This is a genomic window from Bacillus sp. OTU530, from assembly GCF_038440375.1.
In genome coordinates, this window is record NZ_JASATP010000026.1 from 1 (window position 1) to 57,671 (window position 57,671).

Genomic DNA, 57,671 nt, shown 5'->3' on the forward strand with positions numbered 1-57,671 from the left:
TAAAAGAGCCCTGTTTCAAAAACAGGACTCTTTTCTGTTGATTAGACTAATACTGGATTAACCGCTTCTTTAAGTGCCTTACCTGGTTTAAATGCTGGTACTTTACTTGCTGCAATTTCAATCTCTTCTCCTGTTTGAGGGTTGCGGCCTTTACGAGCTGCACGTTCACGTACTTCAAAGTTGCCGAATCCAATTAGCTGAACTGTTTCCCCAGCCTTTAATGCATTAAGAATAGTATCAAATACTGCATCTACCGCTTGAGTTGCATCTTTTTTTGTTAATTCAGCTTTCTCAGCTACACTGTTAATAAGATCTGTTTTGTTCATTTGCGATTCCTCCATTAAGTTTTTGTCTATCATAAAAAAGAACTTATGTTCTAAAACTAGAATAGCATAAATATGGAAAAAAGAAAATACTTTTGCTTCGCAAAATCGAAGTTAACCCCTTACTTATCATTAGGATATGCCTTCACACGATTGAAGTAGGGGGACTGCTTCATCAAAATTTGATAGATATTCCTGTTTTCTCTAATTTTGATGGATCTGTTCCAGTATCAGCAGAATAGCAGGTGCAACTTGTCCAACCTGATAGCAGCCTCCAAAAACTTTGTTAATGATCCGTTGTATAGCCATGTGACGAATGCCCTTGAAATGATTTATAGATTATTAACGCTAATATTAATAATAATTTTAATATATCCACTATTTATAGCATTGATCAATCCTCTATTATGAAGTAGGGGCCATCATCTGACAGCCCTTCGTCCATTCAAATATTTTGTTCCACTGCATGCTGCTTCACTTTCATAGATTTCTTCGCTTGTGATCCTTTTAGCTCATCGTTCCAATCCTTTTCATGAGCCGGAAGATCAGTGTCAAACATTTTCGGATTAATCACTTTCTTGAGCCTTCCCACAAACTCTTTTCCAGCAAGATCGTTGTCGACAGCTAATATAACCTGTTTAATCGCATGACCTTGCTTCTTTGCTTCCATATACGACTGTAAGACAGTTTTGTCTTTTAGACCATTCATGCTTACAAGTCGCGCATTTGTAAGTCTTTCTTTCTTAATACTCCAATACGACAAGAGATCTACTGGACTCTCAAAATAGTAAATTTTATTAGGCCTTCCGATATCAACTGTAAATCCAACATGCTTTTTACTGTTGGAGAGAATCTGTTTAAATGATCCTCTTTTATTGGCTATTTTGACGGTTCCCTGACGCTCCGCACCCACAATTTGTCCTTTACCACCGTTTTCTCTCCACTTAAACACGACATTGTTTTTCTGATCTTGTGCAATCAAGTCTTTACGAATCAACCAATCAACAATACGAGAATCTATCTTCCTCTCATGAACTAAATATCTTTTGATGGTTGTATGATCCTTCACCTCGAGAAACTCAGGATATTGAAACTCCTGAGTTTGCTTTACTTCCTGTTGCTTTTCCCTATTGATGGTTGGATAATTCCCGGAACTCAATTCTCGGACAGCTTCTACAAATGATAGTCCGTAGAAGTCCTTAGCAAAGTTGATAGCACCATGTCCTTTCAAGCCCTTGCTGTTCCAGGCATACATATTATCTCGGATGATAAGGCTATCATGTTCCATATGGCGATAATAATTCCCTTCCTTTTTGAACTTTTCCCCCTTGGCTTCCAGATACGACAGCAAATCTACTTGTTTTGCTCTCATCATCTCACCTGCGTTGACGCGATTAACCGTCATGACGCTTCCCTTTCTCTCGTATACTTACGTATGCCTGCACTTGGGATGGTTTGTCAGAAGTTAGGAATTTCATGAAAGCATTCCCCTTTCATTAGCGTTCCATTTCTTGTTCTTTACGATTTCCACAAGATAGCTTATAACTTCCCCGCCGTGGTTGTGCTTCTCTTTCCAGCTGTACTTGTTGTACTTGCTCCCCTTTCCACTTTTCTTCCTTGTTCTTTTCAATTTTTTGAACGGTGTCCTCAGCAATCAGTCCATTCTCAATTACCGTGATCTTCGTAGCAAAGTAACGTTCTTCTGCTACTGCTCGATTAATAATTGTCTCCACTTGATGGATGTCTTCAGCCGCTTTTAAAGACAAGAATGTCTCATACTTCTGGGCTAAATCCACCTCTATCTTGGAAAGTTGCCCCGGCTGATGTACGACCAGACTCGCTTCTTTCTCCACTGAATGTTGCCTAGCTTCCTCCATTTCTTTTTTCAAGGCAGCTTTAACAGCCTCAGGTAAGTGAGGTTTTTCAGCAATGATTTGTTCATACGGTGATGTATACTCGCCATCTCCTAAATCAAGCCGATCCATAGCGATGATTTCGGCCTTTGCAAAGTCAGGGTCTAAGGATTTAGGAATCAGCAAATGATACCTTGTCTTTTGATATCCCAATTCATTCAGCTGTTCTTTTGCAATCGCGGCCATTTGCTCATTTGCTTCACCAAACGGAATGATAGTATTCTGTTTTAAATTCCCGTTTTCGGACCATTGGATGAGGACAGACGGACGATCCAGATCATTCTCATCAATGGCTGCAAAGCGTTCTTTATTTTCTGTATTAAATTGGGCTAGAAATGCTTCATCACTCAACTTTGATACGTTTTCCCTGTTTGAAAAACGATATGGATAAGCGGCATCGTCCGTCACCTTTTGTCTTAGATCAGCAATTGATATGAATTCATATTCCACACTTGCCATTTGAAACGTTACAAATAAAATGCTCCGCTCCTCCACCTGTTTCTCTTCCTTTTCCTGACGATTCTCATGCGTGATTTCTTGCTGTTTTTGAACTTCCTCTTCAATCGTACTGATGAACTCTACGGCTGTTTCGTGAACTTCCTTGAGAAGTTGTGTTTTATCCTTAAATTCTTTTTCTTGTGTCCACGATGTAAGGTACCGCAAGGAATAGTGCTTTATTTTGGGTTATCCTAGAAAAATAGACCATTAATGAAATCCTGTGAAAAATAAGGATTTCATTAATGGTCTATTTCATATTAATTCCTTTAATTTTGATCATTTAAGTACTTTGGAACCAGCCCCTTGTTATCATTAGACATATGGTTATACTTATCGTAGTTCCTTTTCTTATGTCACTTAAATCATATAAATAACACGTTATAATTCTATTATTAATTTTAGTATTAATAATAATAACAACAATGACAATAATAAAAATAATAATAATAGTAATAGTAATAGTAATAGTAATAGTAATAGTAATAATATTGATAACAATATGCGTTATTATAAAAATTATAGAATAAGAAATTACTTCTACAATCCGATATAACTCCTACAACCTTAATTTGCAAATAAGGACAATAAACAGATAATTCACGTTATGTTTTTAAGTGGGGACTTGCCGTATTATTAAAACATAGGCAATTGTTTTTACTGCGAGGGTGATAATTGTGAAAAAATACTGTGTAGTAGGTTTGTTGTACCCGTGACGAGGGCTTGGTTTTCTCGCAAGTCGTATCATCCACCAAGAGGAACTTTTTATGGATTGGCAAATTTTTGTAAGTGTTTTTGCTCAAGTACAGTCATATATAAAATTTATGACAATAACGTCCACTATACAGGGAAAAAATTATTACAGAATCAAGTTGGGGGGAAAATCTATGGGTTTTTTTACGATACTCGGAGTTACTGCAGCATTCTTAACTACATTTTCTTTTTTACCGCAAACCATTAAAACAATAAAAGAAAAAAATACAGAAGGAATATCTCTACTTATGTATGGTATGTTTACTGCCGGTGTATTTCTGTGGCTATTATATGGTTTTTATACAAAGGACCTCCCAGTATTTTTTGCCAATTTAATTACATTTTCTTTTGCTGTCACTATCCTTACATTGAAACTTAAATATCGTTGAATACGTAAGCTGACTTTCTCTTGGAATGAAACTCAGCTTTTTGTATCCTTATAATCGAGTAGGAGGGATCGACTAACCCCCGACCTCTCACACCGTCGTGCGTACGGTTCCATATATGTCTAGCGTAGTTGTGAATATCTCCTATAAAGGTTTTTCAACCTTAACATCTCCCAACGAGAGTTTGTGAAGGTCCTTTGTAGAATTGGACTTTTGACTATTCTCCAGTATTTCTTTCAAGAATTTCCCCATTCACATGCCTTTTGTTCAGATACATCTAATCCGAGAAGCTTTATTTTAAGAAAAAATAAATATTCTGAAACACCGTCAGGAATGTGGATGATAGGGGACCGTTCTGCTCTAAGGATGGTCTTAGGAATTAAATGTATTCCCCAGCTATAGTAGCAAGCTTTATGGTATTTTTCCTACTAAATATATATTAGATAATATAGACATTAAAAGTATCGATAACATTATTAACTATATTATTATTACTATTATTTCTAATATTAATTGTTATGTTAATATCAATATTTTTACTGTGTGACTGGATAAATATTTTTAACAAATCACTGGACTTTACCTCATGTTACACCCTATTGCGTTTCAATCAATTTAGCTTGCATTATAAACCTGTAGAACCTTCTCTTGAAGAAGTGAAGTGACACTCAAGTACAAGACGCGAAGTATATTTGCGAGTAAGAAATAGAAGATAAGGAGTTCGAAGAGGTTTAAAGAAATTATACAACTGTTTATCTTCAGGATTTTATAGCAGGCTTTCTGCAGCTTTAGATGCTGCAGCTATCATTATCTATACAAGAGGGAGTACAACAACATAGTTTGCTAGTTCCCACATCACAGCTTCCGTATCCCCCTTTTTATCACAACCGTAGCTGCTTTATTAAAATTAATATCATTTATGTATTAATTTTAATATTAATATTAGTAATGGTTAAAATACAAATACTTATACCAAATTTATTCTTTTACACATGCTCATAGCAATAATCAGCAGGATATGAAAGAAAGCGTTAGTGATCGAGGAGAATCAAATCTTTAGTTAGAGAACACCTCCACTTTCATCAAATAAAACAACGGAAGAAGGAAATCTATTAATTACTGATTTCCTTCTTCCTGATTTATTATACTTAAACTCAATCACCACAAAAAACATCCTAAAAATCTTAGGATATCCTCTCAACATTTTCCTTGGTTATGTTAACCCTGTATAATAAAACTTAAACGTTCTTCAAAATGCTTCGTCCCAGTTTTTTAACAACTTTTCACATTCATTTACACGTTTACCTCTCCAAATTATTGCAGTCACAAAGTAGTCAAAGTCATAAACAAATTCAAAAGCATTTCTGTAAACTTAACTAAGCTAATAAAAGAGAACGCTAAAAAGGAAAGTAATGCTAGACCCATCACGAGACCGACAGAAGATACTACTTTTCTCGTCATATCAAATTCCTCCCCTTATGTGATTAACTATCATGTAGTTTGGCCCAACATCACTTCTATTACTCACTTATTCTTATTTTTTCTTCTACAGACAAAGAAAAAGAATTACCCATAAGAATAACAACTTCAAAATTAACATTTATGTTTATACTGATATTAATAATAACTATTTATGTTATTTAATATTTATATTAACATTAATATTAAATATATCCTTTCTTAGGGATAGGACAGTCTACCTAAAAAAGGCTAATTTATCAATTTTAAAGGGTTTTTGTTATGCCTATTACAGTAGAAACAGCAGCGGAGAACATGGACACAATCAAGGAACAAGATGTTTTTTTATTTTTTGATAATGACTGTTACATATTCCCCTAATAAAATATGATTATATTGAACAGAAATTATTCCATACCTATACTAATAAAAACCAAAGTCGGAGGAAGATTTATGTGGGAAAAGGCAATTGTTATTGGAGGAGGTTTTGCAGGAAAGTTAGCTGCTAAAGCTTTGTCTTCGTATTTTCAACAAGTCAACATTCTCGAAGCTGATCGAGAGTATAAAGATCCAGTACCGAGAAAAAGGGTTCCCCAGAGCTATCAACCCCATGTATTATTAAAAAGTGGAGAAGAAGCAATCGAGAAATTATTGCCACAATTCACGGTTGAATTGATGGAAAATGGGAGTATAGGTTCTAATTTTACTAGGGATTTGAAATGGCATCATTTTGGCTTCTGGAAAGATCGATTCACAGGAGATCTTAACATGGTGCAGCAAAGTCGTCCATTGCTTGAGTGGCATTTACGGAAACGAATTGACCAGGTATCGAATATTACCACCAGATATGAAACAATGACGAAGCAATTAATCGTTAATCGCAAAGAAAATAAGGTCCTAGGTGTGCGAGTAAAATCGATCAAAACAGGTATAGAAGAAGAGCTTTATGCAGATTTGGTAGTCGATGCAAGTGGATTTGGTTCAAAGAGTATCGACTGGTTAAAAACATTTGGTGTAGAGGTTAAAGAGGAGAAGGTGTGGATTCAATTATTTTATGCAACTAGATTATATCGTCTAAAACACCAAGAACGGCTGGACTGGACAAATCTCCTTATCTCACCAAGCTTCCCTGAAAACCCTAAGGGGGCATATATCCAAACCATTGAAGAAGATCGATTCTCATTTACTGTAAGTGGTTACGTAAATGAGTATGCACCTCAAACAAATGAAGAATTTTTTGCTTATGCCCAAAGTTTACCTGTTCCTGACTTGGTTAATTTTCTTAATCATGCAGAACCCATTTCAGACATAAAAATACATAGAATCCCTTATCAGGTAAGGAGACGCTTTGATCTGGCAAAGCAAATTCCAGAGGGCTTCTTAATTATTGGAGATGCCCATTGTCGTTTTGATCCACTTTTTGGCCAGGGGATATCTGTTGCAGCAATGGAAGCATTAGAGTTACAATCATGCCTTCAACAATCTAAACGTCTTGACATAGAATTCACTCGCCGTTTTCATAAAAAAGTCGCAAAACTGATAGCAACTCCGTGGGATATGGCGATAACAGAAGCATTTCGCCACCCTAAAATAAAAGGTAAAAATTCCTTTCTACTCCCGCTTAAACATTGGTATACAAAGAGATTATATCAAGCTTCCGCTCACGATCCATATGTATACATTACACTTGCTAGGGTAATGAACTTGATTCGGACTCCTTTGTATCTTTTTCATCCAAAAGTGGTCATTCCTATAGTTTTTGGTTGGCAGAAGAAGAAAGATTAATATCTTAGAGAATCCTTTCTCCTATATAACTTTTGAGCAGACTTTCCACCTTGATAATCGCTTTGCTTTTCTTAGATTCAGTCTGCTCGTTCCCCCGCCAAACCTTTTTGTACTTAGAAGCAGTGGCGGCAAAAACTTTCACTGTTATTTATGATAAGGTTCACTGCACCTGTTTAATCAGCAGTTCGTATAAAACTTGAACAATCGTGATTTTATTAGTAAAGGCATTTTAGTAAAATTAAGAAAATCGTTATTGGGAATTTTCGTGGGGGATGGTATGAAAATTTCAATAGAAGAAATTAATAAAGAACTGAAAAGGGGAAATCCTCATCACTACGAATTAAAGAATATAGGCCATTTCACTTCAGAAGAAACATATTGATTTATTGAAAATGGTTGAAGCCCGTAATGAAATGAAATTGTATTAAAGGCCATTAAGGTCTACACCACTTAGTTATCAATCAAAATATTTTTATATTATTAGGAATATATATATAATGTTTCAAGTCTTTTAATCTACCAGGGAATAGTAAAAGGGGGAAAGAGATGTTATATACAGACGAGTTTTTGGAGAAGTTACGGATGGAAGGCGATCCAGTACTGGACCGAATAATTGAAGAACTGTTCAAGAACAGTCAAGTTGGCTCCGTAAACGATTTGTTGAAGCAATTAATGTACAATGACCAAGAGTATCCGCAAGAGCTACCTGATACTATAGAATTTTGGCTCAGGAATACAGCTCATTGCCCAGAAGACGTGGACTTGGCGAGAATAAGAAATGCAACTGATTTATTTCAGGAACACGGCATTGCCATCACCTTCTTATTATCAACATCCTCACTTGTGAATTGTTACGCAGCACGTAAAGGTGTGAAGGTCCTTACATTCAGTTACCGTTTAGGTCAAAACGCATACCGCAGGATAGCGGAAACGGGGCAATTTGTTCTTCATGTTATGGCGCCAGGCGGACTTGAACCCGGGGGACAAGGAATCAAAGCCATTCAAAAAGTCCGTTTAATGCATTCAGCCATTCGGCATTTGGTTCAAAAGACTGGCAGATGGGATGAAAAAGAAAATGGCATCCCCATCTGTCAGGAGGATCTGCTTGGTACCCTATTAACCTTTTCCATTGTCATCATAGCTGGACTTCGTCATTTAGGTATGAAAGTAACAGAAAAACAGGCGGAGGATTACCTGTACTTTTGGAGAATCGTCGGAATCATGCTGGGAGTTCGGAAGGATATTATCCCAGAAACCATGGAAGAAGCAATTCAGTTGGAGAAAATGATTAAAAAAAGACATCATGGACCGTCCCCTGAAGGAATTCAGATGACCCGTGCTCTACTTGAGTTTCATGCAGGCCTCATTCCCGGTCAGGTGTTTGACAACATAATCCCTGCCCTAATTCGAGAAACTGTAGGGGACGAAATAGCAGACTGGATGGAAGTTCCGCACTCCAATTGGCAAAACCTTATGAAATACAAAGAGCTAATGGGTTTTCTTATTGATTCAGATTATACGGGCTTTTTTGGAAGTATGGTCAATCGGCTTGGGTTAGCCTTAATTAAGCGCCAATCACTTGCCATGACCGATTATGAATATACACCCTTTCTCATACCAACCGAACTGCGGAGAGTTTGGGGAATTGAGGGAAAAATAGTGTAATAATAAAATATATCGGGATTATGTGATTACATAATCCCTTATTTCCCCAAGGATTATTAAGAAAAATAGTTTGAGAAATTACAACCGAATGAATCGCAAAAATCCACATAGGTAGAGTCACCTTATAGCTCTCTGTAACTTTTGTATCTATATTACTTCTATTGATATGAACGAGGAAGTATATTGTATCCAATTTATTAATTTTAATATTAATAATAATTTTAATGATATTATTAATTTTATATTTAACAATTATGTTAATATCAATATTATCCCTTTTATTCTATTAAAGTTTGTTGTTTACTTTTGAACAAATAAAATTCACCAACTAATGGTAGATTGTTTACTATGCGGTGACCCTCACCCGCCAAATCACAGGTTTAAAAAGGGATTGCGTTGCTTACTTTTGTTCAACAGATAGCCTGTACGCTTTCACAATAATTCCGTCATTAATGGGACAGGAGATATGCCTTCTATGACCATTAATGTAAAAATGGTCCAAGATGAACTCATGCTTTCGGGTATGCAAGTTCCACCTATTACTCCGGTTCCTGTATCAGCTGCACTAGTACAAGAAACAAATCCTACTACAGTACTACCGGAGAAAGAAATGCAAGAACAACCCCATAAAGAAAGGGTTATTGATCGAGGAGAATCAAATCTTTAGTTAGAAAACACCCCCACTTTCATTAAATAAAAACAACGGAAGAAGGAAATCTATTAATTACTGATTTCCTTCTTCCCGATTTATTATACTTAAACTCAATCACCACAAAAAACTCATTTATTAATAGTATTATAATTAATATTAATTATAATACAAAAAAATATCCTAAAAGTCTTAGGATATCCTCTCAACATTCTCTTTGGTTATGTTAACTCTATATGATAAAACTTAAACGTTCTTCACAATGCTTCGGCCCAGTTCCCTAACAACTTTTCACGTTCATTTATTCCTTTTCATCTCTCCAAATTATTACAGTCACAAAGTAGTCAAAGTCATAAACAAATTCACAAGCATTTCCGTAAACTTAACTAGGCTAATAAAAGAGAACGCTAAAAAGGAAAGTAAGGCTAGACCCATCACGGGAACGACAGAAGATACTATTTTTCTCGTCATATCAAATCCCTCCCTGTATATGATTCACTATCATATATTTGGTCTAACATCACTCCTATTATTCACCTATTCTTATTTTTTCTTCTACAGACAAAAAAGAATTATCCATGAGAATAACAACTTCGAAATTAATATTTATGTTTACACTGATATTAATGATAACTATTCATTTTTATTAATATTTATATTAGTGCTAATATTAATTATATCTTTTCTTAGGGATAGGACAGTCTATCTAAGAAAGGCTAATTTATCAATTTTAGAGGGTTGTTGTTATGCCTATTACAGTAGCAACAGCAGTAGAGAACAAGAATATGAACACCATCAAGGAACAAGGTGTTTTTTATTTTTTGATAATGACTGTTGCACATTTCCTTAATAAAAAATAAAATCGGAGGAAGGTTTATGTGAGAAAAGACAATTGTTATTGGAGGGGGTTTTGCAGGAAAACTAGCTGCTAAAGCTTTTTCTTCGTATTTTCAACAAGTCAACATTCTCGAAGTTAATCGAGAGTATACAGATCCAGTACCGAGAAAAAAGGTTCTCCAAGCTATCAACCCCGTGTATTATTAAAGGCTAGAGTAATGAACGATTCGGACTCCTTTCCTTTGTATCTTTTTCATCCAAAAGTGGTCATTCCTATAGTTTTTGGTTGGTAGAAGAAGAACGATTAATATCTTAGAGAATCCTTTCTCCTATATAACTTTTGAGCAGACTTTCCACCTTGATAATCCCTTTGCTTTTCTTAGATTCAGTCCGCTCACTCCCCCACCAAACCTTTTTGTACTTAGAAGCAGTCGTGGCAAAAAATCTCACTGTTATTTATGATAAAGCTCATTACGATTAATCTGAAACACCTTATCATAATTCCCTATGTTACTCGTTCACCATCTGTTTGGGTGATAGATATTATCCTTTCCATGATACCTAAAGAGAAATTAGGTTATTTTATTTGTATTATAGTTATTATTAACATCATAATTAATGTTAATAATAACTATATGATAAAGAAAATTCGCCGACTGGCGAGTCCTGCCTTTGAACAAAGACAGAGGCGTAGTTGCACTTATACTGTATTCCTAAAATTTCTCACTACGTCGAATTGTCTTCTAGCTAAAAATTTATACTTTCTTAAAGTGTAAAGAAATATCCTAAAATCTTAGGATACCCTCTCAATATTCTCCTTGGTTATCTTAACTCCCTTATAGTAATCCTGCTTCACGATATTCATTCTCAATTTGTTCAAGCAGTACCCCTGATTATCTAGCAATGAAAAGAACAGGGATACGAATTTGAGGCTTATGATAAGAAAGCGCATTTTGTTGTAAACTTTTGTCACGATCAACGATTATAGCAGAATGCCTTGTGTTACTGAAGATTATTCAATAAAAGTAGATGACCTATTAAGAAAAATAGTTTGAGAACTTACGACTGAATGAACTGCAAAAATCCATATAAGTTAGAGCCACCATATAGCTCCCTGTAGCCTTTGTATCCATATTACTTTTATTGGTATAAACAGGGAAGTATATTGCATCCAATTCATTAATTTTAATATTAATAATAATTTTAATGAGATTATTAATTTTATATTTAACAATTGTGTTAACACCAATATTATCCCTTTTGCTCTATTAAAGTTTGTTGTTTACTTTTGAACAAATAAAATTCACCAACTAATGGTGGATGCTTTACTATGCGGTGACCCTCACCCGCTAAATCACAGATTTAAAAAGGGAATACGTTGCTTACTTTTGTTCAACAGATAGCCTATACGCTTTTACAATAATTCCGTCATTAATGGGACAGGAAATATATCCTCTATGACCATTAAGATGAAAATGGCCCAGGGTGAACTCATACTTTCGGGTATACATACAAGTTCCAACTATTACTCCAGTTCCTGTATCAACTGCACTGGTACAAGAAACAAGTCCTACTACAACACTACCGGAGCAAGAAATGCAAGAACAGAGACAAGAGCACGAACGAACCTATAAAGAAAGGGTTATTGATCGAGGAGAATCAAATCTTTAGTTAGAAAACACACCCACTTTCATTAAATAAAAACAACGGAAGAAGGAAATCTATTAATCACTGATTTCCTTCTTCCTTATTTATACTACCTGTGCTATACACTCACCCTGTGTAGCTTGAAAAACAATCATGAACTTAAAAACTTAATCACTACAAAAAAACTCATTTATATCATTATAATTAATGTTAATATATTAGTTAATATTAGTTATAATACAAAAAATATCCTAAAAATCTTAGGATATCCTCTCAACATTCTCTTTGGTTATATTAACTCTATATAATAAAACTTAAACGTTCTTCAAAATACTTCGTCCCAGTTTTTTAACAACTCTTCACGCTCATTTACTCCTTTTCATCTCTCCAAATTATTGCAGTCACAGAGTAGTCAAAGTCATAAACAAATTCAAAACCATTTCCGTAAACTTAACTAGGCTAATAAAAGAGAACGCTAAAAAGGAAAGTAATGCTAGACCCATCACGAGACCGACAGAAGATACTATTTTTTTCGTCATATCAAATCCCTCCCTGTATATGATTCACTATCATCTAGTTTGTTCCAACATCACCCCTATTATTCACCTATTCTTATTTTTTTTTCTACAGACAAAAAAGAATTATCCATGAGAATAACAACTCTAAAATTAACATTTATATTAATAATAACATTAATTATATCTTTTCTTAGGGATAGGACAGTCTACCTAAAAAAAGGCTAATTTATCAATTTTGGAGTTTTTTTGTTATGCCTATTACAGTAGAAGCAGCGGAAAACCAGTTTTTAAAAAAAGGCTGGGCCTCTTGAAGGAATGCATATAATGTTGGTTAGTAAATCGATAATAAGAGACACCCATCTTCTTAGAAATAAATGATTGTCTTACCTCATCTATATTAACTTCTTTTCAGGCTTCCCACCAGCTGATATTGGCGGCGGAGGTAATCGTAAGACCCAATGTAGAACTGGACGCCGTGACGTTTACAGCTAATGAGTTCCCTGGGGCTAGCTGAAACGAAAGTAAAGTAGTTCATACAGAAGATTGTGCTGTCATCGCGCTTACATTTGTACTGCTGAAATCGTTATTTGACGGTGTAAGCGTCGAGGGTGCTGTTACTTTTTTCGCAAAAACCTCATTTACTTATGGTACGGTTCATTCCGATTAATCTGAAACACCTTATCATAATTCCCCTATGTTGCTCGTTCACCATCTGTTTGGTTGATAGATATTTTCCTTTCAATGATACCTAAAGAAGAATTAGGTTATTTTACCTGTATTATGATTATTATTAATATCATAATTAATGTTAATAATGACTATATAATAAAGAAAACTCGCCGACTGGCGAGACCTGCCTTTGGGCGAAGACAGAGGCGTAGTCGCACTTATACCTTATTCCTAAAATTTCTCCCTACGTCGAATCTTCTAGCTAGAAATTTATACTCCCTGTGACTTTTGTATCTATATTACTTCTACATGGTATGAACAGAGAATTATATTATATTGCATTCAATTTATTAACTTTAATGTTAATAACAATTTTAATAATATTATTAATTTTATATTTAATAATTGTGTTATCACCAATACTATCCTTTTTTCTATTAAAGTTTGTTGTTTACTTTTGTACAAATAAAATTCACCAACTAATGGTGGATGTTCTACTATGCGGGGACTCTAACCCGCCAAATCACAGATTTAAAAAGAGAATGTGTTGCTTACTTTTGTTCAACAGACAGCCTATACGCTTTTACAATAATTCCATCATCAATAGAACAGGAGATATGTCTTCTATGACCATTAAGATGAAAATGGCCCAGGATGAACTCATACTTTCGGGTGTGCAAGTTCCAACTATTACTTCAGCCCCTGTATCAACTGCACTGGTACAAGAAACAAGCCCTACTACAGCGCTACCAGAGAGAGAGGTGCAAGAACAAATCCATAAAAAAAGGGGTATTGATCGTGGAGAATCAAATCTTTAGTTAGAGAATACCTCCTCTTTCATCAAATAAAAACAATGGAAGAAGGAAATCTATTAATTACTGCTTTCCTTCTTCTTTATTTATACTACCTGTTGCACTCATCATGTGTAGCTCGAAAAACAGTCATGTAAAACTCAATCACTACAAAAAATCTCACTTATACCATTATAATTAATGTTAATATATTAGTTAATATTAGTTATAATACAAAAAATATCCTAAAGGTCTTAGGATATCTCTCAACATTCTCTTTGGTTTTGTTAACTCTATATAATAAAACTTAAACGTTCTTCAAAATACTTCGTCCCAGTTTCTTAAGAACTTTTCACGTTCATTTACTCCTTTTCATCTCTCCAAATTATTGCAGTCACAGAGTAGTTAAAGTCATAAACAAATTCACAAGCATTTCCGTAAATTTAACTAGGCTAATAAAGGAGAACGCTAAAAAGGAAAGCAACGCTAGACCCATCACGAGACCGACAGAAGATACTATTTTTCTCGTCATATCAAATCCCTCCCCCTATTTGATTAACTATCATATAGTTTGACCCAACATCATTCCTATTATTCACCTATTCTTTTTTTCTTCTACAGATAAAAAAGAGTTATCCATGAGAATAGCAACTTTAAAGTTAATATTTATATTAGTGCTAATATTAATTATATCTTTCTTAGGGATACGACAGTCTGCCTAAAAATATCTAATTTATCAATTTTGGAGTTTTTTTGTTATGCCTATTACAATAGAAACAGCAGTGAAGAACATGAACACAATCAAGGAACAAGGTGATTTTTTATTTTTTTGATAATGATTGTCGCACATTATCGGAGGGAGATTTATGTGGGAAAAGACAATTGTTATTGGAGGAGGCTTTGCAGGAAATTTAGCTGCTGAAGCTTTGTCTTCGTATTTTCAACAAGCCACCATTCTCGAAATTGATCGAGAGTATAAAGACCCGGTACCAAGCAAAAGGGAATGAACTCGATTCGGATTCCTTTGTATCTTTTTCATCTAAAAGTCGTCATGTCTATAGTTCTGGGTTGGCAGAAGAAGAAAGATTAATATCTTAGAGAATCCTTTCTCCTATATAACTTTTGAGCAGACTTTCCACCTTGATAATCGCTTTACTTTTCTTAGATTCAGTCTACTTATTCCTCCACCAAACCCTTTTTGTACTTAGAAGCAGTCGCGGCAAAAAATTTTTCCGTTATTTATGATAAGGTTCATTTCGATTAATCTGAAACACCTTCTCATAATTCCCTATGTTGCTCGTTCACCATCTGTTTGGGTGATAGATATTATCCTTTCAATGATACCTAAAGAGGAATTAGGTTATTTTACCTGTATTATTATTAATATCATAATTAACGTTAATAATAACTATATAATAAAGAAAATCCGCCGACTGGCGAGCCCTGCCTTTGGGAGAAGACAGAGGCGTAGTTGCACTTATACCTTATTCCTAAAATTTCTCCCTACGTCGAATCTTCTAGCTAGAAATGTATACTCCCCGTGACTTTTGTATCTATATTACTTCTATAGGGTATGAACGAGGAATTATATTGCATTAAATTTATTAATTTTAATGTTAATAACAATTTTAATAATATTATTAATTTTACATTTAATAATTGTGTCATTACCAACATTATCCTTTTTTTCTATTAAAGTTTGTTGTTTACTTTTGAACAAATAAAATTCACCAACTAATGGTGGATGTTCTACTATGCGGGGACCCTCACCCACCAAATCACAGATTTAAAAAGGGAATGTATTGCTTACTTTTGTTCAACAGACAGCCTATACGCTTTTACAATAATTCCATCATTAATGGGACAGGAGATATGTCTTCTATGACCATTAAGATGAAAATGGTCCAGGATGAACTCATACTTTCGGGTGTGTAAGTTCCAACTATTACTTCAGCCCCTGTATCAACTGCACTGGTACAAGAAACAAGCCCTACTACGGCGCTACCGGAGAGAGAAGTGCAAGAACAAATCTATAAAGAAAGGTTATTGATCGTGGAGAATTAAATCCTTAGTTAGAGAACCCCCCCTCTTTCATCAAATAAAAACAACGGAGGAAGGAAATCTATTAATTACTGCTTTCCTTCTTCTAGATTTATTATACTTAAACTCAACCACCATTTATTCATAGTATTATAATTAATATTAATTTCATAGTTAATAATAATTATAATACCAAAAACATCCTAAAAGTCTTAGGATATCCTCTCAGCATTCTCCTTGGTCATGTTAATTCTATATGATAAAGCTTAAACGTTCTTCAAAATGCTTCGGCCCAGTTCCTTAACAACTTTTCACGTTCATTTACTCCTTTTCATCTCTTCAAATTATTACAGTCACAAAGTAGTCAAAGTCATAAACAAATTCACAAGCAGTTCCGTAAACTTAACTAGGCTAATAAAAGAGAACGCTAAAAAGGAAAGTAAGGCTAGACCCATCACGAGACCGACGGAAGATACTATTTTTCTCGTCATATCAAATCCCTCCCTGTATATGATTCACTATCATATAGTTTGGTCCAACATCACTCTTATTATTCACCTATTCTTATTTTTCTTCTACAAACAAAAAAAGAATTATCCATGGGAATAACAACTTTAAAGTTAATATTTATATTAGTGCTAATATTAATTATATTTTTTCTTGAGGATAGGGCATTCTACCTAAAAATGTCTAATTTATCAATTTTGGAGTTTTTTTGTTATGCCTATTACAATAGAAACAGCAGTGAAGAACAAGAACATGAACACAATCAAGGAACAAGGTGACTTTTTATTTTTTGATAATGACTGTCGCACATTATCGGAGGGAGATTTATGTGGGAAAAGACAATTGTTCTTGGAAGAGGCTTTGCAGGAAATTTAGCTGCTAAAGAAGCTGTGTCTTCGTATTTTCAACAAGTCACCATTCTCGAAGTTGATCGAGAGTATAAGGATCCAGTACCAAGCAAAAGGCAATGAACTTGATTCGGACTCCTTTGTATCTTTTTCATCTAAAAGTCGTCATTTCTATAGTTCTGGGTTGGCAGAAGAAGAAAGATTAATATCTTAGAGAATCCTTTCACTGATACCTAAAGAGTAATTGGGTTATTTTACCTTCATTTTTGTTATTATTAATATCTAAATTAATATTAATAATAAAGAAAACTCGCCGACTGGCGAGACCTGCCTTTGGGCGAAGACAGAGGCGTAGTTGCACTTATACCTTATTCCTAAAATTTCTCCCTACGTCGAATCTTCTAGCTAGAAATGTATACTCCCTATGACTTTTGTAGCTATATTACTTCTATAGGGTATGAACGAGGAATTATATTGCATTAAATTTATTAATTTTAATGTTAATAACAATTTTAATAATATTATTAATTTTATATTTAATAATTGTGTTATCACCAATATTATCCCTTTCATTCTATTAAAGTTTGTTGTTTATGTTTACTTTTGAACAAATAAAATTCACCAACTAATGGGGGATGTTCTACTATGTGGGGGCCCTCATCCGCCAAGATTTAAAAAGGGAATGTGTTGCTTACTTTTGTTCAACAGACAGCCCATACGCTTTTACAATAATTCCACCATTAATGGGACAGGAGATATGTCTTCTATGACCATTAAGATGAAAATGGCCCAGGATGAACTCATACTTTCGGGTGTGCAAGTTCCAACTATTCCTCCAGTTCCTGTATTAACTTCACTGGTACAAGAAACAATTCCTACTACAGCACGGAGAAAGAAATGCAAGAACAAATCGAAAGGGGAATTGATCGAGGAGAATCAAATCTTTAGTTAGAAAACACGCCCACTTTCATTAAATATAGATAAAGAAGAAGGAAATCTATTAATCACTGATTTCCTTCTTCTTTATTTATACTACCTGTGCTATGCACTCACCATGTGTAGCTTGAAAACAATCATGTAAAACCCAATCACTACAAAAAAATTATTTATATCATTATAATTAATGTTAATGTATTTGTTAATATTAGTTATAACACAAAAAATATCCTAAAATCTTAGGATACCTTCTCAACATTCTCCTTTTTTCAAAGTTTGGTTTTCAGTACAAAATAAGTATAGAAAATTTCACTCATATACAAATAATGACAAATTTCACTCCCTAGAATCAAGTAGAATAATAGTGAGGATTTAAATATAAAGGTAAAATAATTGAAAAGTTCTGGATTAAAAACTAAAAATTTGAAGTCCAGGAACGTTGATAGTTAGGTTACCAGGTATGCGGGGGGAAAATGTATGGGAAATACGGTAAACGAATTAGTTGAAGAAGCTGATAAACCGCAGATAAACTCATTCAAACGGTTTACAAGCTGGAAGTTTATCACAATAAGTATAGTCATTATTATGGCACTCATATCTGCAGCAATCAGCTACTATCAGGCAAACCACTTTAATACAAATATCAAGATTAATGATACAAAAGTTGGCGGGCTGACTGCTGACCAAGCACTAAAAAAATTAAAAACATCTGAATTAAAAAACGTAGTATATGTTGGACAACAACAAATTTTAGATGAAAAAGATACGAAGATAGGATTTACAGATGAAGATTTGTCCGGTGTCAAAAAATTATTAAAAAGCCAGCAGACATTTTTTCCTTCTTCAAAGGCAAAAATTTATTCATTAACACCAAGCAAACTGGATCAGTCTCGAAGCCAAACACTGAAAAAACAAGTGGAAGAAAAGCTCCTATTAATGAACCAGAGTTTAAAAGCGCCGCAAGATGCTCAGGCTATTATAGAGCAAGGTAAACTTACAATCTCAAAAAGTATTGATGGGCAGCAGTATGATGTTGCGAGTCTATTAAAGGACTACGAGAAGCAGGAATATAATAGTGAAATCCACTTGAACCCTGTATACATACAACCAATCAAAGAAGACAACCCGATTGTAAAAAATGGAGAGAAAAAACTACAAGAACTCCTTCAACAAACCATTGATTATCAGGTACAGGATAAAGTTTATTCTTTAAAAGCCAGCGATTTAATTAAAAATGCCTCTGTTTCAAAAGATATGAAGGTTACGATTGACTCGGGCGATATTAAAAATAAGATTAATGAGATTAATAATTCTCAATCCACATTAAATAAAAACTTCACATTTACGACCCACTCAGGTTCAGTCATATCGGTAAAAGGACAAGGCTATGGCTGGGCAATAAATGTTGAAAATGAAACAACACGGATGATGGAAGCCCTTGAAAAAGGGGAGAAATCACTTCCTGCTTCCAATATTTACGGAGAAGGCTGGGACGGTGAAGGTTACGGTTATGAAACTACAACGAATAATGGCATTGGCGATACGTATGCTGAAGTGTCAATTCAGGAACAGCGTATTTGGCTTTACAAAAATGGACAATTGGTAGTAACAACTAATGTGGTTACTGGCAGACATAACACCCATGAAGACACATCACCAGGAGTGTGGTATGTTCTTTATAAACGCACACCATCCATACTTAGAGGCAGTTCAGTAGGCCATTTGAATTATTCCGTTAAAGTAGATTATTGGGCTCCATTTACGAACGATGGACAAGGGTTCCACGATGCCAGCTGGCGAACAAACTGGGCAAGTACTGCTTATCTTACTGCAGGATCGGGCGGTTGTGTCAACCTCCCGCCTAGTGTTGCGAAGTCAGTGTATGACAATCTCAGCACATATGAACCGGTTGTCGTTTATTAAGAATTGGCAGTCTATGTATGCAGCCATAACGTCAGTGAACGTTTCAATAACATCTATTTAAATAAAAACAACAGAAGAAGGAAATCTATTAATTAATGATTTCCTTCTTCTTTATTTATCCCCATCTGTAATACGTATTCATCATGTGCAGCTTGTAAAAACAATCATATGCTCAAACTCAATCACCACAAAAATCCTCATTTATTTATATTATTGTTATAATTAATAACTTAGTTAATGTTAATGTTAACTATAATATAAAAAATATCCTAAAATCTTAGGATACCCTCTCAACAATAAGACTTAAACGTTTCTCAAAATGCTTCGATTCAGTTAGATGGTTTCAACAATTTTTCTCATTCATTTACGCCTTTTCAACTTACCTTGATCACAAGCTAGTCAACGTACTGTAAACCTTTTACTTTTGTTCGATGAATACATCCTTTATTAATGCCTCAGCAACACCTTTTCCTCGTAACTCCGCCTTGACTGCAAGCATTCTTATTTCAGGATAATCTAACATATCAACAAGCCTTTTGTAGACATCTGATTTCACAGGGAGCAAGGCTACACTGCCTATCACTTCCTCGTCTAATTCAGCTACTAAAAACTCAACACCTGCTTGCTCATCAGCATCTGACGATATAGTTTTCCTCAGAGCGCAAATGAGGCTTAATACAATTAGCAATAATAAAAGTATTAATATTAATGTTAATACTATCATTTAGATTAAAACTTTCATTTTTGTTAATGTTATATCTCCTCTTCAACGATTCACAGTAATTTTATTGATAATTTAAAGCAGAAAGTTGACCTAAAAGCTTGTACAACATGTTATTTATCATATTCAAATCATTAAGTGAATAAGGTAAATAACAAGCCCCAATATCCCACAGGTACCTACTATATAAAGAGTAATCTTTTTTGTTCGTTTTTCTATCATATACAAAAATATATAACGGATTTGTATAAATCTATGAATCTAAGACAAGAATAGAGATAAGAGATGAGTTGTTTTGTTGTGAGGATAAACATCAGTCACACTTACGCTTGCATGTAGTCATACCCAGAGTTAATAGGAGCATTGTTTCTAAAATTTGGAGTCGCCTAGTTTTCTTGAATTATGAAGGAGGATGGAAAATGAATAATGCAGAACAAATCATTGAGTCATCGGGTGTATTAGTCGAAACTATGAAGAAATATTTGTACATTCTGGATGCGCAAATCGAACGTCTTGAAGCAGTGATTGGTGGCATTCAGCAAGTTGTCCTCGAAGAAGGGCACTCTTCCGTACTCCCAAGTGGGACAACCATAAATTGGACGGAAAGACTCGGTTCAACGGAAAAGGAGCTTAAAATCATGAAAGAATTACGAGATACAATTGCAAATTCATAAGATAAGAATTCTGATCTTCTGTAAGAATGGATATCTTTTTGTGAGGGAAGGGGACAACACGCATGACTGGTTCAAACCATATTATCAAGGATAAAATTCATAAAGTGTACCCTTCATTCACAAACTCAAAACAAAAGGTAGCACAAACGGTATTACCAACCGGAGCCGATGTGATATATTTCTCCGTCACAGAGTTGACTGTACTGCTGCCGTCGGGGAAACAACTATACTACGTTTTTGCAGAAGGCTCGGTTGTACAAGCTATCAGGCATGCCAACTATCCACCACTTAAACGTTAACACGTTTTGGAGTGGGGGCTTGAAAAATCCTAGTTATCTAGTCTGAGTCTACGATATATGGTGAGCCAAACGAGGGACTACGTTGGACCAGTCAATACGGATTTGTGTGATTCCCAAGCACAATATCTTAAATGCAACGTTAATTTTATATTAATTTTAATATTAACAATGTTGGTAATGATAATTTTAATAACAATATAAACACTAAACTTTTTGTTTTTTCTACACATATTTATGGGATGATCAATAGTACTGTAAAACCCAGTCAATCGGTTGATTTTTTTTCTTCTGCAGTTGCTCTATCGTATTGGTAAGATGCTTTATTTCATTTTCATAATGCTTCTTTAGTTCTTGTAGCTGTGCTTCGTAGTTACGCTTTAAACCATCCTTATCCTACTGTGAATGCTCTGCTATTTTCGTAAGTTCCTGAATAGCCTCTTGACTTTCTCTTTGTCCTACATAGATTTACGTAATGGCTCTTTCAGAGAAGCCTGCAATTCGTCTCAACGCTTTTTATCTGTATTTAATTGTTCCTTTTATAAATTTAATGCTAATGTTAATATTAATAACAATATATGCACCAAAAAATCTTAGCTAACACCTTCTTCCAACATGGAAGTACTAACATCAAGACGCATGTACATTTTTATTATTTGTCCTCTAACCTACTTTAGAGTGACAATTGATCTGTCTGTTACAGAATATATTTTAGCGTAAAGGACAATTAACATTAGCTAATTGTTAATATTAATATTTTTATTAACAAAATTATTAATGTTTTTGTTAATTTTTTTTTCGAAGGTGGCCATTATCCCTACTAGCGGCTTAAAGTATTCATATGCCCCTTCTTCCTCTGAGGCAGGCTCATTAGCAACACACCACATAACAACAGATGGATGATTTTTATCGCGGGCAACGAGTTCTTTAATCACATCCTGATGATGTTCAAAGGTTTTAATTTGTGTCCATGTGCTTTTCTCTGGTGTTGCCCCGTTCAACACAGTTGCCATAAAGTTTAAATGAACGCCCACAGCTGGTGTTTCATCAATGACAACGAAGCCTTCCCGATCTGCGAGACGCATAAGCTCTTCTGAGTAAGGATAATGCGATGTGCGGAATGAGTTGGCTCCAGAGTCCACTTCATCAGTTTAAAATCCATTACGTTAGCAGCTTCATTAAAGCCTCTTCCATGAATCGGTGTATCTTCATGCTTCCCAAAGCCTTTAAAATAGAACGATTTATTATTAATCAAAAACTTTCCGTCCTTTACTTCTACCGTTCTTACACCAAATGGCTGCTCATATACATCAACGACTTTGCCATCGTTCACAAGTTCAATGTGCATCGTATACAAATACGCATTTAATGGTTCCCATAGCTGCACATCTTCGATATCAATCGTGCCCGCAGAACCGTTCGCTTTCGCTACAACTGCTCCATCCTCGTCCACAACATTTACCTTTACTTCCGCCGTACCTGCGACTGCAATAGCGTAGTTAACCTTTCCAGACTGACCTGCGATATCAGTAACAATGGTCACATCCTCTACATATGTTTGCGGTGTTGTATAAATTTTCACCGGACGCTGTAGTCCTGCATACTTAAAGAAGTCGAAATTCGGGTTATTACGAGCTACTTTGCCAACGCCCGGAATCTCCTTCTCTGTATAAATTCCTACTGGTAGTGTAGAATCATCTAACACATTGTTTACTGCAACCGTTAGGCGATTTTTCCCCGCTTGTAAAAGGGAGTTAATCTCTGCTTCAAACGGTAAAAATCCTCCCTTATGCTCCGCAGCAAGCTCTCCGTTAACATATACCTTTGCCAAATGTGTAGCAGAACCGAATCGTAATACGATACGCTCAGAGTTCAAGATTGACGGAACCGTATATTCACGCTCGTACCAAACCCAGCCAACATGATTGCGAATCTCAGCAGTGACACCAACATCATTGAAGGAGGACGGAACCGCCATCGGCATTGTATCGCTCAATTTAGTTGCTTGCCAGTTATCCTGCAAACCAGTTCCTGAATCAAGCTTAAAGTTCCAAATACCATTTAAATCAATAATAGTTCTTGTATCTGTAATAATCGGATATAACATTCCAAATACTCCTCTAAAAAATTTTTGGATAACATGCTCTTGAGAGTACTTTCAATCTATCTATTCACCCCATGGAAGGTGGGGGGACTTTCTTGGGTCATGCACCTGTTTATCGGGAAAGAAAGTATCTTTCGGCGTTATAGTAACTAATATTTCTAACCATTTGCTCAAGAAACTTCATATCGTTCGGAGCCTTTCCCGCTTCTACCCATTCACCAAGGATGTTACATACAATTCGGCGGAAGTATTCATGGCGAGCATAAGAGAGGAAGCTACGGGAATCCGTCAGCATGCCGATAAAGTGACTGAGCAGTCCGACATTTGCTAAATCCTTCATCTGCTTTTCCATTCCATCGATATGGTCGTTAAACCACCAGCCAGAGCCGAACTGAATTTTCCCCGGAACACCTTCCTCATAAAAGTTCCCCATCATTCCAGCAAGCACCGCGTTGTCCTTCGGATTCAAGTTAAACAATACCGTTCTTGGCAACGCATGTTCTTTCTCGAGCGCATCAAGGAAGCGGGACAATCCTTCTGCCATATTCGCTTCTCCTACTGAATCAAAGCCTGTGTCAGGACCAAGAAGCTCTTTCATTTTTGTATTGTTATTTCGGATTGCTCCCATATGAAGCTGCATGACCCATAGTTTTTCGGCATACATTTTTCCAAGTTCCTTTAAAAGGAACGAACGGTATGCAACCAGCTCTTCGCTTGAGAGCTGTTCACCGCTCAGCCGTTTACGAAAAATCTCTTCAACCTCTCCCTGAGTGACCTCTATATACTCCATCTTTTGGATATCATGATCTGATGCCCGGCCACCATTCTGATGAAAGAACTCAACTCGTTGTTTAAGCGCATTCAATAATGCATCAACAGAATTAACCTTCAATCCAGTTACTTGTGCTAATTTGCCAATCCAACTCTCAAACGTTGGACGCTCAATGAAGAGCGCGCCATCCGGACGGAACGTTGGAGCAATAATTGAATGAAAGGATTCATCCTTCTTCAGTAGTTGATGATACTCAAGCGTAGATACCGGGTCATCTGTCGTACCGATAAACTTTACATTTGCTTTTTCAATAAATGCTCGTGGTCTAAATTCGGGCTTTTGCAGCTTCTCATTGCATTCCTCCCAAATTTCACGAGCTGTTTCTGGGCTTAGCCTTTTTTCAATCCCAAAAAACGTTTTCAATTCCATGTGTGTCCAGTGGTGCAGTGGATTTCCGATTAAGTGAGGTACCGTCTCAGCCCAGGCTGAAAACTTCTCCCAATCCGTTGCATCACCTGTAATGTAGCGCTCACCGATACCGTTCATGCGCATGACCCGCCATTTATAGTGATCTCCGCCAAGCCATAACTGTGTAATATTTTCATACGGTTTGTTTTCCCAAACCTCCTGCGGATTTAAATGGCAGTGAAAATCAAAAATCGGCAATTCCCGAGCAGCATTTTGATATAATTGGATAGCAGTATCAGTATCTAACAAAAAACGTTCATCCATAAAGTTTTTCATGTATTTCTCCTCCACAAAAATAAAAATTACTTATATAATGGTTTTAATGTAAACACTTTCAAATGTAAGAAATACTCATGATCCATTTGCTGAATATTAATTTGTTTATTGAACAAATTAATTATAGGACAAATTTATCATCTTTATTGGATTTAGTCAACGAATTATTCTAGAATTAATAGGCCTAAATGAACGTTATTAAGAGTAAGATTGATATCTGCTATAATGGAAATTAAACTTGCTCAAACATAAGAATGGAGGACATGTATGGTTACAGGTGATGCAGCTTATATAAAAAAAATTAATCGATCCTTAATCCTCGGAAAAATTGTTGAGGAAAAAATGATTTCAAGAGCTGATGTATCCAAGGTCACAGCCCTAACGAGAGCTACTATCTCTGCTCAGGTGGCAGCTTTGTTGGAGGAAGGGCTCATTGTGGAAACACAGCTAGAGCACAATGCAGTCGGAAGAAAGCCAATCATGCTTTCTTTAAACAGGCAAGCTGGTTATGCACTCGGTGTCGATCTGAATTATGGCAAGATTTCTTTTACATTATCCGATCTTCTTGGCTATCCTGTTTTATCAAATCATATTGAGATCAATACAACAGACTACTCGGAGATTTACAAGCTCATCGTGGAGCACATCAATACATACACAACGAATTGTGTTAACAGCCGTTACGGAATTGTCGGAATCGTGATTGCAATCCACGGTCTTGTCACAAAAGAAGAAGTCATTCACTATGTACCGCGTTTAGGCTGGCATGATATAAACTTAAAGGCAGATTTAGAAAAAGACCTTAACATTCCTATTTATATTGAGAACAATGCAAACCTCTGTGCCTTTGCGGAGCGAGTATACGTGCACCATAAAACGGATAACTTGTTATCTGCCTCTTTCTCTTCCGGCGTAGGTGTTGGGATGATGATGAACAATGAGTTCTTTCGGGGTCACGATGGATTTGCTGGTGAAATGGGACATATGATTATTATGCCGGGGGGTAAGCCATGCGAGTGCGGAAATAAAGGCTGCTGGGAAAAGTATGTTTCCGAAACAAGTGTTTTTGAATATTTGTCCAAAGAAAAACACATCAAACATCTAACATATGAGCAGATTCAAACCTGGCTTGATGAAGGTGATCATCAAGTACATGAATTGATGGAACAGTTCCTTTACTATTTAGCAATCGGTTTAAATAATATGATTAATATGTACAATCCAGATGTAGTAGTGCTTGATAGCGAATTGCTACGTATGTACCCAAATTCCTTAGATAAAATTAGAGAAAATCTGCATTCTTCTATCAGTCATTACCGTGAATTATCCATTTCTTCAATTGGAAAAGAATCGTGCATCCTAGGTGCTTGTGCGCTTGCTATTAAGCATTTTTTAGATGTTCCAATGCTAAATTTGTCACTTGCAGAATAAATCCATTAAAGGTTTTATATGAGCTTTCCAAAAGGGCGTTACATGCAACCTTTTGGAAAGCTCATATAGTAGACAAACAATAAGATTTATTATTTTGTTGCTATCGCTATTGCTGCTTTGCATAGCATTAGATCCACTACTTAAAACACTTGACTGCAGGTAAGAGGGGGTTCTATTTTCTTTTTATGAAACCTTGATAGTGTTACATAGAACCTTCTCCTTACAATCATTGCACTTATTATTTTGAACTCTTTTCTTATTAGGAATCAAAGAGCGAAGGGTTACATAACATTAACATTAATTTTAATAGATAAAATTTAAACTTATAATCAATAATGATATATTTAATATCAATACTAATATTAACATTATTATTTTAAATTTTATTAATATTATTAATTCCTCTTTTGTTAGCACACCTCTAAGAATAATGAAAATACACAAAATGTATATCAATGAATATGAACGATCCTCTACAGGATACCTCTCTGCCGTTATTGAATCAGTAATAAGAACTTGGTACAATGCGAATAAGAAGAGAAAGGTGATTAGCTATGAAAAAACAATCACGGTTAGTGAAAGTAGTCATTGATAGAGTTTCAAGGTTGAACTTACTTTCCATATGTGAGAAATATCTTCAAACAGACCTTGAACATGTCGTTTTGTCTCTTTATGAACAATACTATCAAGATAAAGATATCAAAGAATCTTTCAGGCTGCTTAAAAAGGATTCCTTTAGTCGAACGAAGCGAAGATGGATCAATAGCGCTATTAAAGACTATGAAACGCAAAACCAAAAGAAAAACAAGGAATTGATAGGAGAATATCGGTTACTTCGTAAGTATTACGAGACAAGCGGAAAAGAGTTATTTTCTGAACAGTTTGAGGGAATTTCATGTCCGGAAGAAGTGATGAAGAGACGCATTGAAGCTCTGACACAATGGAGTAACGATGAGGCACGTTATTTAACAGATTACCTGTATCTCCATCAAAAAACACGTACACAAATAGAGAAAGCCGTTTACACGGATATTGCAGTTATCATGGGGATTACCTTAACAGATACTTCTTTACAGGCCTTAGATGAAAATATCATTGAAAGTCCGTTTTCTACCGTAGAAAATCCGTTCTTCGCTAATACGAGGGGGAAAGTCCATCTAACAGATCCCCTGCTGGAGAGGGAAGGAAAGGAATACTTCCTGAATCATTATAATCCGTATGAAGATGAAGGCTATCAGCTCCTTATTGAAAAGGAATATGTTGAGGAAAACGGGAATAAGGTAAGCGACTTAGATCGATTGGATTATAAGATTTTCCTTGAAGTCATGAGTCATCGTGATGAACTTTTTGCTACTCAGAAGGTTATCACCATCAAGGTTGGAGATATTGTAAAGAGTTTATACAAAACGGATAGTAAACGAAACTATAAGACCGTTGAAGACCGCATTGCGAAAATGAAGCACTATAGTATGACGAAAGTAGAAAGTAACAGGAAAACCTCTTATGGGATTTTTGATTTTGTGGATATTACGACAAACCCCAACGGCACTAGGATAGCGGAAATTCACGTCAACGAAGTCATTTATCGTGATTATATTCAACGCCAAACCGTTCGTATTTATCGCAACAAGGTTGAAAAGCTTAGTCTAGACTCTTCCTACCATCTGCTTTTTGTGATGCAAAAGGAACGATTAATTTGTTATGAAACAAAGTCTCCTTATACGGTTTCAAGAGATTATTTGTACTTCTCTACAAAAATTCGCTTTAGAAAAAGACGCAAACAGGAGAATCTAAAAGAAGTGGAAGAAGCATTAGATGAGCTCGTACAGCAAAAAATCGCCGTTCAGTCCTATCGTCGGAGCGGGCAAGTATTTCAGATTACGTTCATCCCGATTGAAGAAGAAGAAGTGAAGAATTTACTGGAAGGGGACTACGAATATATGCCATTGTCTCCTTACAAACATATCGAATAGCATGAATCCCCGCTCTACTTGAGTTAGGGGATTTTTGTTTTTTCTAAGCCTTCCCTGGGACAAAAAAGACAGTTCTCTATCTGATAAGCGCGTAAAAAGGGGCAAAAAGGGGGATTTTTTCTTATTTTTTGCTCCATTTTGCCGTGCGAAAATGCATTTTTGCTCCATTCTGCCGTGCGAAAATGTCATTTTGCTCTATTCTGCCGTGCAAAAGTGTCACTTTGCCTAAATCACTATAAAATCTTACTAAAATTCTTAGCTAAATTGTGAACTTTTTGTGACCAAAATTAGCGTTTTGGCTGTTTTTTGCTCCGCTTCTCCGTGCGAAAGTGTCGTTTTCTATTCAAATTGAGCTTAAAAAGCACTTTTTGCTCCACTTTACCGTGCGAAAGTGTCATTTTGGCTGGAAAAATTTTTTCGTTTTCGTTAAAAACACCTTATAGCCTCCATACCTCTATAAAAAGGAAAGGCAGAAATGGCGTATTCTTGGGCTTTGTTGTACTCCTTTTCTCCCGGGACTCTTTTTTGCTCCATTTTACCGTGCGAAAATGTCACCCGTTCAAACCACCTCTCAATCCCTTGGTACATAAGGGGTCTTAAAAAAATTGCTCCATTTTGCCGTGCGAAAGTGTCGTTTTACAGTTTTTTCTTTGCTGTTTATACTGAACATACTACCTTAGAAATGTCGAATGAAAGGAGGGTACGACATGAATCAACTGAAAATGCCCATCAAGCGCCATATTCTTATCGCAAATAAACTACTTGCTGTTATGAGCGGTTTGAACCGACAAACAAAAAGAGATGACCGTTATTATTACGAAAAACATGCTCTGGGTTTAGCAGAGAACTTTATCCAAATCAAATGGACCAGTTCTTTAATTAAACTGGTTATTGCCTATGTCTCTAAATGTAATAGTCAGGGCATCATTTCGTTGATTTCAGAGCAAGAATTAGCGCAAACCATTCATTGTTCTGTTCGTACCATCCAGAATAATAATAAGCTTCTTGAGGCATCTGGCATCCTTACATGGGATCGTTTATGGGGAGAGTATATCCAGGTATCCCTTTGCGATTATCTTGAAAGCTTTTTGGATTTACACAAGAAGGAACAAGCAACACAAATTGTTACTACAGCTGAAAAAGAGGATTCACACAAACTGCAACTCGTTCGTGATGAATTCTTCGAAACTGAACTAGAAGCTTATTCCTCTAAAAGTGGGTATACCTCTATTTCTGATGAAGTAATTTATTTACTCCTGGCTGTAGACAACATTAATGTGCTCAGACTAGCCTTACGTGCTTTATTTACATACGAAAAAGACGTGAATGTCAAAAAGGAGACTGAAGCTCTTTTATCCTACAGCGAAGTAAAACACGTATTACCACGTTATATTGGGTATAAATCTGCGATTAAAAAGATGGCAGCTAAGCTAAATGCCATTTTTAAAGTGGAAGTGTTTGAAAAAGAGGCATGCATCAAAACATTCATTGAGGAAAAAGCTACAAAACAGTCCGTTTTGGAAAAGGTAAAGGATGGGTTTATTTTATCATTTCATTTGGTTGGATCCCGTGATAGTAAAACCCAAAAGATTCTTGAAAAGTTCCAAGCGGAGCATTTATTTACGCAATTTGAAAAACGCTTTCAATCTTTTGGACAATATAGCATGAAAAAGGAAACGATCTATTCCCTTGCCTATGAGTTTGGTCTGTCTATTTTAGAAAAAACCTTAACCTCTATTATGCATGATCTCCAAACTCTTATGCATAGCGATGTTCCTGCTTTTCATGATTTAATTCGGTACCTAGAAGAAAATCTGGCTACGTATATCCGAAAAATTGCCAATGGGTATTATCAGGCGAAAATTACCGCTTAATGGTACCCTGCTTTCCTATGCCCTTTTTTACCCCTTTGTCATTCCTCTACTGTTCATGCGCTAAAATCCCAATGAAATGGAAACAATCGTTACTGCTTTTTTGTTTAATCTTCTTTTTCTACACCTTTAATTGATAATGAATTTCATTATCCTGAAAAAAATCAAATAACTGAAGAAAGAAAGCAAAATATAGAGGAAAAAAAGGAAAATTATTTGTAGGTATTCAGATCATAAAGAAGTAAATATTGTGGAGTTATAAAAAAAATAACGGGATATTCCTAACAAAAGAGATAGCAAAAAGTCGCTTAATCCTTGTCCTGACTATATTTGTGCGTACTACAGTTTTTCCAATGTTTTTAATATCTGTAATGTTTGTTTTAATATATCTTTAATATTATATAAATTTCTAGAAATTTCCTTCAGTCAGAACAAATACAATATATCTTCTTAACAGATCTTCTGAAAAGAAGTCCCCTTCCTCAAGGAATGAGAAGGGCGTAGCCCAAATAAGTAGGTGGGGGATGAATGTTCAGTAGGCGTAAGCCTATTTTTTTCTCTTCTTTGTATTTGGTTATTGAGAATCGAACAAACATTCGTTATAATGGAATTACCAAGACATGGAAGGTGGTGTTGAAAATGGCAACTAGGGAAGATGGAACTCATATAAAAGGAACAAAAAAATCTTTACCAGATGGTTGGATCACTTCTGGTTTTCGTTTCGCTATTGTTCCTACTGAAGAACAAGCAACACGTCTGGAACAAGCATTTGGTTGTGAAAGAAAGGTTTACAATGAATATATAGCTGGTTTGTATGAGTATTTAGAAGGAATTGGATTTGAAGGTGGTTTGATTCGTTATCAGGTTCCTTCCTACACAACGATTACTGCTCAGTACGATTATTTAGATAAAAGCAATGATTCTTTTGTCTACAATGATGCGAAAATGAGGTTTCAAGCAGCGATTCAGAAATACAATGAGGAATATGCAAAAAAGCCTATGCAGTATAAAAAGTCTGTACGTAAAAAAATGAAAACCATTGGATATATTCCTACTATCCGAGATATAAAGGGTGTGCCTAAATTCCATAGTAAAAAGCAAGGTAAGTTAAGCTACACGACAAACCAAACAAACGGAAATATAAAAATAAGACAAGAAAACGGAGAATGTTTTTTATGTATTCCGAAATTCAAAGAAGGAATTTCTATGATTCTACATCGAGATGTTCCAGCTGATGGTGTCATTAAAAAGGCGACGGTAAAGCGTGAGGGAACTCGATATATGGTCTCCTTGTCCATCGATTATCCGTTCAAGGTACCTCAACCTCAAGAGGATCTATCTCCTGATGATGTAATAGGTTTAGATTATAGTCAGGAACAACTCTATGTAGATAGCAATGGTCACATTGCCGGTTATACAAGATACCATAAGATCATTGAAAACCGTCAACGGCGTATGAATCAATCCCTTGCTCGTAAGAAGAACAATGCGAAAACAGATGAAAAAGGCAATATTCTATATAGTAAGAATTATCAAAAACAAGTACGTAAATACCAAAAGGTCATGGCAAAGGTAAAAAATAAAAGAAGAGATACTTTCCACAAGATGACGAATCAGATAACCAATGATTATCAGGCTGTTGTGGTAGAAGATATTGACTTACGGAACTTGGCACAATGCTTACGTTTAGGGAAAAAGTTACATGACAACGGATTTGGGCTATTCCGCACGATACTCAAATACAAATGTGAAAGAAAAGGCAAATATTATATTGTTGCTGATAAATATTTCGCATCTAGTAAAATCTGTAATTGTTGTGGAAATAAGAAAGATAAACTTACATTATCCGAAAGGATATACAGATGTACCGAATGTGGTACAAAAACTGATAGAGATTATAATGCAGCACTTAACCTCAAGCAATACGGTACTCATGTTTTGAAGGAAATGAGCGTGTTGTCTGCATAATGTGTATCAGTTTCCAAATAGCGGTAGGAACGCCGCGAATGCAAGGCTATGGACATGAACCGTTAGGTTTGTGAGTGAAGTAGCAATAAAAGAGAAGGATGTTGTTTGTCTTTCGAAGCCCCCACTTCAAGACGCGCAGCGGATAAGTGGTGGGTAGTTCACATCACAGCAATTTATTTTCTACGCTACATAAATCATGAGTGTTTCAAGTAAACAAAACAGGAATATATACAATAAAGATTGAACTATCTAAGTATGGTCACTTTCCACATATAAAAAAAGAGTTTATACTATAGAGTACAGTCTTATATCCCTATATAGAAAACCGCCCACCGGAGTATACTCCAGAAATATAGGAACACCAATAAAACAAAATCACTTTCATACAGGAATAACTACTCTCATGCAGAAAAGAGTGGGAACATTACCTAGGTGTATTACCCTAACATCTTACCTAGGATGATTCATGTAACAGAAAGAGATCAAAGAAGGGGTAAGCCATAATGAAAAAATCAGGGAAAAGTAAATCAGAGAAAGCTACACTCGGAAATCGTAATGCAAAAGTATTAGCATTTTCTACTAACAAGGGTGGCGTTTTAAAAAGTTCAGCAACAGTGAATACAGCTGGAGCTTGGGCATCCCAAGGAAAACGAGTATTAATTATTGATATGGATAACCAGGGGAATAGCATTTTATCGTTTGGGCAGAATCCGGACAGTTTTGAATATACAACTTACGATGTGCTTGTAGATGGATTAGCTGCAGAAGTTGCCATTGTGAATGTGCATGAGAACGTTGATGTTCTTCCAGCGAATGATGACTTTACATTCTTTGAATTTGACGTATTAACTGACAAACGATTCACAAAAGAGCAGTACTTTTTGTTATTGAAAAATGCTGTAAATCATCTTCGAAACGAGTATGATATCATCCTGGTGGATAGTCCTCCGACTCTCGCATTAACGCAAGGGAATATTCTTTCATTTGTGGACTATGTTATTATTCCATTTCAGCCAGAGCCGTATTCGCAACGCTCCTTGGTAAAAATGATGGATGCTATCGCTACTATGAAGAAGGATACAAACCCGGATATTAAAATCTTGGGTATCCTAGCAACATTAGTTGATACAAGAACGAATCTGCATACAACCATTTTACAAGAGTGCCGTTTCTTGTGCAGACAAATGGGATGGAAATTATTCGATACAGTTATCCCTAGATCCGTTCGATTTGCGGATGAAATTAAGAGCAAAGGACTTCCTGCTACTCTTAGTAAGTCAAGGGATCCAATTGTGCAGAACTATTTTGAATTAGTAGAGGAGATTGAGAAACAATGGCAAGACAAAAAGGCAAGGGTTTAAGTGGATTTGCGGGGGTTGCGAATTCTCCGCTGTTACATACACAAGATGTTAATTCTAATGTTAACGATAGTGCTAATTCTATTGACCCGTTGGAAAAACTTCAGGCAGAGATCCCTGCAAAGGAACTGACAACTGTTATGAAGGGAATCTATTTTGATTCTGAAGTATGGGATGTTATTGAAGAACAGTCTCAAAGATTAGGACGCGGTGGAAAGTCTAAATTAGTGAATGAAATCGTTAAAAACTATTTGCAGCAGAAGGGGCTTTTATAAGCCTCTTTTTGTTTGAAATATAGTTGTTGGGAGATTAACTATTCTGTTGATATAAGTAGATGATTTGAGGAAAGAAAGGCTTGAGGTACTTAGTTATTCCTCACCTGTATTGTACATATCCTCAATGATTCTACCGGGAGAAATGATTTTTTTCTCTTTCATACTGTTTCAGTGAGAGGGTTACACCTATGTACTAATAGGAAACATCCATGTTTGAAAATAATTTATATAATTAGTATGGAAATTAATATTAATATTAGTGTTATTAATGATATCTACATTAAACTATTTATTGGCATTATTACTGTTCTCAAAACTTTAAGTGGACACCAGAACCCAAAAGATTGTTATGCTATTTAAATATCTTTTTGTAATATTTTACATTTAGAGCAAAAGAAACTAAATTTGTCATAGTTAAAATTATATAGCTGCTCAGACAATAAAGATTGAAATATCGACTATGGCCACTTTCTAATAGTTCATAAATTTTTTAAAAAAGGCTCTTGACTTGGAACGCGTTCCATAAAATAACCTATTTTCACAGGGATAATAGGTGTAAATAGAAAATTGGACGTCATAAAGTTAGTGAAGAGGTGATAGCGTATGGAAAAAAAGATTGTATTTTTTGATTTAGATGGAACAGTATTGAACGAAGACAAGCAGATTTTGGAATCGACCAAAACAGCCATTCGCTTGCTTCAGGATAAGGGAATTTATACTGCGATTGCCACTGGTCGAGTTCCTCTAATGTTTGACTGGATTCTTGAGGAACTAAATATAGATTCTTATGTGTCTACAAATGGTCAGTACGTCGTATTTGAGGGGAAAGAAATCTACTCAAATCCACTAGATCCAGAAATGTTAAATAGTATAACAGATGTAGCAACAAGTAAAGGTCATGCAATTGCTTACTGTAATCATCAATATGTTAAGGTTAGCGAAGAGAGCCACCCTTTCATAGTGACTAGCTTTGATGTGTTAAAAATGGATTATCCTTCAGTTGACCGAGAATTTTATAAACATTCCCCTGTTTATCAAGGACATCTTTACTGTGATATTGAGGATGAGCAATTGTATGTTGAGCGGTATCCAGAATATAAATTTGTAAGATGGGATAGATATGCAGCCGATATTCTTCCCAAAGGAAGTTCTAAGGCAAAGGGAATTCAAAAGTTACTAGAAGTGGTTGACATAAAGGTTGAGAATAGTTATGCCTTCGGTGATGGATTAAATGATTTAGAAATGCTTTCTTTTATAGGAACTGGAATCGCTATGGGTAATGCAGTTCCTGAAGCAAAAGCTGCAGCTGATATTATAACAGATTCCTGTTCAGAGGATGGGATTTTTAACGGATTAATCAATGTAGGATTATTGGAAGAAAACGCAAGGAAACAGTTAGTTACCAGTACTATCGCCTAAGGTTCCAATCGTGACTTTAAAGAAAATAATATAGAATGGCTCGGACAATCAGGGTGGGATGAAGGTAGTTATCTTTAAAGGGCGTGTAATAACTTAACAAATCAAGTGCTCTTGGTAGTACGGTTCATCCAAGAAGAGAGCTGTTTAATTGTTATAAATTAAGTAGCTCTCCTAACATCTATAGAGTCACCAAGAATTAATTCTTGGTGAAAGACTAGAACATTCAGTTTACAAAACACATTAAATTATAGGTCACGATATCGTATTGAATATACCGTATAGTAAAATCTCCTCTTTACTTATTGTTAAATCGCTTTTATAAGAATTTTAGTGTAAGCGTTATCTTTTGCCGGCGGGTTCGACTGTATGAGTAACTGTCACAATATTTGATGTAAGGAGAGTAGTGGGAGCAACCTTTGGGATGCCATTTTATCATTGAGATAGTTTTTATTATCTCTTATTTACATGTATTTCCGCATAATAACTTGTGCAAGAAATGAAAGATGAGGGGGAAAAACATTGTTTAAGAAGCTATTTGGCCTTTTACAACAAGTAGGGAAAGCATTAATGATGCCAGTTGCACTCTTACCAGCAGCAGGAATTTTATTAGGTTTAGGGACAGCGCTTCAAAATCCTACATTATTAGATCGTATTCCTATGCTTGAATCACAGTGGTTCCAACTACCGGCAACCATCTTAGCCCAATCGGGTGATGTTGTATTTTCTAACTTATCATTGTTATTTGCGGTTGGGGTGGCTGTTGGCTTAGCAAAGGGTGATGGTGTAGCAGGTGTAGCAGCCATTGTCGGCTATTTAATGATGAACAAAACAATGAGTACGATTTTAATTGCTACAGGTCAATTGGATTTAGAGAATTTCAGTAAAGATCCGTCATATGCAAACATATTAGGTACTCCGACATTAGCAACTGGTGTGTTCGGCGGTATCATTATTGGTGTATTGGCTGCAATTATGTATAAGCGCTACTACAATATTGAATTGCCCCCATATTTAGGTTTCTTTGCAGGTAAACGCTTTGTACCGATTATTACAGCAGTTTTTGCAATAGCTATTGGTGCAGCCATGGTTGTTATTTGGCCGCCAGTTCAAGCGGGATTAAATGCCTTTTCAAGAAACATGATTGATGCAAATCCTACAATGTCAGCATTTGTATTTGGATTAATTGAGCGGTCGCTAATTCCATTTGGACTACATCATATCTTTTATTCACCATTCTGGTTTGAGTTTGGAACGTATGTAAATAAAGCAGGAGAATTGATTCATGGTGATCAAAAGATTTTCTTTGCTCAGTTGAAAGATGGTGTAGAATTAACAGCTGGTACATTTATGACTGGTAAATTCCCTTTTATGATGTTCGGTTTACCTGCAGCTGCATTAGCAATGTATCATGAAGCACGTCCTGAAAATAAAAAAGTTGTTGCTGGAATCATGGTTTCAGCTGCCCTAACATCTTTTTTAACAGGGATTACAGAGCCGCTTGAATTTACATTTTTATTCGTAGCACCAATTTTATTTGCGATTCATGCAGTATTTGCAGGCTTATCATTCATGATCATGCAAATGTTAAATGTGAAAATCGGGATGACATTTTCGGGAGGAATTATTGATTATACCCTGTTTGGTATCTTACAAAATCGTACAGAATGGTGGTTAGTTATCCCTGTTGGTTTAGCTTTTGCAGTTATTTATTACTGTGGTTTCCGTTTTGCAATTCGCAAGTTCAATTTGAAAACACCTGGACGTGAAGACAAAACAGACGAATCGGAAACAGGTGCGGTTGAAGCTGGCGAACTACCACGTAATATATTAGAAGCACTTGGCGGACAAGAAAATATCACACATTTAGATGCTTGTATTACACGTTTGCGCGTATCAGTAAATGATGTGAAAAATGTTGATAAAGAGCGCCTAAAAAAGCTGGGTGCAGCTGGTGTACTAGAAGTAGGAAATAATATTCAAGCCATTTTTGGCACAAAATCGGATCAATTAAAAGAACAAATCAGAAAATTTATTGCCAGTTAATGTTCTGATAAAAGAATAACATATTGTTAGGAAGAGAGTCTCTCAATCTAGTTAAGGTATAAGCAGCTTTTATATAAACGTGGATCTAGTTTTGGGAAGGTTCACCAAAAGGTGAACTTCCCTGTTTTTCTGTACATTAGAATCTGGAGTTTTAACGAGGGGGGAATAAAAATGGCCATGATACGGTTTGGTGTGATTGGAACAAATGTAATTACAGAAGAATTTATTCAAGTAGTAAGAGAAGTAGAGGATTGCACTTTAGCTGCTGTTTATTCTCGAACCGAGGAACGAGCAAAAGAATTTGCAGAAAAATTTGATATCCAGACTATCTTTACAGATCTAGAAAGCATGGCAACAAGTGAAGAAATAGATGCTGTTTACATTGCCAGTCCTAATTCTTTCCATGCTAGGCAAGCCATTATCTTGATGAAACATGGAAAACATGTTTTATGCGAAAAGCCTATTGCTTCTAATACAAGAGAATTGAAAGAAATGATTGGTGTGGCAAAAAAGAACAATGTTTTATTAATGGAAGCTCTAAAGACGACCTTTGTTCCTAATTTCAAAAGTATCCAAAAGAACTTGCATAAAATAGGGAAAATCCGTCGCTATGTTGCAAGTTATTGTCAGTACTCTTCCCGCTACGATGCTTATAAGGAAGGAACGGTCTTAAATGCATTTAATCCTGCATTTTCAAACGGCTCATTAATGGACATAGGAATCTATTGTATATATCCGATGGTTGTGTTATTTGGAAAGCCTCATAGTATAAAAGCAAATGGCATCTTGCTCGATTCTGGGGTGGATGGAGAAGGAAGTATTCTCCTAAAGTATGAAGAACAAGATGCAGTTGTAATGTTTTCAAAAATAACCAATTCCTATTTACCTTCAGAGATTCAAGGGGAAAATGGGAGTATTATGCTTGATAAAATGAATCCTCCAGAAAAAGTGGAGATTCATTATAACGATGGACGTATAGAGAATATTACACAGCTTCAAAGAAGTAATCCGATATATTACGAAGTGCAGGAGTTTGTCTCCTTAATCAAAAATGGTGTTCTCGAGTCGGGCACAAATTCCTATAAGAATTCACTGTCAGTTGCAGAAATAATGGAAGAGGCAAGAAAACAAATGGGGCTTGTATTTCCGGCAGATAAGGTGAGATAAACGAACCTTTTGAAAGCATGTAGGACAAGCACTCCCGTTTTCAATCGATGTTATTCTTGTGCTAACAGGGTTAAAGTAAATAGGTGTATTCAATAGTGTCTCTACAGATAGGAAGATTTTTAAAGAGTTAAAATTCTGAATATTCTATTAAGACAAAGAGGAACATTGTCTGATACATCATTTTTAAGTAAGAAATAACAAAAGAAGTACTTAACAATTAATTATTGTCCCTTATTATGTTTGGAAAAAAAGGAGATTATCATGTTAAAAAAACTATTTGGAAGAAAAATTAAAAAAGAGGTAGAAACTATCATAGCTCCGTTGTCTGGACAAGTTGTTCCATTAGAGGACGTCCCTGATGAAGCTTTTGCACAAAAGTTAGTGGGAGAAGGAATAGCCATCATCCCGGAGGAAGGAAAGGTTGTTTCCCCTATTAATGGAGAAGTAACTATGGTATTCCCTACCAAACATGCTATTGGGCTATTATCAGAAAAAGGTCTTGAGGTTTTAATTCACATTGGAATTGAGACTGTCACAATGGGCGGAGATGGTTTTGTAGCCCATGTGAAGACTGGGGATAAGGTAAAAGTAGGGGATTTACTTATTGAATTTTCTATGGATTTGGTTAAAGAAAAGGCTAAAAGTACGACTAGCCCAATTATCATTACCAATTTTGATCGTATTGATCATTTAGAATTAGGATCCTCTAAAAGTGTCAAAATGGAAGAAAGTATACTCATGAAAGTAGATCTTAAATCATAACACTATTAGGTCATGTGAGTATAAAGATATTTACTAGAATGTTTCATGTATTAAACTATTTTCTACTACGTCATTTTAAGTTTGTATAAGCGACATTTGTATAAAGTGTAGAAAGAAATGGGGAAAAGGGTTATGAAGAAAATAGCAGTATTAACAAGTGGCGGAGATGCACCGGGAATGAATGCTGTCATTCGAGCAGTCGTTCGAAGAGGAATTTTTAGAGGACTAGAGGTGTATGGCGTACGAAATGGATACGATGGTTTAATCTCTGGGAATTTTGTAGAGATGGATCTTGGGAGTGTAGGTGATATTATCCACCGTGGCGGAACCATCTTACGAAGTGCACGCAGCGAGAGGTTTAGAACAGTGGAGGGACAGCAGCAGGCATTAGATTATTTAGGGAAATTTGGAATTGACGGATTGATAGTAATTGGAGGAGATGGATCCTTCAGGGGGGCAGGCACATTAACTGCTCAAGGTTTCCCGACAATTGGCATTCCTGGAACAATTGATAATGATATTGCGGGGACAGATTATACAATCGGTTTTGATACAGCAGTCAACACAGCTATGGAAGCTATCGATAAAATTCGTGATACGGCCTCTTCTCATGAACGTACCTATGTTATTGAAGTTATGGGCCGCGATGCAGGGGATATTGCTTTATGGGCAGGAATGTGTGCAGGGGCAGAATCCATTATTATCCCAGAAGATACCTATGATATCAACGATGTAATCGAACGGATTCAGCAAGGACAAAAACGAGGAAAAACACATAGCATTATTATCGTAGCTGAAGGAGTATGTAAAGGGGCAGAGATTGGTCGATTGATAGAGGAGAAAACCGGATTCGATACAAGAGTAACTGTATTAGGGCATCTTCAACGCGGAGGATCCCCTACTGCTTATGACCGAATGGTAGGTAGTCAGATGGGGGCAAAAGCCGTCGATTTATTAATAGGAGGTGAAAAGGGGGTAATGGTTGGATGGAAAGGGGGTCAGCTGACTCATGTATCTTTTGAAGAAGCAGCACAAGATAAGCATACGATTGATCTGTCTGTTTATCATTTAGCTAGGAGTCTATCTATATAGTCTTAGTCTGCAAGAAAGAAGAGAATAAGTTTGTACTATAAATTCTAGATGAAATTTGGAAATCTATGCTGTAAAAGTCAAGACTATAACATCGCATGTGGATATGAGTTGAATTAAAGCTATGTAAAGCCCCACCATGACTGTCATCATTCAAGTAGAAGGATTGATGCATAGCTAGAAGTTAGCATTCTTTTAATTAAAGTTTATATAAGAAAATGCTGTAATAGTTAAGAAAGATCTGTTATTTAAGGAGGACGTTAGATTATGAGACTAGAAACGCTCGCTATTAAAGAAGGTCAGTTTAACTTAGAAAGCTATGAAGAAACATACGATTCGTTTTGTTGGTCTGAGGTAGAAAACAATTTCTCCTGGAATGAGACGGGTCTTGTCAATATGGCTCATGAAGCGATTGATCGTCATGCAGAATCAGAGAAAAGAAATAAAATAGCCTTGTATTATTCTGATAAAGAAAGAGATGAGGCATACACATTTCAGGATATGAAAGAGTATTCGAATAAAGCAGGGAATATTCTTAAGGAAGTAGCTCATGTTGGAAAAGGAGACCGTGTATTCATCTTTATGCCACGTTCTCCTGAACTGTATTTTGCGTTATTAGGAGCAATTAAATTAGGAGCGGTAGTTGGTCCATTATTTGAGGCATTTATGGAAGTAGCTGTTCGTGACCGTTTGGAAGATAGTGAAGCAAAGGTTCTCATTACAACGCCAGAACTTTTGAAGCGTGTTCCGGTTGATGAACTACCAAATTTAAGACATGTGGTACTTGTAGGTGAAAATGTAAAAGAAGAAGGTCTTTATATAGACTTTAAAAAACGAATGGAAACTACTAGCAATCAACTTACTGTTGAATGGGTTGACCGTGAAGATGGATTGATTTTGCATTACACATCTGGCTCAACAGGGAAACCAAAAGGTGTGTACCATGTTCATAATGCAATGATCCAGCATTATCAAACAGCAAAATGGGTGCTCGATTTACAGGATGAAGATGTATATTGGTGTACGGCTGATCCAGGTTGGGTGACGGGTACATCTTATGGTGTGTTTGCCCCATGGCTGGTGGGGGCAACGAATGTTATTCTTGGTGGTCGATTTAAGCCTGAGGATTGGTACCAAACCATTGAAAAATATGGTGTAACTGTTTGGTATAGTGCACCAACTGCATTTCGAATGTTAATGAGTGCAGGGGATGAGCTTGTGACCAAATTTGACTTAAAATCACTCCGCCATATTTTAAGTGTTGGGGAACCTTTGAATCCGGAAGTCATTTTTTGGGGAATGAAAGTCTTTCATTTACGTATTCATGATACGTGGTGGATGACTGAAACAGGCGCACAGCTTATTTGTAATTATCCTTCCATGGAAATTCGACCGGGATCAATGGGAAAACCTATACCAGGTGTACAAGCTGCCATCGTGGATGATCAGGGAGAGGAACTGCCGCCGTATCAGATGGGAAACTTGGCGATTAAAAAAGGATGGCCATCCATGATGAGAGGAATTTGGAAGAATCAGGAAAAATATGAATCGTGCTTTTTGAAAAATGATTGGTATGTGTCTGGTGATTCTGCTTACATGGACGAAGATGGATACTTTTGGTTTCAGGGGCGGGTTGATGATGTCATTATGACTGCAGGAGAACGCGTTGGTCCTTTTGAAGTTGAAAGTAAGTTAGTTGAATTTCCGGCGATTGCTGAAGCTGGAGTGATTGGAAAACCTGATGTAATCCGTGGAGAAATTATTAAAGCATTTGTTTCATTACGAGAAGGATATGAAGCATCGGATGAATTAAAAGAAGAAATTCGAATTTTTGTGAAAGAGGGACTTGCCGCACATGCAGCTCCGAGGGAAATTGAGTTTTGTGATTCCCTTCCGAAAACGAGAAGTGGAAAGATTATGCGACGTGTCTTAAAGGCATGGGAACTTAATTTACCTACTGGTGATCTTTCAACAATGGAAAGAGATTAAGATCATCATTTACAAAGAAAGAAGATACATAATGGATTAACTAAAGTGCTGAGGCAAGTAAAGATAGCGAGAGGGGCTATCGCTATCTAAGAAAAGGTAGAGTCTATATTAATGAAGAAATTGGTTTTGTTACAATTTTTGATTCATTTGACGAAAAAGATTACAAGTAGTTAGTGGTGAGGGGAATAAAAATACTACTAAATTGAAGGAACTAGGTAGCCCAATTAACTATAAGAAAAAAGTAAGAGACCTTGTAATTCTTAAGTGAGCAAGGTCTTTTACTTTATTTGTTCATTACTTCTTTTCTTCATTAATTTAAGGATCCTCAAACAACAACCCCTAATAAATGAAATAATTATTTTGTGAGGACCCATAGTTCAAGCAGTGGGCTTCAAAAGTTTGTCGATTTTGAATAGCACGGCACATCCCACCCCTAAAGGAGTGGGTTTTCGCGTTTCATCGGTCGTACCTCCCTCGAACGTGCCGTTATAAAAACCAGTTTTTTTATTTCGTGGTACATAATGGAATTTAAATCGAACCATAATAAATTTATAAAAATGGTGGGGATAGGAGCGTGATTAATATAATTAAAAAAATCAAGGAATTCGTTGCATCTCTTTCTACCAACAACCGCTCTTATAACGATGACCAGTTTATTGAAGATGAACAGAATTCAAAAGTAATCACCGGAAATCTAACGTACGATATACAAGAATTAAAAACAATCTTCAATCGTTCCTCCGATATAGTATATAGGGAATTTCAAGTAGGTGGTCAAAAAGGAACACTAATCTTTTTAGATGGGTTTGTTAATATAGAATTAATTGATTCAGACGTCTTAAAACCGTTGGTGGAGTATGGAAAAAAGCAGTTAAACCCTCCTGAACTCCATTTTATTAAGCAACTATTTCTAGAACAAATTATTACAGTAGCCCAAATCAGCGAGGGGCAAAAGGTTCAGGATATTATTGATCATGTTTTATCAGGAGATACAGTAGTGCTCATCGATGGAGTGCAGCAGGTACTATTTATTAGCTTACAACAGTGGGATAAGCGCAGTATAGAGGAACCGGCAACAGAGCCCGTGGTTCGAGGGCCAAGGGAAGGCTTTACGGAAAACTTGCGAACGAATACGAGTTTAATACGGAGAAGATTAAAAACTCCTAAACTTAAGATGGAGCTCACAACAGTTGGACGATTATCGAAAACTAATGTTGTAATCACATATATAGAAGGCATTGCTGATGAATCACTAGTGGCAGAGGTTCGCGAACGTATTAATCGAATTGATATCGATGCTATCTTGGAAAGTGGATATATTGAAGAGTTAATTATGGATAGTCCTGTGTCTATTTTTCCTCAAGTCGCATTTACAGAACGACCCGATAAAGTAGTGGGGAATATATTGGAAGGACATGTGGGTATTCTGATTGACAATACACCTCTGTGTCTGATTGCCCCACAAACGTTCTTTCAGTTTCTTCAAGGTGCTGAGGATTATTATCTGCGTTATCCTGTGAGTTCATTTATTCGTTGGATTCGTTATCTCTTTTTACTTATTTCTTTGCTTTTGCCTTCTCTTTATATCGCAGTTACAACGTTTCATCAGGAGATGCTACCGACAAGCTTGCTGCTTAGCGTAGCAGCATCGCGTGAGACGGTTCCGTTTCCTGCGTTTGTAGAGGCGTTGATTATGGAGATTTCATTTGAAGGACTACGGGAAGCGGGCGTTCGTATGCCGCGACCAGTTGGACAGGCTGTGAGCATTGTAGGCGCACTTGTAATCGGGCAAGCAGCTGTACAAGCTGGAATCGTTTCGGCTCCCATGGTTATTATCGTGGCGCTAACTGGTGTGGCATCGTTTATCAACCCAAGCTATAGTATGGGGAACTCTATCCGCATTCTTCGGTTTCCCATGATGATACTTGCAGGATTCATGGGATTGTATGGAATACTGTTAGGAGCGATTGTTCTTCAAAATCATATTAGTAGTCTCCGTTCCTTTGGAGTTCCGTATTTTTCACCTGTAGCCCCAATGGATGCTGAGAGCTTAAAAGACATTATTATCCGTGCACCGAGGCAGGCTATGGTGAAACGCCCAGGGATAGTAGCAAGTAATAAGTCTAAACGTATGAAGGATACATTACGCCATGGACCCAATCAACCGGATAAGTAAAGGCTTAGAGACATGATAGGAAAGGGAAAGCCTATGGGAGGAAAACAAACTTGGCTCATACTTATAGTAATATTACCCCTGCTTACTGGCTGTTGGAGCAGAACAGAAATCACTGATATAGCCATCGTACTCGGTATAGCGATAGATGAGTTGGAAAACGAACAGATTCAGATTGCCTTGCAAATTGCAGTACCAAAGGCACTTGGAACTAGTGGATCTACTCAAGGCTCTGGTGCAACGAAATCAACCATAATGATTTCTGCAAAAGGAAAATCTATTATGGAAGCATATCGAATCATTCAGGAAAAGTTGCCACGAGAAGTTTTTTTTGCCCATAGCCGTGTCATTATTGTGGGGGAAAAACTGGCAAGAGATAGTGTTTCTTCCTTTCTTGACTTCTTTTCAAGGTATCGACAAGCACATTTGCGTAACTATCTTTTATTTACGAAAGGGAAAGCTGTTGATGTCCTGAAGTCAGCTCCCCGATTAGAATCGATTATGGCGGAGGAAATCAGAGAACAGGAAAGAACAGGAGTTGGGATACAAATTAGCGTAAGGGACTTTTTGAAGAGACTGCTAAAAGATGGAGAAGAACCGGTGGCGGCTCAAATTTCAAATTTACCCTTGGAAATGGTGAACAAGATTGAAACAGAAGGATCTGAAATGCCTAAAAAAGCTCCTGCTATTAATGGAGCTGCTGTATTCAGGGGAAATCGATTGGTTGGTTGGTTGAATGATAAAGAGGCTAGAGGTGTTTTATGGCTGCGTAATGAAATTAAATCTGGGGTCCTTACAGTAATGGTCCCAACTGAAGAAGGAAAAAGAATGGTAGGAGCTAAAATAAAGAAAGGATCAACCGACATTAAACCGATATTCCATCATGACAAGCTGAAAATCAAGCTAGAGATCTATGGGGAGATAGATATTTTTGATAATAATACGGCATTAGATTTGCGTGATCCGAGGGTAATGAATACTCTGCAATCCATTTTTGAAAAGGACGTTAAGACGAGAATTAAGTTAACACTCGATAAAACACAAAAAGAATTAAAATCAGATATATTTGGATTTGGGCAAGCTGTATACCGAACTGAACCAGCGAAGTGGAAGAGCTTTTATAAGAAAAAGTGGTCCGAGGTTTTTCCGGATTTAGAAGTAGAAATTGTTCCTCATATAAGGATAAGAGGCACTGGATTTAGCACAAAATCCATGTCACAGCCAGACGATTAAAAGTGAGTAGTATTTATAAGTTATTGCTCAAAGGGGGGAGTGCATGGAGCGAATCTCTATTTTTCAACTTTTTACAATGACTATATTTTTTCAGGTAGGTACTAACATCATATTTGGTTTTGCTTCACTTGCAGGTCGAGATGCATGGCTTGCGATTTTAATCTGTACTGTTTTGAGTATATTCATTGTTTTACTACACCTCGATCTTATGGAGCGAAACCCGGGTTTAACGATTGTTGAATGGTTTCCTGCACAATTTGGTCGGTGGTTAGGCATGCCTATTGCATGGTTGTATCCCCTTCAATTTTTGTATTCTGGGGGGCGTACAATTTCTGATTTGAATTCGTTAATTCCATCCACTCTTCTGCCTGACACCCCTTCAGCGTTTGTGGTGGCAGCCATGTTACTGGTTATTGTGCACTGCTTATTTTCTGGAATAGAAGTGTTAGCACGGTTTACAGAATACACGCTACCAGTGATATTATTGTTTCTCGTGTTAGAAATAATTCTGCTTTTCAGTTCAGGAGTTGTCAATTTTCAAGATGCGCTTCCTGTTTTAGGAGAAGGATGGGAAAGGATTTGGACGTCGGTATGGCCAGTGGGTATATCCCAATTATTTTCCGAGACTTTAATATTGGCCGTAATCTGGCCATTAGTAACGAAGCAAAAAAAAATTAGAAAGATAACTATATTAGCTACTATAATATCCGGGTTAATTGTTAGCTGCTTTAGCCTGATACAAATTGCTGTTTTGGGGGAAGATCTCGTCGAACGTACGTCTTATCCTCTCTATTTATTAGTAAGGCAAATATCAGTTGCTGAATTTTTGGAGAATTTAGATGCAATTATTGCCTTAAATATGATTATTACAGCCTATGTTAAAATCACCATTTACTTCTTTGTTGCAGTACGATCGATTCAGCTGTTAATGAATATGCGTAGTAGTCGCCCATTAATCGTCCCTGTCGCTTTTATTCTCTATTTGTTAGGTATGACCATGTCAACAAATATCAATGAACACCTGTATATTTTTGACAAGCTTACACGTGATACATTGTTATCTCCCTTATTGTACATCTTTTTGCCAAGTTTACTGTTAATCGTAACACTGATACGAAAAAAATGGTCACAAAAACGAAATAGTCAATTGGGGTAAGTGGAAAAATACAAGGAGTTGTAATATAGAAAATGAATAAGTATCTATGGCCATGGCAATCTCAAGTACTGATGTATTATCCGTGGGCGTTGCCTGCATTTTTTGCTATTCTCTCTATTCCTTTATCAATCGTTTCATGGAAGCGAAGCAAGAAGTAATTAATTCATTATTGAAGTTGTATAAATTGGTTTATCAATGTCTATTAAGAAGAACCCTTCTTTTCTTGTAGCAACTTCATAACTAAAAGAAAAATGCTGACAAACAGTATATTATAATTCCTTCAGTCCGGATTCAGAAAAGAGACGATTATGGAAGTGCTTCCTTTAATTGTTAATAAGGGGTTAAGCAAGAATGGAGAAAATATATATTGTTTTTGTAACAAGGAATTTTCAAAAATGAATGTAAGGTAATAATAAATGACCTTGTTATTCTTTTGGAGGATTTACAAGGTCATTTACAAACTATCTCATTATTCATTATTTTAAGAATCCCCTCTGATTTTTAGACAGTTTTCTATTAGCAATACGTCTTCAACTCTTTGTATTAAATTATTGATTAACTATATCTAAACAATTTTAGAGCATTTAGTACACTCATTAGAGTAGCATTCATGTTGTTCTTCGATTTCCGTGCCACAGTTTGCACATTTTTTACGAGGCAAATTTTTAAAGAACTCAGTCATTTTCACTAACATATTGATTCCCTCCTGTTTATTAGCGTAGTCAATTTAAGCGATTTTAGAGCATTTAGTACACTCATTAGAGTAGCATTCATGTTGTTCTTCAATTTCCGTGCCACAGTTTGCACATTTTTTACGAGGCAAATTTTTAAAGAACTCAGTCATTTTCACTAACATATTGATTCCCTCCTATTTATAAGCGTAGTTAATTTAAGCGATTTTAGAGCATTTAGTACACTCATTAGAGTAGCATTCATGTTGTTCTTCAATTTCCTTACCACAGTTTGCACATTTTTTACGAGGCAAATTTTTAAAGAACTCAGTCATTTTCACTAACATATTGATTCCCTCCTGTTTATTAGCGTAGTCAGTTTAAGCGATTTTAGAGCATTTAGTACATTCATTAGAGTAGCATTCATGTTGTTCTTCGATTTCCGTGCCGCAGTTTGCACATTTTTTACGAGGCAAATTTTTAAAGAACTCAGTCATTTTCATCAACATTTTCATCATCTCCAATTTTTAAGCGTAGGTGGTCTCATTGACTTTTGTGCATTTTTCATACTCATTGGTACGGCATTCCTGCTGTTCTTGCATTTCTGTACTGTACTTCGCACATTTTTTATCAGATAAATCCTTAAAGAATTCCGGCTTTCTAATTTTGAATAAGGAATTTTCTATGGGTATACTATAAAAGAGTCTAAAGTGAGCTGGTTCACCACAGAAAACGCATGTATGTTTCTGATATTTTTGAGACAATCTCTGTATATGAGGTACATTTAATACTTCTATAGCCTTTTTAATATGTTTTTCGCAAACTTTTAACAATAGTATCCCCTCCTTAAACTGAGTATTTGTGTTATGGGTTTCTTATACAACATGAATCAGTTTTTTGAAAAAATAAAGCGTTTTCTTTTCAGTGAAAGATTCTAATCATTTTAGAAAAACAATCTTTATGTTAGATTTTGTGTTTTTTATGGTTACTTTAGCTTCTTCACTAAGTATCCCCTCTCTGTAAAACATGCTTGGGATAAGGTTATCACCATTTCCATTGTGATGAACTTGAAATTTTGTGGTGATTACCTTGTAAAAACAGCATATTTTATGGAACGCATTTCATATCAAGTGTTTTTTTTAAAAAATTAATACATAATTTAAATCCACTTAAGGAGACGGTTATAACTGAAAAAGGATAGCTTCAATAAGGTGAAATCTGTCCAAAATAAAAATGAATTATCTAAAATGCCAAGTATCATCGATGCAGCAATTAGAGAACTTAGTGTTGGTAAAACATTTTCTCTTCAGATATTTACAAATTACGTAAAGTTGGCATTCTAGCATATGAGATATTTTTCGCTTTCCATAGGAGGAGTATGAATCTTTACCAAGGACTATTATCTGATCTGGGGGACAGCCTCAATTCTAAAAAGTGGATCTATTTTGGAAAGCTCAGTAAAGGATTGAAGGTATGTACAAGAAAATAAAGTCACAACCGCATTGGAAAATTACTATAACTCTCATGGATTTAAGAGAAAATTGATAGAATAAAAAAACATCTGTATACCTCGTTACATTGGTTAATGGTGCACTCAACATAACAGATATACAGATGTTTTTTATGCTCTTTCTCCGTCAAGAATAGAATTTACTGTAGATTCGGAATTTTTATGATAAAATAGATTTTTTTTATGGTTAGCTTTAAATTGCTTGGGTGTCTCTTTGGTCACTTTTTTAAATAATAACGTAAAGTAATTTGGATTATCGTAACCTATAATTTTTGCAATTTCTCCAATTTTTAAATCGGTCGAAACCAACAAGCTTTTTGCTTCTCCGATTCGTCGGTTAATTAGGTAATTAATAGGGGTCATTTGCATTTGTTCTTTGAAGACATGGGATAGGTAATACTTATTAATATATAGTTCATCAGCTATGTCTTCCAACTTTATATTTTTTTTATAATTTTTATCAATAAATTCTTTTATACGATGGGAAAGTGAAGTGAATTCTTGTGTATTACTTTTAATATTTTGTAATTGAATAGCCCTATGAATTAAAGTAATTGAGGACGATAGTAAACCCTGACAAATAATTTCAAAGCCAGCAGCTTGAAGGGAGGATTCCTCAAAAATATTTGAAAAATAAGTTCCAATCAAATCTGAGTAGCGATTCTTTTGGATAATTGGCTGGAGATCTAAAGGTATTATACAAAGTTCTTTCAATTGATCAATAGCTAGACTAGAGATTCCACAATAAAGTGTCTTGAGAGGTTTTTCTGGATTCGAGTACTCTTCATGCATAATCCCCGGATTGTATATGAGAATATCCCCTTTTTTGGCAGTATAGTGTGTATTATTAATAATAAAAGTTCCTTCTCCTTCACAGATATAAATAATCTCACTTAAATCATCATGCTTGTGGCTTGGAAAATTCCAATTCGGATTTCCACCCACCTGCCCGGCGTACGCAAGTACTGGGAGTTTTTTGAATTTTAAAGGTGTATCCCAATATTCCACATTAAGATTTTTATCTTTACGGTTAAAACGCTCCATAATTTCCCTCCCCATCTTATCTGTTGAGCCAAGATAATATCTTAAATAACAAGATATTAGAGTTTGTATTTAGTTGTAACAACATATTAGACTTTTCTTGATAAACGGAGTTTTATATCCTTTTTGTTTATTTTGCATAAAATCTTTCTTTTGCAAAATGTTAATTTTATGCAATTTTTCGAATCTTCCCTCTGAATTTTAAAAAACTACTCATTAATCAATCTAATTTATAACCTTTTCAAGCCTGAATGACAATATTAGGTAGCAAGATATTATAGTTTTTATAATCAACTTAGCACGATAGTTAATTGTGTAAATACTTTGGCAATAGTAGAATCCTAACTAGTCAGACTAATCTGAAGATTTGTACTGATGAAAAATTCGAATAGAAGGGGTGAACTGTTGGGTGGAAAAAAAGAATGACTATGTTCTTGAGATGAAAAATATTTCCAAGTCATTCCCAGGCGTGAAAGCCCTTGATAACGTTTCTTTAAATGTGAAAAAAGGAAGCGTTCATGCACTTATGGGGGAAAATGGAGCCGGTAAATCTACACTTATGAAGATTCTAGCTGGTATCCATAAACCGGATAAGGGAGAACTATTTTTAAAGGGGGAAAAAGTCGAGTTTAACAATCCACGTGATGCCTTACATCATGGAATTAGTATGATTCATCAAGAGTTAAGCTATGTTCCCGAACTGACTGTTGCAGAAAATATCTTTCTTGGTAGAGAGCCATGCTTTGGTAAGTATAAGGTAATTAACAAGAAGGAACAAAAAGAAAGAGCCCTTGAGTTATTTCAAAAACTGAATATTGACTTAAGTCCGAATAAAAAGATGGCGGATCTGTCTGTATCTGATAGGCAAATGGTAGAAATAATGAAGGCGGTTTCTAATGATGCAGATATTATTGTAATGGATGAGCCAACCTCAGCTATCACTGACAGAGAAGTCGAAAAGCTGTTTAACCTTATTAAAATGCTCACATCCCAGGGAAAAGCTATTATTTATATCTCTCACAAAATGGAAGAGATTTTTAAAATTTCAGATGAGATTACCATTTTAAGAGATGGAACTTATGTGGATAGTAAACAAGCAAAAGATTTAAATCAGGATTTGCTTATTTCCTTAATGGTTGGGAGGGAATTAAAGGACGTCTATCAAATGACAACATCCAAAAATGACAGCGTATTCATGGATGTGAAAAACCTCACACGGAAAGGCCGTTTTGAAAATATTTCATTTACCCTCCATCAAGGAGAAGTACTTGGTATTGCTGGGCTTGTTGGTGCAGGAAGAACAGAAGTAGTAGAAAGTATTTTTGGTATTCATCCTCCACAAGGTGGAGAAATTTATCTTAATCAAAAAAAGGTAACTCATAAGCGCCCAGGACAAGCTATTAAGAATGGCATAGCCCTAGTGACTGAAGATAGAAAACAAACAGGTTTAAATTTAGCAGGATCAGTGAGAGATAATATTAGTTTAGTTAATTTGAGGGAGTTCTCTTTCTTTAAGAATATTATTTCTCGAAGAAGAGAACATAGTGTAGTAGATGAACAAATACACTCATTAAGGATTAAAACGCCAAATCGGAACATGCTAGTAAAGAATTTAAGTGGTGGTAATCAACAGAAAATTGTTATTGCTAAATGGCTATTGAATAATCCTGATGTATTGATATTGGATGAGCCGACTCGAGGAATAGATATTGGGGCAAAATCAGAAATTTATAAAATCATTAGTGATTATGCAGCAATGGGGAAATCCATCATTGTCATTTCCTCTGAGATGCCTGAATTATTTGGAATCTGTGATCGAATTATTGTCATGAGTGAAGGCAGATTAACGGGAGAGTTTGAAAGGGACGAGTTCGATCAAGAGAAGGTCATGGCATGCTGTGCAGGAATTCAGAAAGGGGAAAAAATTTGATGAACCTTCAAAAAGAAGAAGTAGTAAAATCTAGTGTACTAGACTTAGCAAATTCGCGAGCTGTAATAAAGAAAGGGAGTACGGGGAAACTTCTTGCTAGATACGGTATTTATATTGCTTTCGCCATCCTGTTTATAACCTTATCTATTACCTCAGAGTCGTTTTTAACTACGACCAATATTATTAATATTTTACGCCAAGTATCTATTATAGGTATTGTGTCTATTGGAATGTCCTTCGTTATTATGACTGGAGGGATTGACCTTTCTATTGGATCTATTATGGCACTTTCAGCCGTCGTTGCTACAAGCTTTGCCAAGGTAGACAGCAGTTATTCTTTATTTATTCCGGTTATTGTTGGGATTATGGTTGGTTTAGCCTGTGGATTAACCAATGGTATTTTAGTTGCTAAATGGAGAGTATCCCCATTTATTGCAACTTTAGGAATGATGACTGCGGCACGCGGATTAGCTATGGTTTATACGGAAGGTAGACCTGTTATCGGGCTTAGTGAGTCATATAACAATATTGGAAGCGGTTCCTTTTTACATCTGCCTATTCCTATTATTATCTTCGTTGCCATTGTTTTAATTGGGACATTCCTTCTTAACTTTACTGTATTTGGAAGATATGTGTTTGCTACTGGAGGAAATGAACAGGCTGCTAAATTATCAGGTATTCGAGTAACTTCCATCCAAATTGGTGTATACGCTATTGCAGGAATATTAGCAGGAGTTGGAGGAATGATCCTCTCATCCCGGATTATGTCGGGATCCCCAGTGTTAGGACAGGGATATGAGCTTGATGCTATTGCTGCAGTCGTGATTGGAGGAACCAGCTTACTGGGCGGCGTAGGAAGCATTATGGGTACCGTCGTAGGGGTACTAATTATTGGTGTAATGAATAATGGTCTAGACTTACTGAATGTTTCCTCTTATTATCAACAAATTTTAAAAGGAGCTATCATTGTCATTGCCATTCTTCTAGATAAAAAGAATCAACGTTAAACATTAAAAAACTAAGAGGTGAGTGTATGGGAAAGGTAAAAGCATTGGCTGTAATTTTATTGTTGCTTCTCAGTATTTTGAGTGGATGTTCTGGCAAATCAGACGAGAAAGTAAGTGGAACTGCGAAAGGTAAGATAAAGATAGGTGTCCTATACCAAAATTTACAAAATGAATATATTGTTAACTTACAAGACTCTATTAGACAATATGCGAAATCCTCAGGTGTTGAATTAATAGAATCAGATGGACAAGGAAAGGCTGAAAATCAAATTAACCAAGTAGAGAATCTAATCAATCAGAAAGTAGATGCGATTATTTTAAATCCAGCTGATAAAAACGGTAGTGCCGCAGTAGTTGAACAAGCTGCAGCAGCAAAAATTCCAGTTATAACAGTGTTAGCAGTTGTTTCTAATGAGGATAAAGCTACAGCACATGTCGGATCTGTCGATGTTGAGGCTGGAAAAATAGAAATGAGGCATATTGCAGAATTGTTAGGCGGGAAAGGAACGATTGGGATTATTCATGGACCTAACGGGAACTCTGCAGAGGTTAACAGAACTGAAGGAAATAAAGCAGTCTTAAAAGGTTACCCTGATATTAAAGTCGCTGCTGAGCAAACAGCAAACTGGTCACGTGAGGAAGCGCTTAAATTGACAGAAAACTGGTTGCAATCACAGAAACTAGATGCGATTGTTGCACAAAATGATGAAATGGCCCTAGGCGCAATCAAAGCAGTGAGTGCAGCAGGGAAATTAAAGGATATAAAAGTCATTGGAATTGATGGAATACCAGATGCTTTTAATTCAATTGGAGCAGGAGAATTATCCGCAACTGTATTCCAAGATGTGGATGCACAAGGGAAAACGGCAGTTGAAGTAGCGTATAAGGCGGCAAAGGGAGAGAAAGTGGAGAAAGAGAACACGATTCCTTTCCAATTAGTTACAAAAGAGAATCTAGACCAATTTAAAGGAAAATAAGCCTTTAGGTATTAAAAATTAATGTAATCATTCAGTCTATCCACAAAAATGTAGGAGAAAGAGAGTGTGCGATGAGAATAGTATCCTCTCTTTCTCTTTCTCTTTAGGGGACATAGAGAACAGTTCATGTTTTTAGTTTCTATTCTGTTTTACAACGTATAAATATCGACTTTCGATAATCTTGACAAAAAAATAATTGTTAACACTATATGAATTTGCTAATTTTTTATCAAATCTTAGCAAGACGAATACCCTGTGTTGCCTGATTCACAAAAATGCTGGGAGGAATTTCAAATGAAAATGGAAAAAAATCTAAATAACATTCTTGAAATTGTAACTCCATTAAATGAACGTTTGAATAATGAGCCGTTAAGAGTATTGAGTGAAGAAGAATGGGAGTTTTGGAAAGAAAATGGTTATGTCATTATCCGTGAGGCAGTTCCAAAAGAACATATCGACAGGCTTGTAAATTTGATCTGGGAGTTTGAAGAAAAAGATCCTGATGATCCATCTACTTGGTATACCGCGCCACGCCGTGAAATGCAGATGAAGGAGCTTACAAACACTGGGATGGTTGAACTATATAATCATCAATATTTATGGGATAACCGCATGTATGAGAAAATTTATAATGCTTTTGTTGATATTTGGGGAACTGAAAAACTATGGGTGAGCATTGACCGATGCAATTTAAATCTTCCAATCAAACAGGGCCATGAGTATAAGGGATTCATTCATTGGGATATAAATACTTCTCTAAATCCGATTCCTGTTAGTGTCCAGGGGGTTTTAGCCTTAGTTGATACAGATACTGATATGGGAGGGTTCCAGTGTATTCCAGAACTTTATAGAACTTTTGACGAATGGGTAAAAACACAGCCTGCCGACCGAGATCCCTATAAGCCAGATACAACAGGTTTTACACCAACAAAAGTAGTAACAAAGGCTGGAGACTTGCTCATTTTTAATAGTATGCAACCTCATGGGATTCGTCCGAATTTTTCTGAGAAACCTCGATTAGCACAATATATTTCGATGTTCCCTGCTCAAGAAGAAAACGAAGAACTGAAAGAGTCTCGAATAAATTCTTGGAGTGAAAGAATTAAACCTGATGGATATGCTTTTCCAGGTGACCCCCGAAGTTGGGAACAAACTAAATATGGAAGAGCTAAATTAACCGAACTAGGTGAAAAATTACTGGGACTCAAAAAATGGTAAAGTAGGGTTTGGTATACCGTTTCAAGGAGTGCGGCTGGGAATATATTGAATTTCCAGCCGTGATATACGTATCTAAATGGTATTATCAAAGAAACACATTCTTATTATCCTCTTTTATATCTGTGTTAGAAGACTTTTTCTATGGCTTAATCCCTACAGAACCCTAAGCGCTAATATCGCCTTTTTCGAATTCTTTCATCTATATACTTTATGGGTGAAAACACTGAGATTTCTCCACTTCCTTACTTTTGTTTTCGTAGTTTCCATAGACACATGTGGAAATTTCATGTCGTCTATTACCTAATTTTTTTGATGTATAAATTTTACATCAAAAAGTTCACTGATTTTTTGAAAAGTATGCTTGACTTGGAACGCGTTCCATAGAATACCCTGTTTGCATAGTGTTAATGTTGGCAATAGAGATAGATATCATAAGAGGGGAGAGCGTATGAAAAGGGAAAACATCATCTTAAAATTAGATAGAAAGAAAATTACTATGGGAATGAAGTTCCAGAGGAACAAAACGATGGATTATTTTGTAATCGTTTCCTCTTAATGGAAATGAGACCGTTAATGAACTAATGAGTGGGAATTTTATTGAAGAAGAATCAAAGGTGAAAAGTCAAAACTTTTATAATTTTTAAAAAATAATATTTAAAAACATTTTTTGAGATGTTTTTATATCTTATGCGTGTTATGAGGAGGAATTGGAATACCAATTCTAAAGAAGGTAAATAAAGGTGCTTAATGGTATACATTGGTTTTTTATTTTCTGAATTTTAAAAAAGAAATACTTAATTTTATCAGTAGGAGTGAAAAATATGCAACGTAATGTATTAATCATCCCACGTCTCTCAGCTATGATGTTCCTGCAGTATTTTGTCTTGGGCACATGGTTTGCTACTTTAGGTTATATCCTGAGTCAGCATGGGCTATCATCTATTATTGGAACTGCATACTCGATAGGTGGTATTGCTGCTTTGATTTCTCCACTTTTCCTAGGTATGATTACGGATCGATTCTTTCCGTCTCAAAAAGTGTTAGGGATTGTGAACATTGTAGGAGCAATCGTGTTATGGTTTCTTCCAGCACAAATCTATGCAGGTAATGGAACCGCTTTTTTATGGCTTATGTTTTTGTATATGTTGTGCTTTAATCCCACGTATTCCTTAACGAATAATGTAAGCTTCCATAATGTAAAAGATTCTATGAAAAGTTTCCCAATCATCCGTGTGTGCGGAACGGTAGGGTTTATCGTTGCAGGTGTGTTAATTGGAAGTCTTGGTTATTCAGGAAGTCCAGTCTCTATCCAAATTGGCGCTGTTGTATCTGTTATCCTTGGAGTATACTGCTTTACATTACCGAATACCCCAGCACCGGCTAAAGGGAAACCGTTTTCAATGCGTGACTTCCTTTGTCTGGATGCATTGAGCTTATTAAAAAATCGTTACTATTTAGTGTTTATCATCTGCACGGTTTTACTTTTCATTGACCATGCATCGTATATCTCTTTTGCTTCCGTATTTCTTGGTGATGCGGGAATAGAAAATGTTTCATCTGTTTTGACGATTGGCCAAGTGTCTGAAATTGTATTCATGCTGTTAATACCTGTAGCTTTCCGTTTTTTGGGTTTCAAATACATGTTCCTCATTGGAATGATTGCATGGGTAATGCGCATGTCATTGTTTGCCTTCGCTGAACCTTCAACAATCACAGTATTTATGTATATCGCTATCGCTTTACATGGATTGTGTTGGGACTTTTTCTTTGTATCCGGGTATATCTATACGGATACAATGGCAACAGCAAAAATCAAGAGTCAAGCACAAGGGTTATTAATCATGTTTACTCAAGGGATTGGCATGTTTGTTGGATCGTTTATCGCAGGAAATCTGTTTAATCAAACGGTCACAGAACAAGGAGCAGCTTCTCTTCCACAATGGAAAATTTTCTGGATGTATCCTGCAGCGATTGCGCTAGTAGTTGCGGTAGTCTTCTTTTTCTTCTTTAAGGATAAAAAGAAATCTTTTGCAAGCAACGAACGTGTTGATGAGCAAGAGCGCTTACGAGCTTAACGGAGGCTAAAACTCAACTGTATTTGACGTTCCTTTTAGTGCAGAAAAGATAGTTTAATTTAGAAAAACATAAGGAAACGTGTATTGTTGCTCCATTAGGCGAAGCATTTAAGGAAATTTGTGTTCGTAGCTGTTTAGAAGATAGTAAAGCTCAGGTGCTCGTTATGGTACCTGAGCTTTTAAAATGTATTTCTTCGATATGTTCATGGGAGTAAGGATTAGACTTCACTTTTAAGGAGATAAATTCCTATTGCACCATACCCCTTGTAGGTTATTTCTAGCTGCTTATAAGGGAACTTTTTTGCGTGCCGATATTATACTTTTATTAATGAATATACTTGTTGATTCAGTGTGAAAATTTAAAATCTAAAGTCAAAAGAGG

General features: G+C 36.0%; 47 protein-coding genes and 2 pseudogenes. 32 read left to right on the forward strand and 17 right to left on the reverse strand.

Going from position 1 to position 57,671, the window contains the following annotated elements:
- Positions 1 to 41: 41 nt before the first annotated feature.
- From AAHB12_RS18470 to AAHB12_RS18480, 3 genes are all read right to left on the reverse strand, one after another.
- Positions 42 to 341: an HU family DNA-binding protein gene (locus AAHB12_RS18470; protein ID WP_410777389.1), complete on the reverse strand. Its 300-nt coding sequence runs from the start codon at positions 339 to 341 to the stop codon at positions 42 to 44.
- A 427-nt stretch (positions 342 to 768) separates the two neighbouring features.
- The gene (locus AAHB12_RS18475) at positions 769 to 1,728 is read right to left on the reverse strand and encodes a DUF3991 and TOPRIM domain-containing protein (protein WP_342046378.1); all 960 of its coding nucleotides are present in this window, start codon (positions 1,726 to 1,728) and stop codon (positions 769 to 771) included.
- A gap of 91 nt (positions 1,729 to 1,819) precedes the next feature.
- Complete coding sequence (locus AAHB12_RS18480; RefSeq protein WP_342046379.1) at positions 1,820 to 2,899, reverse strand: LPD25 domain-containing protein; 1,080 nt, start codon at positions 2,897 to 2,899, stop codon at positions 1,820 to 1,822.
- A 599-nt stretch (positions 2,900 to 3,498) separates the two neighbouring features.
- Between AAHB12_RS18480 and AAHB12_RS18485 the strand changes: the two genes are divergently transcribed.
- Positions 3,499 to 3,873 carry a SemiSWEET family sugar transporter gene (locus tag AAHB12_RS18485; protein ID WP_342046381.1) on the forward strand — a complete coding sequence of 125 codons (375 nt, stop codon included), beginning with the start codon at positions 3,499 to 3,501 and terminating at the stop codon, positions 3,871 to 3,873.
- Between the two features lie 1,320 nt (positions 3,874 to 5,193).
- Here AAHB12_RS18485 and AAHB12_RS18490 read toward each other — a convergent pair.
- On the reverse strand, positions 5,194 to 5,331 hold the full coding sequence (locus AAHB12_RS18490) for a hypothetical protein (protein WP_342046383.1): 138 nt from the start codon (positions 5,329 to 5,331) through the stop codon (positions 5,194 to 5,196).
- A 450-nt stretch (positions 5,332 to 5,781) separates the two neighbouring features.
- On the opposite strand from AAHB12_RS18490, the gene AAHB12_RS18495 reads away from it, so the two are divergent.
- The 3 genes from AAHB12_RS18495 (at position 5,782) to AAHB12_RS18505 (ending at position 9,445) form a co-directional block, all read left to right on the forward strand.
- Positions 5,782 to 7,113 (forward strand): glutamate synthase, encoded by a 1,332-nt coding sequence (locus AAHB12_RS18495; protein WP_342046384.1) that lies wholly within the window; start codon positions 5,782 to 5,784, stop codon positions 7,111 to 7,113.
- Positions 7,114 to 7,659: 546 nt separating this feature from the next.
- Positions 7,660 to 8,778: an oxygenase MpaB family protein gene (locus tag AAHB12_RS18500; protein ID WP_342046385.1), complete on the forward strand. Its 1,119-nt coding sequence runs from the start codon at positions 7,660 to 7,662 to the stop codon at positions 8,776 to 8,778.
- A 475-nt stretch (positions 8,779 to 9,253) separates the two neighbouring features.
- Positions 9,254 to 9,445, forward strand: coding sequence for a hypothetical protein (locus AAHB12_RS18505; protein ID WP_342046386.1), 192 nt, complete (start codon positions 9,254 to 9,256; stop codon positions 9,443 to 9,445).
- A gap of 315 nt (positions 9,446 to 9,760) precedes the next feature.
- Here AAHB12_RS18505 and AAHB12_RS18510 read toward each other — a convergent pair whose 3' ends face one another.
- Positions 9,761 to 9,898, reverse strand: coding sequence for a hypothetical protein (locus AAHB12_RS18510; protein WP_342046387.1), 138 nt, complete (start codon positions 9,896 to 9,898; stop codon positions 9,761 to 9,763).
- Between the two features lie 2,414 nt (positions 9,899 to 12,312).
- Complete coding sequence (locus AAHB12_RS18520) at positions 12,313 to 12,450, reverse strand: hypothetical protein (RefSeq protein WP_342046388.1); 138 nt, start codon at positions 12,448 to 12,450, stop codon at positions 12,313 to 12,315.
- 1,274 nt (positions 12,451 to 13,724) lie between these two features.
- Between AAHB12_RS18520 and AAHB12_RS18525 the strand changes: the two genes are divergently transcribed.
- On the forward strand, positions 13,725 to 13,916 hold the full coding sequence (locus tag AAHB12_RS18525) for a hypothetical protein (RefSeq protein ID WP_342046389.1): 192 nt from the start codon (positions 13,725 to 13,727) through the stop codon (positions 13,914 to 13,916).
- 367 nt (positions 13,917 to 14,283) lie between these two features.
- Here AAHB12_RS18525 and AAHB12_RS18530 read toward each other — a convergent pair whose 3' ends face one another.
- Entirely contained in the window at positions 14,284 to 14,421 is a 138-nt protein-coding gene (locus AAHB12_RS18530) for a hypothetical protein (RefSeq protein WP_342046390.1), read from the reverse strand.
- A 334-nt stretch (positions 14,422 to 14,755) separates the two neighbouring features.
- Between AAHB12_RS18530 and AAHB12_RS18535 the strand changes: the two genes are divergently transcribed.
- Positions 14,756 to 14,896: a hypothetical protein gene (locus AAHB12_RS18535; RefSeq protein WP_342046392.1), complete on the forward strand. Its 141-nt coding sequence runs from the start codon at positions 14,756 to 14,758 to the stop codon at positions 14,894 to 14,896.
- Between the two features lie 1,386 nt (positions 14,897 to 16,282).
- On the opposite strand, the gene AAHB12_RS18540 is transcribed toward AAHB12_RS18535, so the two are convergent.
- Positions 16,283 to 16,420: a hypothetical protein gene (locus AAHB12_RS18540; RefSeq protein WP_342046393.1), complete on the reverse strand. Its 138-nt coding sequence runs from the start codon at positions 16,418 to 16,420 to the stop codon at positions 16,283 to 16,285.
- Between the two features lie 342 nt (positions 16,421 to 16,762).
- Between AAHB12_RS18540 and AAHB12_RS18545 the strand changes: the two genes are divergently transcribed.
- The 3 genes from AAHB12_RS18545 to AAHB12_RS18555 all read left to right on the forward strand — a co-directional run bounded on the left by AAHB12_RS18545 (position 16,763) and on the right by AAHB12_RS18555 (position 19,642).
- Positions 16,763 to 16,906: a hypothetical protein gene (locus AAHB12_RS18545; protein ID WP_342046394.1), complete on the forward strand. Its 144-nt coding sequence runs from the start codon at positions 16,763 to 16,765 to the stop codon at positions 16,904 to 16,906.
- A gap of 643 nt (positions 16,907 to 17,549) precedes the next feature.
- Positions 17,550 to 17,735: a hypothetical protein gene (locus tag AAHB12_RS18550; protein ID WP_342046396.1), complete on the forward strand. Its 186-nt coding sequence runs from the start codon at positions 17,550 to 17,552 to the stop codon at positions 17,733 to 17,735.
- Between the two features lie 461 nt (positions 17,736 to 18,196).
- A complete protein-coding gene (locus AAHB12_RS18555) occupies positions 18,197 to 19,642 on the forward strand; it encodes a L,D-transpeptidase family protein (protein WP_342046398.1) in 1,446 nt (481 codons plus the stop codon).
- Positions 19,643 to 20,060: 418 nt separating this feature from the next.
- On the opposite strand, the gene AAHB12_RS18560 is transcribed toward AAHB12_RS18555, so the two are convergent.
- Positions 20,061 to 20,366 (reverse strand): GNAT family N-acetyltransferase, encoded by a 306-nt coding sequence (locus tag AAHB12_RS18560; protein WP_342046399.1) that lies wholly within the window; start codon positions 20,364 to 20,366, stop codon positions 20,061 to 20,063.
- Between the two features lie 416 nt (positions 20,367 to 20,782).
- On the opposite strand from AAHB12_RS18560, the gene AAHB12_RS18565 reads away from it, so the two are divergent.
- Both AAHB12_RS18565 and AAHB12_RS18570 read left to right on the forward strand, forming a co-directional pair.
- Positions 20,783 to 21,037 carry a hypothetical protein gene (locus tag AAHB12_RS18565; protein WP_342046400.1) on the forward strand — a complete coding sequence of 85 codons (255 nt, stop codon included), beginning with the start codon at positions 20,783 to 20,785 and terminating at the stop codon, positions 21,035 to 21,037.
- 62 nt (positions 21,038 to 21,099) lie between these two features.
- Positions 21,100 to 21,336 carry a hypothetical protein gene (locus tag AAHB12_RS18570; RefSeq protein ID WP_342046402.1) on the forward strand — a complete coding sequence of 79 codons (237 nt, stop codon included), beginning with the start codon at positions 21,100 to 21,102 and terminating at the stop codon, positions 21,334 to 21,336.
- 815 nt (positions 21,337 to 22,151) lie between these two features.
- Here the strand turns inward: AAHB12_RS18570 and uidA are convergent.
- Positions 22,152 to 23,440, reverse strand: a pseudogene (gene uidA / locus AAHB12_RS18575) (beta-glucuronidase); the annotation flags it as partial.
- A 109-nt stretch (positions 23,441 to 23,549) separates the two neighbouring features.
- Entirely contained in the window at positions 23,550 to 24,953 is a 1,404-nt protein-coding gene (uxaC, locus tag AAHB12_RS18580; RefSeq protein WP_342046403.1) for a glucuronate isomerase, read from the reverse strand.
- 267 nt (positions 24,954 to 25,220) lie between these two features.
- On the opposite strand from uxaC, the gene AAHB12_RS18585 reads away from it, so the two are divergent.
- From AAHB12_RS18585 to AAHB12_RS18660, 16 genes and pseudogenes are all read left to right on the forward strand, one after another.
- On the forward strand, positions 25,221 to 26,384 hold the full coding sequence (locus AAHB12_RS18585) for an ROK family protein (RefSeq protein ID WP_342046404.1): 1,164 nt from the start codon (positions 25,221 to 25,223) through the stop codon (positions 26,382 to 26,384).
- 554 nt (positions 26,385 to 26,938) lie between these two features.
- Complete coding sequence (locus tag AAHB12_RS18590) at positions 26,939 to 28,357, forward strand: hypothetical protein (protein ID WP_342046405.1); 1,419 nt, start codon at positions 26,939 to 26,941, stop codon at positions 28,355 to 28,357.
- 707 nt (positions 28,358 to 29,064) lie between these two features.
- Entirely contained in the window at positions 29,065 to 30,231 is a 1,167-nt protein-coding gene (locus tag AAHB12_RS18595) for a hypothetical protein (RefSeq protein ID WP_342046406.1), read from the forward strand.
- Between the two features lie 525 nt (positions 30,232 to 30,756).
- The gene (locus AAHB12_RS18600; protein ID WP_342046407.1) at positions 30,757 to 32,196 is read left to right on the forward strand and encodes an RNA-guided endonuclease InsQ/TnpB family protein; all 1,440 of its coding nucleotides are present in this window, start codon (positions 30,757 to 30,759) and stop codon (positions 32,194 to 32,196) included.
- A gap of 503 nt (positions 32,197 to 32,699) precedes the next feature.
- Complete coding sequence (locus tag AAHB12_RS18605; RefSeq protein WP_342046408.1) at positions 32,700 to 33,557, forward strand: ParA family protein; 858 nt, start codon at positions 32,700 to 32,702, stop codon at positions 33,555 to 33,557.
- Positions 33,530 to 33,829, forward strand: a complete 300-nt coding sequence (locus AAHB12_RS18610) for a hypothetical protein (protein ID WP_342046410.1) — start codon at positions 33,530 to 33,532, stop codon at positions 33,827 to 33,829. Before AAHB12_RS18605 ends, AAHB12_RS18610 begins: the two co-directional genes overlap by 28 nt.
- A gap of 603 nt (positions 33,830 to 34,432) precedes the next feature.
- Positions 34,433 to 35,248: a Cof-type HAD-IIB family hydrolase gene (locus tag AAHB12_RS18615; RefSeq protein WP_342046411.1), complete on the forward strand. Its 816-nt coding sequence runs from the start codon at positions 34,433 to 34,435 to the stop codon at positions 35,246 to 35,248.
- 519 nt (positions 35,249 to 35,767) lie between these two features.
- Positions 35,768 to 37,273, forward strand: a pseudogene (gene ptsG, locus AAHB12_RS18620) (glucose-specific PTS transporter subunit IIBC); the annotation flags it as partial.
- Between the two features lie 195 nt (positions 37,274 to 37,468).
- On the forward strand, positions 37,469 to 38,458 hold the full coding sequence (locus AAHB12_RS18625) for a Gfo/Idh/MocA family protein (RefSeq protein WP_342046455.1): 990 nt from the start codon (positions 37,469 to 37,471) through the stop codon (positions 38,456 to 38,458).
- Positions 38,459 to 38,719: 261 nt separating this feature from the next.
- Positions 38,720 to 39,220 (forward strand): PTS sugar transporter subunit IIA, encoded by a 501-nt coding sequence (locus AAHB12_RS18630; RefSeq protein WP_342046412.1) that lies wholly within the window; start codon positions 38,720 to 38,722, stop codon positions 39,218 to 39,220.
- Positions 39,221 to 39,352: 132 nt separating this feature from the next.
- The gene (pfkA, locus tag AAHB12_RS18635; RefSeq protein WP_342046413.1) at positions 39,353 to 40,312 is read left to right on the forward strand and encodes a 6-phosphofructokinase; all 960 of its coding nucleotides are present in this window, start codon (positions 39,353 to 39,355) and stop codon (positions 40,310 to 40,312) included.
- Positions 40,313 to 40,576: 264 nt separating this feature from the next.
- Positions 40,577 to 42,298 (forward strand): acetate--CoA ligase, encoded by a 1,722-nt coding sequence (gene acsA / locus AAHB12_RS18640; protein WP_342046414.1) that lies wholly within the window; start codon positions 40,577 to 40,579, stop codon positions 42,296 to 42,298.
- Positions 42,299 to 42,872: 574 nt separating this feature from the next.
- Positions 42,873 to 44,474 carry a spore germination protein gene (locus AAHB12_RS18645; protein WP_342046416.1) on the forward strand — a complete coding sequence of 534 codons (1,602 nt, stop codon included), beginning with the start codon at positions 42,873 to 42,875 and terminating at the stop codon, positions 44,472 to 44,474.
- Between the two features lie 33 nt (positions 44,475 to 44,507).
- Complete coding sequence (locus tag AAHB12_RS18650) at positions 44,508 to 45,704, forward strand: Ger(x)C family spore germination protein (protein WP_342046417.1); 1,197 nt, start codon at positions 44,508 to 44,510, stop codon at positions 45,702 to 45,704.
- Between the two features lie 43 nt (positions 45,705 to 45,747).
- Complete coding sequence (locus AAHB12_RS18655; RefSeq protein ID WP_342046418.1) at positions 45,748 to 46,860, forward strand: GerAB/ArcD/ProY family transporter; 1,113 nt, start codon at positions 45,748 to 45,750, stop codon at positions 46,858 to 46,860.
- Positions 46,861 to 46,892: 32 nt separating this feature from the next.
- Entirely contained in the window at positions 46,893 to 47,018 is a 126-nt protein-coding gene (locus tag AAHB12_RS18660) for a hypothetical protein (protein ID WP_342046420.1), read from the forward strand.
- A 407-nt stretch (positions 47,019 to 47,425) separates the two neighbouring features.
- On the opposite strand, the gene yhfH (AAHB12_RS18665) is transcribed toward AAHB12_RS18660, so the two are convergent.
- From yhfH (AAHB12_RS18665) to AAHB12_RS18690, 6 genes are all read right to left on the reverse strand, one after another.
- On the reverse strand, positions 47,426 to 47,554 hold the full coding sequence (gene yhfH, locus AAHB12_RS18665; protein ID WP_342046422.1) for a protein YhfH: 129 nt from the start codon (positions 47,552 to 47,554) through the stop codon (positions 47,426 to 47,428).
- A 33-nt stretch (positions 47,555 to 47,587) separates the two neighbouring features.
- Positions 47,588 to 47,716 carry a protein YhfH gene (yhfH, locus tag AAHB12_RS18670; RefSeq protein ID WP_342046424.1) on the reverse strand — a complete coding sequence of 43 codons (129 nt, stop codon included), beginning with the start codon at positions 47,714 to 47,716 and terminating at the stop codon, positions 47,588 to 47,590.
- A 33-nt stretch (positions 47,717 to 47,749) separates the two neighbouring features.
- The gene (yhfH, locus tag AAHB12_RS18675) at positions 47,750 to 47,878 is read right to left on the reverse strand and encodes a protein YhfH (protein WP_342046425.1); all 129 of its coding nucleotides are present in this window, start codon (positions 47,876 to 47,878) and stop codon (positions 47,750 to 47,752) included.
- A 33-nt stretch (positions 47,879 to 47,911) separates the two neighbouring features.
- A complete protein-coding gene (gene yhfH, locus AAHB12_RS18680; RefSeq protein WP_342046427.1) occupies positions 47,912 to 48,040 on the reverse strand; it encodes a protein YhfH in 129 nt (42 codons plus the stop codon).
- A gap of 18 nt (positions 48,041 to 48,058) precedes the next feature.
- Entirely contained in the window at positions 48,059 to 48,364 is a 306-nt protein-coding gene (locus AAHB12_RS18685) for a hypothetical protein (protein WP_342046429.1), read from the reverse strand.
- A gap of 788 nt (positions 48,365 to 49,152) precedes the next feature.
- A complete protein-coding gene (locus AAHB12_RS18690) occupies positions 49,153 to 50,085 on the reverse strand; it encodes an AraC family transcriptional regulator (protein WP_342046430.1) in 933 nt (310 codons plus the stop codon).
- 406 nt (positions 50,086 to 50,491) lie between these two features.
- On the opposite strand from AAHB12_RS18690, the gene AAHB12_RS18695 reads away from it, so the two are divergent.
- The 5 genes from AAHB12_RS18695 (at position 50,492) to AAHB12_RS18715 (ending at position 57,289) form a co-directional block, all read left to right on the forward strand.
- Positions 50,492 to 52,012: a sugar ABC transporter ATP-binding protein gene (locus AAHB12_RS18695; protein ID WP_342046432.1), complete on the forward strand. Its 1,521-nt coding sequence runs from the start codon at positions 50,492 to 50,494 to the stop codon at positions 52,010 to 52,012.
- On the forward strand, positions 52,012 to 53,019 hold the full coding sequence (locus AAHB12_RS18700; protein WP_342046433.1) for an ABC transporter permease: 1,008 nt from the start codon (positions 52,012 to 52,014) through the stop codon (positions 53,017 to 53,019). The genes AAHB12_RS18695 and AAHB12_RS18700 overlap by 1 nt, the downstream gene beginning before the upstream one ends.
- A gap of 26 nt (positions 53,020 to 53,045) precedes the next feature.
- The gene (locus AAHB12_RS18705) at positions 53,046 to 53,996 is read left to right on the forward strand and encodes a substrate-binding domain-containing protein (protein WP_342046435.1); all 951 of its coding nucleotides are present in this window, start codon (positions 53,046 to 53,048) and stop codon (positions 53,994 to 53,996) included.
- A 294-nt stretch (positions 53,997 to 54,290) separates the two neighbouring features.
- Complete coding sequence (locus tag AAHB12_RS18710) at positions 54,291 to 55,214, forward strand: phytanoyl-CoA dioxygenase family protein (protein WP_342046437.1); 924 nt, start codon at positions 54,291 to 54,293, stop codon at positions 55,212 to 55,214.
- Between the two features lie 821 nt (positions 55,215 to 56,035).
- Complete coding sequence (locus tag AAHB12_RS18715) at positions 56,036 to 57,289, forward strand: MFS transporter (protein ID WP_342046438.1); 1,254 nt, start codon at positions 56,036 to 56,038, stop codon at positions 57,287 to 57,289.
- The last annotated feature ends 382 nt before the right edge of the window (positions 57,290 to 57,671 follow it).

What these genes read in the sequence shown, in the direction of transcription:
- AAHB12_RS18475 (WP_342046378.1), bottom strand. Translation starts at nt 1,728, where the DNA reads ATGACGGTTAATCGCGTCAACGCAGGTGAGATGATGAGAGCAAAACAA.
- AAHB12_RS18540 (WP_342046393.1), bottom strand. Translation starts at nt 16,420, where the DNA reads ATGACGAGAAAAATAGTATCTTCCGTCGGTCTCGTGATGGGTCTAGCC.
- AAHB12_RS18625 (WP_342046455.1), top strand. Translation starts at nt 37,469, where the DNA reads ATGATACGGTTTGGTGTGATTGGAACAAATGTAATTACAGAAGAATTT.
- yhfH (WP_342046425.1), bottom strand. Translation starts at nt 47,878, where the DNA reads ATGTTAGTGAAAATGACTGAGTTCTTTAAAAATTTGCCTCGTAAAAAA.
- AAHB12_RS18710 (WP_342046437.1), top strand. Translation starts at nt 54,291, where the DNA reads ATGAAAATGGAAAAAAATCTAAATAACATTCTTGAAATTGTAACTCCA.
- AAHB12_RS18570 (WP_342046402.1), top strand. Translation starts at nt 21,100, where the DNA reads ATGACTGGTTCAAACCATATTATCAAGGATAAAATTCATAAAGTGTAC.
- AAHB12_RS18705 (WP_342046435.1), top strand. Translation starts at nt 53,046, where the DNA reads ATGGGAAAGGTAAAAGCATTGGCTGTAATTTTATTGTTGCTTCTCAGT.
- AAHB12_RS18690 (WP_342046430.1), bottom strand. Translation starts at nt 50,085, where the DNA reads ATGGAGCGTTTTAACCGTAAAGATAAAAATCTTAATGTGGAATATTGG.
- AAHB12_RS18590 (WP_342046405.1), top strand. Translation starts at nt 26,939, where the DNA reads ATGAAAAAACAATCACGGTTAGTGAAAGTAGTCATTGATAGAGTTTCA.
- AAHB12_RS18490 (WP_342046383.1), bottom strand. Translation starts at nt 5,331, where the DNA reads ATGACGAGAAAAGTAGTATCTTCTGTCGGTCTCGTGATGGGTCTAGCA.
- AAHB12_RS18535 (WP_342046392.1), top strand. Translation starts at nt 14,756, where the DNA reads ATGTGGGAAAAGACAATTGTTATTGGAGGAGGCTTTGCAGGAAATTTA.
- AAHB12_RS18505 (WP_342046386.1), top strand. Translation starts at nt 9,254, where the DNA reads ATGACCATTAATGTAAAAATGGTCCAAGATGAACTCATGCTTTCGGGT.
- AAHB12_RS18615 (WP_342046411.1), top strand. Translation starts at nt 34,433, where the DNA reads ATGGAAAAAAAGATTGTATTTTTTGATTTAGATGGAACAGTATTGAAC.
- AAHB12_RS18485 (WP_342046381.1), top strand. Translation starts at nt 3,499, where the DNA reads ATGGATTGGCAAATTTTTGTAAGTGTTTTTGCTCAAGTACAGTCATAT.
- uxaC (WP_342046403.1), bottom strand. Translation starts at nt 24,953, where the DNA reads ATGAAAAACTTTATGGATGAACGTTTTTTGTTAGATACTGATACTGCT.
- yhfH (WP_342046422.1), bottom strand. Translation starts at nt 47,554, where the DNA reads ATGTTAGTGAAAATGACTGAGTTCTTTAAAAATTTGCCTCGTAAAAAA.
- AAHB12_RS18530 (WP_342046390.1), bottom strand. Translation starts at nt 14,421, where the DNA reads ATGACGAGAAAAATAGTATCTTCTGTCGGTCTCGTGATGGGTCTAGCG.
- yhfH (WP_342046427.1), bottom strand. Translation starts at nt 48,040, where the DNA reads ATGTTGATGAAAATGACTGAGTTCTTTAAAAATTTGCCTCGTAAAAAA.
- AAHB12_RS18715 (WP_342046438.1), top strand. Translation starts at nt 56,036, where the DNA reads ATGCAACGTAATGTATTAATCATCCCACGTCTCTCAGCTATGATGTTC.
- AAHB12_RS18560 (WP_342046399.1), bottom strand. Translation starts at nt 20,366, where the DNA reads ATGATAGTATTAACATTAATATTAATACTTTTATTATTGCTAATTGTA.
- AAHB12_RS18510 (WP_342046387.1), bottom strand. Translation starts at nt 9,898, where the DNA reads ATGACGAGAAAAATAGTATCTTCTGTCGTTCCCGTGATGGGTCTAGCC.
- AAHB12_RS18660 (WP_342046420.1), top strand. Translation starts at nt 46,893, where the DNA reads ATGAATAAGTATCTATGGCCATGGCAATCTCAAGTACTGATGTATTAT.
- AAHB12_RS18650 (WP_342046417.1), top strand. Translation starts at nt 44,508, where the DNA reads ATGGGAGGAAAACAAACTTGGCTCATACTTATAGTAATATTACCCCTG.
- acsA (WP_342046414.1), top strand. Translation starts at nt 40,577, where the DNA reads ATGAGACTAGAAACGCTCGCTATTAAAGAAGGTCAGTTTAACTTAGAA.
- AAHB12_RS18495 (WP_342046384.1), top strand. Translation starts at nt 5,782, where the DNA reads ATGTGGGAAAAGGCAATTGTTATTGGAGGAGGTTTTGCAGGAAAGTTA.
- yhfH (WP_342046424.1), bottom strand. Translation starts at nt 47,716, where the DNA reads ATGTTAGTGAAAATGACTGAGTTCTTTAAAAATTTGCCTCGTAAAAAA.
- AAHB12_RS18550 (WP_342046396.1), top strand. Translation starts at nt 17,550, where the DNA reads ATGACCATTAAGATGAAAATGGCCCAGGATGAACTCATACTTTCGGGT.
- AAHB12_RS18470 (WP_410777389.1), bottom strand. Translation starts at nt 341, where the DNA reads ATGGAGGAATCGCAAATGAACAAAACAGATCTTATTAACAGTGTAGCT.
- AAHB12_RS18525 (WP_342046389.1), top strand. Translation starts at nt 13,725, where the DNA reads ATGACCATTAAGATGAAAATGGCCCAGGATGAACTCATACTTTCGGGT.
- AAHB12_RS18585 (WP_342046404.1), top strand. Translation starts at nt 25,221, where the DNA reads ATGGTTACAGGTGATGCAGCTTATATAAAAAAAATTAATCGATCCTTA.
- AAHB12_RS18565 (WP_342046400.1), top strand. Translation starts at nt 20,783, where the DNA reads ATGAATAATGCAGAACAAATCATTGAGTCATCGGGTGTATTAGTCGAA.
- AAHB12_RS18610 (WP_342046410.1), top strand. Translation starts at nt 33,530, where the DNA reads ATGGCAAGACAAAAAGGCAAGGGTTTAAGTGGATTTGCGGGGGTTGCG.
- AAHB12_RS18500 (WP_342046385.1), top strand. Translation starts at nt 7,660, where the DNA reads ATGTTATATACAGACGAGTTTTTGGAGAAGTTACGGATGGAAGGCGAT.
- AAHB12_RS18700 (WP_342046433.1), top strand. Translation starts at nt 52,012, where the DNA reads ATGAACCTTCAAAAAGAAGAAGTAGTAAAATCTAGTGTACTAGACTTA.
- AAHB12_RS18520 (WP_342046388.1), bottom strand. Translation starts at nt 12,450, where the DNA reads ATGACGAAAAAAATAGTATCTTCTGTCGGTCTCGTGATGGGTCTAGCA.
- AAHB12_RS18655 (WP_342046418.1), top strand. Translation starts at nt 45,748, where the DNA reads ATGGAGCGAATCTCTATTTTTCAACTTTTTACAATGACTATATTTTTT.
- AAHB12_RS18555 (WP_342046398.1), top strand. Translation starts at nt 18,197, where the DNA reads ATGGGAAATACGGTAAACGAATTAGTTGAAGAAGCTGATAAACCGCAG.
- AAHB12_RS18600 (WP_342046407.1), top strand. Translation starts at nt 30,757, where the DNA reads ATGTTCAGTAGGCGTAAGCCTATTTTTTTCTCTTCTTTGTATTTGGTT.
- AAHB12_RS18595 (WP_342046406.1), top strand. Translation starts at nt 29,065, where the DNA reads ATGAATCAACTGAAAATGCCCATCAAGCGCCATATTCTTATCGCAAAT.
- AAHB12_RS18545 (WP_342046394.1), top strand. Translation starts at nt 16,763, where the DNA reads ATGTGGGAAAAGACAATTGTTCTTGGAAGAGGCTTTGCAGGAAATTTA.
- AAHB12_RS18605 (WP_342046408.1), top strand. Translation starts at nt 32,700, where the DNA reads ATGAAAAAATCAGGGAAAAGTAAATCAGAGAAAGCTACACTCGGAAAT.
- pfkA (WP_342046413.1), top strand. Translation starts at nt 39,353, where the DNA reads ATGAAGAAAATAGCAGTATTAACAAGTGGCGGAGATGCACCGGGAATG.
- AAHB12_RS18630 (WP_342046412.1), top strand. Translation starts at nt 38,720, where the DNA reads ATGTTAAAAAAACTATTTGGAAGAAAAATTAAAAAAGAGGTAGAAACT.